General features: G+C 71.8%; 41 protein-coding genes and 4 pseudogenes (1 of these 45 running past the window's edge). 22 read left to right on the top strand and 23 right to left on the bottom strand.

Going from position 1 to position 57671, the window contains the following annotated elements; translation table 11 throughout:
- The coding region (locus tag ACZ60X_RS26300; protein ID WP_469603129.1) for a beta-ketoacyl synthase N-terminal-like domain-containing protein at positions 1–4118 on the bottom strand (4118 nt) is incomplete at its 3' end.
- 345 nt (positions 4119–4463) lie between these two features.
- Here ACZ60X_RS26300 and ACZ60X_RS26305 point away from each other — a divergent pair.
- On the top strand, positions 4464–5501 hold the full coding sequence (locus tag ACZ60X_RS26305) for a 3-dehydroquinate synthase family protein (protein ID WP_469603132.1): 1038 nt from the start codon (positions 4464–4466) through the stop codon (positions 5499–5501).
- A gap of 72 nt (positions 5502–5573) precedes the next feature.
- Here ACZ60X_RS26305 and ACZ60X_RS26310 read toward each other — a convergent pair whose 3' ends face one another.
- The 4 genes from ACZ60X_RS26310 to ACZ60X_RS26325 form a co-directional block, all read right to left on the bottom strand.
- Positions 5574–6479, bottom strand: a complete 906-nt coding sequence (locus tag ACZ60X_RS26310; RefSeq protein ID WP_469603629.1) for an ROK family protein — start codon at positions 6477–6479, stop codon at positions 5574–5576.
- A gap of 18 nt (positions 6480–6497) precedes the next feature.
- Complete coding sequence (locus tag ACZ60X_RS26315) at positions 6498–9032, bottom strand: non-ribosomal peptide synthetase (RefSeq protein ID WP_469603134.1); 2535 nt, start codon at positions 9030–9032, stop codon at positions 6498–6500.
- Between the two features lie 42 nt (positions 9033–9074).
- Positions 9075–10001, bottom strand: a complete 927-nt coding sequence (locus ACZ60X_RS26320; protein WP_469603138.1) for a GNAT family N-acetyltransferase — start codon at positions 9999–10001, stop codon at positions 9075–9077.
- Positions 10002–10099: 98 nt separating this feature from the next.
- Entirely contained in the window at positions 10100–10537 is a 438-nt protein-coding gene (locus ACZ60X_RS26325) for a type II 3-dehydroquinate dehydratase (protein WP_469603141.1), read from the bottom strand.
- Positions 10538–10880: 343 nt separating this feature from the next.
- Here ACZ60X_RS26325 and ACZ60X_RS26330 point away from each other — a divergent pair, with 343 nt between their 5' ends.
- The 8 genes from ACZ60X_RS26330 (at position 10881) to ACZ60X_RS26365 (ending at position 23025) form a co-directional block, all read left to right on the top strand.
- A complete protein-coding gene (locus ACZ60X_RS26330) occupies positions 10881–12044 on the top strand; it encodes a DegT/DnrJ/EryC1/StrS family aminotransferase (RefSeq protein ID WP_469603144.1) in 1164 nt (387 codons plus the stop codon).
- Positions 12041–13159, top strand: coding sequence for a Gfo/Idh/MocA family protein (locus ACZ60X_RS26335; RefSeq protein ID WP_469603148.1), 1119 nt, complete (start codon positions 12041–12043; stop codon positions 13157–13159). The genes ACZ60X_RS26330 and ACZ60X_RS26335 overlap by 4 nt, the downstream gene beginning before the upstream one ends.
- Before the next feature lie 113 nt (positions 13160–13272).
- Positions 13273–13980, top strand: a complete 708-nt coding sequence (locus ACZ60X_RS26340; protein WP_469603150.1) for an HAD-IA family hydrolase — start codon at positions 13273–13275, stop codon at positions 13978–13980.
- A 443-nt stretch (positions 13981–14423) separates the two neighbouring features.
- The gene (locus tag ACZ60X_RS26345; RefSeq protein WP_469603152.1) at positions 14424–15653 is read left to right on the top strand and encodes a 3-deoxy-7-phosphoheptulonate synthase; all 1230 of its coding nucleotides are present in this window, start codon (positions 14424–14426) and stop codon (positions 15651–15653) included.
- Between the two features lie 90 nt (positions 15654–15743).
- Positions 15744–18755, top strand: a complete 3012-nt coding sequence (gene aroA, locus ACZ60X_RS26350; protein ID WP_469603155.1) for a 3-phosphoshikimate 1-carboxyvinyltransferase — start codon at positions 15744–15746, stop codon at positions 18753–18755.
- Between the two features lie 70 nt (positions 18756–18825).
- Positions 18826–19995, top strand: coding sequence for an acyl-CoA dehydrogenase family protein (locus ACZ60X_RS26355; protein ID WP_469603158.1), 1170 nt, complete (start codon positions 18826–18828; stop codon positions 19993–19995).
- A 41-nt stretch (positions 19996–20036) separates the two neighbouring features.
- On the top strand, positions 20037–20855 hold the full coding sequence (gene chcA / locus ACZ60X_RS26360) for a 1-cyclohexenylcarbonyl-CoA reductase (RefSeq protein ID WP_469603632.1): 819 nt from the start codon (positions 20037–20039) through the stop codon (positions 20853–20855).
- 37 nt (positions 20856–20892) lie between these two features.
- On the top strand, positions 20893–23025 hold the full coding sequence (locus ACZ60X_RS26365) for an oxidoreductase (RefSeq protein ID WP_469603160.1): 2133 nt from the start codon (positions 20893–20895) through the stop codon (positions 23023–23025).
- Positions 23026–23090: 65 nt separating this feature from the next.
- Here ACZ60X_RS26365 and ACZ60X_RS26370 read toward each other — a convergent pair whose 3' ends face one another.
- Positions 23091–25973: a helix-turn-helix transcriptional regulator gene (locus ACZ60X_RS26370; protein WP_469603163.1), complete on the bottom strand. Its 2883-nt coding sequence runs from the start codon at positions 25971–25973 to the stop codon at positions 23091–23093.
- 1263 nt (positions 25974–27236) lie between these two features.
- Here ACZ60X_RS26370 and ACZ60X_RS26375 point away from each other — a divergent pair.
- Positions 27237–27467, top strand: a complete 231-nt coding sequence (locus ACZ60X_RS26375) for a hypothetical protein (RefSeq protein ID WP_469603166.1) — start codon at positions 27237–27239, stop codon at positions 27465–27467.
- A 183-nt stretch (positions 27468–27650) separates the two neighbouring features.
- Here the strand turns inward: ACZ60X_RS26375 and ACZ60X_RS26380 are convergent, their stop codons facing one another.
- The 6 genes from ACZ60X_RS26380 to ACZ60X_RS26405 all read right to left on the bottom strand — a co-directional run bounded on the left by ACZ60X_RS26380 (position 27651) and on the right by ACZ60X_RS26405 (position 34432).
- The gene (locus ACZ60X_RS26380) at positions 27651–27890 is read right to left on the bottom strand and encodes a hypothetical protein (protein WP_469603169.1); all 240 of its coding nucleotides are present in this window, start codon (positions 27888–27890) and stop codon (positions 27651–27653) included.
- Positions 27891–28293: 403 nt separating this feature from the next.
- The gene (locus ACZ60X_RS26385) at positions 28294–28527 is read right to left on the bottom strand and encodes a hypothetical protein (protein WP_469603171.1); all 234 of its coding nucleotides are present in this window, start codon (positions 28525–28527) and stop codon (positions 28294–28296) included.
- A 98-nt stretch (positions 28528–28625) separates the two neighbouring features.
- Positions 28626–29918, bottom strand: a complete 1293-nt coding sequence (locus tag ACZ60X_RS26390; RefSeq protein WP_469603174.1) for an MFS transporter — start codon at positions 29916–29918, stop codon at positions 28626–28628.
- Positions 29915–31129 (bottom strand): type III PLP-dependent enzyme, encoded by a 1215-nt coding sequence (locus tag ACZ60X_RS26395; protein ID WP_469603177.1) that lies wholly within the window; start codon positions 31127–31129, stop codon positions 29915–29917. The genes ACZ60X_RS26390 and ACZ60X_RS26395 overlap by 4 nt, the downstream gene beginning before the upstream one ends.
- Positions 31126–32820, bottom strand: coding sequence for an IucA/IucC family protein (locus ACZ60X_RS26400; RefSeq protein WP_469603180.1), 1695 nt, complete (start codon positions 32818–32820; stop codon positions 31126–31128). Before ACZ60X_RS26400 ends, ACZ60X_RS26395 begins: the two co-directional genes overlap by 4 nt.
- A gap of 37 nt (positions 32821–32857) precedes the next feature.
- A complete protein-coding gene (locus tag ACZ60X_RS26405; protein ID WP_469603183.1) occupies positions 32858–34432 on the bottom strand; it encodes an IucA/IucC family protein in 1575 nt (524 codons plus the stop codon).
- A 409-nt stretch (positions 34433–34841) separates the two neighbouring features.
- Here ACZ60X_RS26405 and ACZ60X_RS26410 point away from each other — a divergent pair, with 409 nt between their 5' ends.
- Both ACZ60X_RS26410 and ACZ60X_RS26415 read left to right on the top strand, forming a co-directional pair.
- Positions 34842–35600: a response regulator transcription factor gene (locus tag ACZ60X_RS26410; RefSeq protein ID WP_469603186.1), complete on the top strand. Its 759-nt coding sequence runs from the start codon at positions 34842–34844 to the stop codon at positions 35598–35600.
- Positions 35597–37111, top strand: coding sequence for a sensor histidine kinase (locus ACZ60X_RS26415; RefSeq protein ID WP_469603189.1), 1515 nt, complete (start codon positions 35597–35599; stop codon positions 37109–37111). Before ACZ60X_RS26410 ends, ACZ60X_RS26415 begins: the two co-directional genes overlap by 4 nt.
- A gap of 36 nt (positions 37112–37147) precedes the next feature.
- Here ACZ60X_RS26415 and ACZ60X_RS26420 read toward each other — a convergent pair whose 3' ends face one another.
- Positions 37148–37393 carry a hypothetical protein gene (locus ACZ60X_RS26420; RefSeq protein ID WP_469603192.1) on the bottom strand — a complete coding sequence of 82 codons (246 nt, stop codon included), beginning with the start codon at positions 37391–37393 and terminating at the stop codon, positions 37148–37150.
- A 685-nt stretch (positions 37394–38078) separates the two neighbouring features.
- On the opposite strand from ACZ60X_RS26420, the gene ACZ60X_RS26425 reads away from it, so the two are divergent.
- Positions 38079–38252, top strand: a complete 174-nt coding sequence (locus tag ACZ60X_RS26425) for a hypothetical protein (RefSeq protein ID WP_469603195.1) — start codon at positions 38079–38081, stop codon at positions 38250–38252.
- Positions 38253–38264: 12 nt separating this feature from the next.
- On the opposite strand, the gene ACZ60X_RS26430 is transcribed toward ACZ60X_RS26425, so the two are convergent.
- Both ACZ60X_RS26430 and ACZ60X_RS26435 read right to left on the bottom strand, forming a co-directional pair.
- On the bottom strand, positions 38265–38894 hold the full coding sequence (locus ACZ60X_RS26430; protein WP_469603199.1) for an oligopeptide/dipeptide ABC transporter ATP-binding protein: 630 nt from the start codon (positions 38892–38894) through the stop codon (positions 38265–38267).
- A 276-nt stretch (positions 38895–39170) separates the two neighbouring features.
- Positions 39171–39917 (bottom strand): phosphotransferase family protein, encoded by a 747-nt coding sequence (locus ACZ60X_RS26435; RefSeq protein ID WP_469603201.1) that lies wholly within the window; start codon positions 39915–39917, stop codon positions 39171–39173.
- Positions 39918–39984: 67 nt separating this feature from the next.
- On the opposite strand from ACZ60X_RS26435, the pseudogene ACZ60X_RS26440 reads away from it, so the two are divergent.
- Both ACZ60X_RS26440 and ACZ60X_RS26445 read left to right on the top strand, forming a co-directional pair.
- Positions 39985–40348: pseudogene (locus tag ACZ60X_RS26440) on the top strand (IS110 family transposase); the annotation flags it as partial.
- 160 nt (positions 40349–40508) lie between these two features.
- Positions 40509–41729 carry a metallophosphoesterase gene (locus ACZ60X_RS26445; RefSeq protein ID WP_469603203.1) on the top strand — a complete coding sequence of 407 codons (1221 nt, stop codon included), beginning with the start codon at positions 40509–40511 and terminating at the stop codon, positions 41727–41729.
- Positions 41730–41980: 251 nt separating this feature from the next.
- Here ACZ60X_RS26445 and ACZ60X_RS26450 read toward each other — a convergent pair whose 3' ends face one another.
- From ACZ60X_RS26450 to ACZ60X_RS26460, 3 genes are all read right to left on the bottom strand, one after another.
- Positions 41981–43528 carry a sialidase family protein gene (locus ACZ60X_RS26450; protein ID WP_469603206.1) on the bottom strand — a complete coding sequence of 516 codons (1548 nt, stop codon included), beginning with the start codon at positions 43526–43528 and terminating at the stop codon, positions 41981–41983.
- 403 nt (positions 43529–43931) lie between these two features.
- Complete coding sequence (locus ACZ60X_RS26455) at positions 43932–45035, bottom strand: sugar ABC transporter substrate-binding protein (RefSeq protein ID WP_469603210.1); 1104 nt, start codon at positions 45033–45035, stop codon at positions 43932–43934.
- A complete protein-coding gene (locus tag ACZ60X_RS26460; RefSeq protein WP_469603212.1) occupies positions 45032–47560 on the bottom strand; it encodes a SpoIIE family protein phosphatase in 2529 nt (842 codons plus the stop codon). Before ACZ60X_RS26460 ends, ACZ60X_RS26455 begins: the two co-directional genes overlap by 4 nt.
- 288 nt (positions 47561–47848) lie before the next feature.
- Between ACZ60X_RS26460 and ACZ60X_RS26465 the strand changes: the two genes are divergently transcribed.
- The 4 genes and pseudogenes from ACZ60X_RS26465 to ACZ60X_RS26480 all read left to right on the top strand — a co-directional run.
- Positions 47849–48937: a substrate-binding domain-containing protein gene (locus tag ACZ60X_RS26465; RefSeq protein ID WP_469603215.1), complete on the top strand. Its 1089-nt coding sequence runs from the start codon at positions 47849–47851 to the stop codon at positions 48935–48937.
- 35 nt (positions 48938–48972) lie between these two features.
- A complete protein-coding gene (locus ACZ60X_RS26470) occupies positions 48973–49752 on the top strand; it encodes an ATP-binding cassette domain-containing protein (RefSeq protein ID WP_469603218.1) in 780 nt (259 codons plus the stop codon).
- A gap of 14 nt (positions 49753–49766) precedes the next feature.
- Complete coding sequence (locus ACZ60X_RS26475; protein ID WP_469603221.1) at positions 49767–51026, top strand: sugar ABC transporter permease; 1260 nt, start codon at positions 49767–49769, stop codon at positions 51024–51026.
- A gap of 103 nt (positions 51027–51129) precedes the next feature.
- Positions 51130–51330, top strand: a pseudogene (locus tag ACZ60X_RS26480) (sugar ABC transporter substrate-binding protein); the annotation flags it as partial.
- A 281-nt stretch (positions 51331–51611) separates the two neighbouring features.
- Here ACZ60X_RS26480 and ACZ60X_RS26485 read toward each other — a convergent pair.
- Positions 51612–51877: pseudogene (locus ACZ60X_RS26485) on the bottom strand (SDR family NAD(P)-dependent oxidoreductase); the annotation flags it as partial.
- Entirely contained in the window at positions 51811–51960 is a 150-nt protein-coding gene (locus ACZ60X_RS26490) for a hypothetical protein (protein WP_469603669.1), read from the bottom strand. The gene ACZ60X_RS26490 and the pseudogene ACZ60X_RS26485, both read right to left, overlap by 67 nt.
- Before the next feature lie 354 nt (positions 51961–52314).
- Here ACZ60X_RS26490 and ACZ60X_RS26495 point away from each other — a divergent pair, with 354 nt between their 5' ends.
- Positions 52315–53781, top strand: coding sequence for an extracellular catalytic domain type 1 short-chain-length polyhydroxyalkanoate depolymerase (locus tag ACZ60X_RS26495; protein ID WP_469603224.1), 1467 nt, complete (start codon positions 52315–52317; stop codon positions 53779–53781).
- A 322-nt stretch (positions 53782–54103) separates the two neighbouring features.
- Here ACZ60X_RS26495 and ACZ60X_RS26500 read toward each other — a convergent pair whose 3' ends face one another.
- The 3 genes and pseudogenes from ACZ60X_RS26500 to ACZ60X_RS26510 all read right to left on the bottom strand — a co-directional run bounded on the left by ACZ60X_RS26500 (position 54104) and on the right by ACZ60X_RS26510 (position 56033).
- A complete protein-coding gene (locus ACZ60X_RS26500; RefSeq protein WP_469603227.1) occupies positions 54104–54559 on the bottom strand; it encodes a hypothetical protein in 456 nt (151 codons plus the stop codon).
- Positions 54560–54615: 56 nt separating this feature from the next.
- A pseudogene (locus ACZ60X_RS26505) lies at positions 54616–54705 on the bottom strand (MBL fold metallo-hydrolase); the annotation flags it as partial.
- Positions 54706–54992: 287 nt separating this feature from the next.
- Positions 54993–56033, bottom strand: coding sequence for an NAD(P)-dependent alcohol dehydrogenase (locus tag ACZ60X_RS26510; protein ID WP_469603232.1), 1041 nt, complete (start codon positions 56031–56033; stop codon positions 54993–54995).
- Positions 56034–56446: 413 nt separating this feature from the next.
- Here ACZ60X_RS26510 and ACZ60X_RS26515 point away from each other — a divergent pair, with 413 nt between their 5' ends.
- A complete protein-coding gene (locus tag ACZ60X_RS26515; protein WP_469603235.1) occupies positions 56447–56827 on the top strand; it encodes a hypothetical protein in 381 nt (126 codons plus the stop codon).
- 191 nt (positions 56828–57018) lie between these two features.
- On the top strand, positions 57019–57671 hold the 5' portion of the coding sequence (locus tag ACZ60X_RS26520) for a zinc-binding alcohol dehydrogenase family protein (RefSeq protein WP_469603238.1). 352 nt of this gene lie beyond the right edge of the window; the window shows 653 of its 1005 coding nt (coding positions 1–653); the start codon lies at positions 57019–57021; its stop codon lies off the right edge, out of view.

The raw sequence follows: 57671 nt of genomic DNA on the forward strand, positions 1-57671 counted from the left end.
GCGTTGGCGAGGGCCTGCCGGATGACACGCTGCTGGGAGGGGCCGTTGGGCGCGGTCAGGCCGTTGGACGCGCCGTCCTGGTTCACCGCGCTGCCGCGCACGACGGCCAGCACCTCGTGGCCGTTGCGGCGCGCGTCCGAAAGCCGTTCGAGCAGCAGCAGGCCCACGCCCTCGGACCAGCCGGTGCCGTCCGCGGCGGCGGCGAAGGCCTTGCAGCGGCCGTCGGGGGCGAGGCCCCGCTGCCGCGAGAACTCCACGAAGCTGCCCGGTGTCGCCATCACCGCGACACCGCCGGCCAGCGCCAGGGAGCACTCCCCCGAGCGCAGCGCCTGGGCAGCCAGGTGCAGGGCCACCAGCGACGACGAGCAGGCCGTGTCCACTGTCACCGCGGGGCCCTCGAAGCCGAAGGTGTACGCCACCCGGCCGGAGACGACGCTGCCCGCGCCGCCGACGCCGAGGTAGCCCTCGATCTCCTTCGCGGGCCGCACCGCCCGCGCGGTGTAGTCGTGGTACATGACGCCGGCGAAGACACCGACGTCCGCGCCGCGCAGGGCGGTCACGTCCAGGCCGGCGCGTTCGAAGACCTCCCACGAGGTCTCCAGAAGCAGCCGCTGCTGCGGGTCCATGGCGAGCGCCTCGCGCGGGGAGATGCCGAAGAAGCCCGCGTCGAAGCCCGCGACGTCGTCGAGGAAGCCGCCGACCTCGACGTAGGAGGTGCCGGCGGTGCCGGGGTCGGGGTCGTACAGCTCCTGGAGGTTCCAGCCGCGGTCGGCCGGGAAGGGGGACAGGCCCTCGGCGCCCCGGGCGACCAGGCGCCACAGTTCCTCGGGGGAGGTGACGCCGCCCGGCAGCCGGCAGCCCATCGAGACGATGGCGATCGGCTCGTCGTGGGCCGGGCCGGTCGTAGCGGGCTGGGGCCGGGTGCGGCCGTCGGCGGCTTCGCCGAAGACCTCGGCCAGCAGCCGGTGCGCGAGGGCCGCGGGGGTGGGGTGGTCGAAGGCGCTGGTGGCGGGGAGCCGCAGGCCGGTCGCCGCGCCGAGCCGGTCGCGCAGGGCGACGGCCATGACGGAGGTGAAGCCCAGTTCCTTGAAGGCCCGGTCGGCAGGGATGCCGTCGGGATCGGTCCGGCCCAGGACCGCGGCCGCCTCGGCGCGCACGAGCCGCAGCAGTTTCTCCGCGCGCTCGGTTGCGGTCAGGGGCTCCAGGCGTTCGCGCACGTCCGCGGCGTCGGCGGGGGCCTGCCGGGCCGTGGTGTCGACGAGGCCGCGCAGCGGGGCAGGGACGGGGCCGCCGAGCAGGGCGGCGTTGTCGAGGCGCATGGCGACGAACGCCGCCTCGTCCGCGGCGTGCGCGGCGTCGAACATCACCAGGGCCTGCTGTTCGGTCAGTTCGCCCGCCGCGTAGGGGACCGCGTCCTCGGCGCCCTCGGCCATGGCGTCCCGCCAGGGGCCCCAGGCCAGGCACAGCGCGGGCAGGCCGTGGGCACGCCGGTGCTGTGCCAGCGCCTCGAGCGCGGCGCTCTCGGCCGCGGCCTCGCCGGCGCCGGGAGCGCCGAGGACGCCGAGCGGCGAGGAGCACAGGACGAACGCGGCCAGGTCGCGGCCGGCGGTCAGCTCGTGCAGGACGTGTGCCGCCTCGGCTGCGGTGCCGGTGCCGGTGGCCTCCTCCGCGTGGACCACGGCCGTCAGTGGCGGCCGTTCGCCCTGCGCCAGCAGTGCGGCGAGCGCGGTGCGGTCACCGGGGTCGCAGGCGGCGGCGGTGACCTGGGCGCCGGCCGCGGCGAGTTCGGCGCGCAGCGTCTGCACGGTCTCGTCGCCGTGCCCGGGCGCGAAGGTCAGCAGCAGGTGGCGGGCGCCGTGCGCGGTCACGAGGTGCCGGGCGAGCGCGGTGCCCTGGGCGGTGGCAGCGCCGGTGACCAGGACGGTGCCGTGCGGCCGGAGCGGCGCCAGCGGCGGCTCGTCCCGGTCCATGGAGACACGGGCGAAGCGCGGCAGCAGTACGACGCCGGAGCGGATGGCGAGCTGGGGCTCGCCCGCGGCCACGGCGGCGGTCAGCGGCCGCGCCCCGTGCTCGCCGAGCCCGTCCGCGTCGAGGTCGGCGAGCACCAGCCGGCCGGGGTGTTCGGTCTGGAGCGCCCGGACGAGGCCCCACAGCGGGGCGTGGGCGAGGTCCTGCACGTCCTCGCCGTCCCCGGCGGCCACGGCGCGGCGGGTGAGGAGCACGAGGGTGACGCCCTCGGTCCGCTCGTCGGCGAGCCAGTCCTCCAGGGCGGTGGCGAACTCCCGGACGCCGGCCGGGGACAGGTGCGCCGGGCCGGGTGCGCCGGCGGTCCGGTCCAGGAGGAGGACGCCGGGGCCGCCCTGGGCCGCAGGGCGGGAAGCTGCGTGGGCGGTGGCCAGATCGACGTGGACCTCGCACGGTGCGCCGGCGTCGTCCAGGGCGGCAGCCAGGCCGAGGCGGTCGGGGCCGGCCAGCGCCCAGCGGCCCGGCTCGCGCGGGGGGCCGCCGAGGGACAGCGGGGAGCGCGGGATCCAGTCGACGCGGAACAGCGAGTCGTACAGGCCGCTGCTGGTGGCGCGCAGCCGGGCGCGGGTCTCCAGCAGCCGATGGCGGATGATCTTGCCGGAGGCGGTGCGCGGGATCGACTCGGTCTCGTACAGCTCCTCGGGGACCTTGAAGTAGGAGAGCCGGTCGCGGCACTCGGCGAACAGCCGTTCCGTGTCCGGCCCCTGCGGGCCGGGGACGATGAACGCGACCGGCACCTCGCCGAGGACGTCGTGCGGCTTGCCGACGACCGCGACGTCGGCGACGCCGGGGACGGTGCGCAGGACCTCCTCCACCTCGCCGGGGTGGATGTTCTCGCCGGCGCGGATGATGAGTTCCTTCTTGCGGCCGGTGATGGTGAAGTAGCCGGCCTGGTCGCGGCGTGCCAGGTCGCCGGTGCGGTACCAGCCGTCCTTGAAGGCGGCGGCGGTGGCCTCGGGCTGGTTGTGGTAGCCGGCCATGACGCTGGGGCCGCGCACCCACACCTCGCCCTCGTGTCCGTCGGCGACGTCCTCGCCGGTCTCGGTGTCCACCAGCCGTACGCCCAGGCCCACCACCGGCAGGCCGCAGGAGCCCTCGGCTCGGTCGCCGGAGGGCCAGTTGACGGTGATGGAGCCGCAGGTCTCGGTGGAGCCGTAGGCGTCGATGAGCGGGACGCCGAAGACGCGCTCGAACGACTGGCGCAGCGAGGCGGTGGTGACGGCGCCGCCGACCAGGGCCACGCGCAACCGGGGTGCGGCGAAGCCGCGTTCGCGGGCGGCGTCGAGCAGGTAGTGCAGCAGGGTGGGGACGCCGGCGAGCACGGTGGCACGTTCCTCGTGCAGCGCGGTCAGCACGTCCTCGGCCGACAGGCCGTCGACGATGCGGGCGCCGGCGCCCACGGCGACGACGGACAGCACGCAGGCGATGTGCGACAGGCTGTGGAAGAGGGGCAGGGGCCAGACGACGCGGTCGTCGGGGCCGAGTCCGGGCACCGGCACGTAGCAGGCGGCCACCGACCACAGGCAGTTGCGCTGGGTGGACAGCACGCCCTTGGGCCTGCCGGTGGTGCCGGAGGTGTAGAGCATCCACGCCAGGTCGTCCAGGCCGAGGTCGTCGCGGGCCGGGGTGGCCGGGTCCCGGGTCGCGAACGTCTCGTACGGCAGGAAGTCCGACGGTGTCTCCTCGTCACCGACCAGGACGACCGTCAGGTGCGGGCGCTGCGGCAGCAGTCGGCGCAGCTGCGCCACGTGGTTGTGGTCGGTGATGACGATCCGGGCGCCGCTGTCGTCGAGGATGTGCGTGAGTTCCGCGTCGCTGCTCTGCGGGTTGACGGGGACGCCGATGGCGCTGGCCCGGGTGATGGCGTAGTAGCTCTCGACCGTCTCCACGCGGTTGCCCAGACAGATGGCCGCGCGGTCGCCGGGTTGCAGTCGCAACTCCGCCAGATGCCCGGCCAGCCGTCGGGTGCGCAGCTCCAGCTCGGCGTAGCTGACGCTCCTGAAGGCATCGCTGTAGGCGACCTTGGACCCGAAGCGCCGGGCCTGGTGAACCAGCAGTTCGGGAACGGGTCGGATCAGCTCCGTGCGCAACATGTGTCGTCATCCCTCCGGGGTGACAGCAGACGGGCAGCCAGCAATGGCAGATGTTCGCCCTACCCGGAACAGTCTTGTCATCCGACGCCCTTCGGCACCCCCCTCACTACCCCCCTATGTCTCCCCAACCATCAGGGTGACCAGAATCAATCCAGGAGAAGTTTGAGGCGGCGGACCGCCGGAAATAGGCTCCAGCGCCGCAGGATCATTGCGTTTCGGCCGTCCACCCGAATAAGCCCGTGAAAAAACGGCCCGCGATTGCCGCGGACATTCGAGGAGAAGAAAGTTACTCCTCGGAAGCCGTCCGGCGACGGCGGGGCGACAGGGAAAGGGACATAAACGGACATGACGAATTCGACGCGTCGGCACACCCGGATCCGGGTGGAACTCGGCGACCGCTCCTACCCCGTCGACATCGGTCCCGGGGTCCGGCACTCGCTGCCCGTGATCGTCCGGCAGCTGGGCGCGCGGCGCGCTGCGGTGGTCTCCGCCCGGCCGGACGAGTGGACCCCCGATCCCGGGGTGCCCTCGCTGGTCGTGCGGGCGCGCGACGGTGAGGCGGACAAGACCCTCGGCACGGTGGAGGAGCTGTGCCGGGCGTTCGTGCGCTTCGGCCTGACCCGCACCGACGTGGTCGTGTCGGTCGGCGGCGGCACCACGACGGACGTGGTCGGCCTCGCCGCCGGCCTCTACCACCGCGGGGTGCCCGTGGTGCACCTGCCGACCTCCCTGCTCGCCCAGGTGGACGCCAGCGTCGGCGGCAAGACCGCGGTGAACGTACCCGAGGGCAAGAACCTCATCGGCACCTACTGGCAGCCCAGCGCGGTGCTCTGCGACACCGACTACCTGCGGACCCTGCCCGAGCGGGAGATGCGCAACGGCTACGGCGAGATCGCCCGCTGTCACTTCATCGGCGCCGGCGACCTGCGGGAGCTGCCGCTGCGCGAGCAGATCGCGGCGAGCGTGGCGCGCAAGGCGCAGATCGTGTCCGCCGACGAGCGCGACACGGGCCTGCGTCATCTGCTCAACTACGGCCACACCCTGGGCCACGCCCTGGAGCTGGCCACGGACTTCCGGCTGCGGCACGGCGAGGGCGTGGCGATCGGCACCGTGTTCGCCGGACGGCTCGCCCGCGCCCTGGACCGGATCGACGCGCCACGGGCGGTGGAGCACCTGGAGGTCGTACGGCATTACGGGCTGCCCCACGAACTGCCCGCCGGCGTCGCTCCGGAGCGGCTGATCGAACTGATGCGGCGGGACAAGAAGGCGACGAAGGGGCTGACCTTCGTACTGGACGGCAGGCACGGGCCGGAGCTGGTGTCCGGTCTGCCCGAGGACGTCGTCGCGCGGGTGCTGGCGCAGATGCCGCGCGCGGCCGGCTGAACGGCCCGCCTGAGCCGCAGGTGGCGGCCCGCACGGACGGGGACCGCCACCGCCGGCTCAGGTCACCACAGTTCAGACGCCCTGCGGCCCCTTGGCCAGCAGGACCGCCCCCCGCAACGAGGACAGCCCGTGGAGGCGGGCGGCCTCCACGGGCGGCAGCGGGTGCCCGGGGCGGGCCAGTCGCGCCATTTCGGCCGCCACCGTGGCGGTGAGGCCCGGCAGGCCGGCCGCGAACCCGCCGCCGATCACGACCAGTTCGGGCCGGAGCAGTTCGCTCACCCCGACGGCGGCCGCGGCCAGCGCCGCGCAGCCCTCCCGCACGGCGTGGGTGGCCCAGGGCACGCCGTCGGCGAGCGCCTGCGCCAGCTCGGCGAAGGACACCTCGGCACCCCGGGCCCGCGCCGCCCGGCGCAGCACGGCCGGTCCCGACGCCACGGACTGGACACAGCCGTGCCGTCCGCAGTCGCACCGCTGTCCGGCCCGGTCCACGACCAGGTGACCGACCTCGCAGGAGCCGCGGGACGGGCCGGGCAGCAGTCTGCCGCCGAGGACGATGCCGCCGCCGACGCCGGTGCCGACCCCGAGGTACAGCAGGTCGGTGCGGCCGGCCGCGCGCGCCTCGGCGAGCGCGGCGAGGTCGCCGTCGTCCGCGCAGCGCACCGGCGTGGGGCCGAAGAACGTGCGCAGCACCCCGGCCAGGTCGGTGCCGACCCAGCCGGGGCGGTTGGGCCAGGCGGTGACGACGCCCGCCCCGTCGAGGGTGGCGGGCATCGCCACGCCGACGCCCGCGGGCTCGCCGGCGGCGCACAGCTCGCGGACGTGGCGGACGAGCAGGTCCAGGTCCGCCGCCGCGTCCGCGGGCCGCGCGCCGGCGGCCACCGGCCACCGGAAGCCGCTCTCGCGCACGGTGCCGTCCTCGTGCTCCGCGCGCAGCGCCACCTTGGTGCCGCCGACGTCGATGCCCAGGTGGTAACGGATGGCTGCCTCCCGGCCCGGTCAGTCTCTCAGGTGGTCGGTGACGATCGCGGCGGCCTGGCGCAGCACGCGCGGGCTGCTGAGCATCTCCTCGTGGCCGCAGTGCAGTTCGTGGCGTACGATCTCGCCCGCGACGTAGGGCGCCCAGGCCTCGCTGGAGGCCGCCTCGGCCACCGGACTGGGGTCGGCCGCGAACAGGTGCATGGTGCCGCTGTACTTCTCGGGCCGGTGGTTCTTCCATGCGCCGAGGTCGGTCAGCATGGTCTCGACGAAGGTCTCCGCCGCGCTCTTCCTGCCGCGCCAGGCGTAGTTCGTCGCCATGTCGGCGAACTCGGCGATGTCCTCGTACCGGAGCGGGCGCGCGTAGTCGGCGAGGTCCTTGCCGTTGATCAGGAGGATCAGCTCGATCAGCCCCTGCTCGTCCCGGTCCTCCTTGTCCGTGATGTGTGGGTTGGTATTGAACACGCCGAGGAACTCGATCTCCTCGCCGCGCCTTTGGAACTCGGCGGCGACGGCGTGGGCCAGGACTCCGCCGAAGGACCAGCCCAGGATGCGGTAGGGGCCCTGGGGCTGCACGCCGCGGATGCGGTCCGCGTAGTCCGCCGCCATGGCGGCGACGCTGTCGACGGGCGTGTCGAACTCCTGGAAGGTGTGCGACTGGAGGCCGTAGATCGGGTAGTCCAGGCTGAAGTGCTGGGCGAGCACGCCGTAGCACCAAGCCGTGCCGCCGAGGTGTCGCAGGCAGAACAGCGGCCGCGCGGAGCCCTTCGTCATCAGCGGCAGGAGTACGGCGAAGGAGTCCTGCGGCGCCTCACCGGTCAGCCGCCGGGACAGCTCGGCCGGCGTCGGGGACTCCACGAGCATCCGGATGGACAGTTCCAGGTCCATCTCGGCGCGCACCCGCGCCAGCAGCCGTGCCGCGAGCACCGAGGAGCCGCCGAGGTCGAAGAAGCTGTCGCGTGGGCCCACCTGCGGCACGCCGAGGACCTCGGCGAACAGCCGGCTGAGCATGAGTTCCGACTGGGTCAGATGCTGCTCGACCATGGCGGTGTGGGCGATGACGGGTGCGGGCAGGGCCTTGCGGTCGAGCTTGCCGTTGGGGGTGAGGGGGAACTCCTCCAGGGCCACCACGGCCGACGGCACCATGTACAGCGGCAGCGTCTTCGCCACCTCGTCGCGCAGTTGCCCGACGTCGGGCACGCGGCCCGTCGCGGCCGTCACGTAGGCCACGAGCCGCCGGTCGCCCGGCCGGTCCTCGCGGACCGTCGCCGCGGCCTGGTCGACGTCCTCGGAGCGCTCCAGGGCGGCCTCGATCTCGCCCAGCTCCACCCGGAAGCCGTGCAGCTTGACCTGGTGGTCGGCGCGGCCGACGTACTCCAGGTCGCCGTCCGGGCGCATCCGCACCACGTCGCCCGTGCGGTACATCAGCCCGGCGCCGTCACCGAACCGGTCCGGCAGGAAACGCTCGGCGGTCAGCTCGGGCCGGTTCAGATAGCCGCGGGCCACACCCGCGCCGGCGATGAACAACTCTCCCTCGGTGCCTGGCTCGACGGGCACGAGGTCCTCGTCGAGGACGTACAGCCGGGTGTTGCGCAGGGGCTTGCCGATGACGGCCGCCGACCCGGGACCGGTGACCGGGTGGACCGTGGACCACACGGTGGTCTCGGTGGGCCCGTACCACTGGACGACCTCGGCGCCGAGTTCGAGCAGGGTGGCCGCCAGCTTCTCCGGCAGCGCCTCGCCGCCGATGAGGATGCGCAGGCCGCGCAGGGCCTCGGGGCTGACGGTGGCCAGCATGTGCCAGTGGGTGGGGGTGGCCTGGGCGGTGCCGATCTGCCTGCGGATGATCAGGTCGCCCAGTTCCCGCGGTTCCTGCCCGGTGGCACGGGGCGCGATGACCGCGCGGGCGCCGGTGTAGTACGGCAGGAACAGCTCGGGCACCGACATGTCGAAGGTGGCGGTGGTGACCGACAGCATGCGGTCGCCGGGCCCAAGGGCCAGCCGCTCCCGCATCGCCTCCAGCAGGTTGTGCAGGGCGCGCACGGGGATCTCGACGCCCTTGGGGGTGCCGGTGGAGCCCGAGGTGTAGATGATGTACGCGAGGTCCTCGGGCCCCGCCGGGGCGGCCCGCTCGGCGTCCGTCAGATGGCCGGCGGGCAGCGCCGCCAGCGTCTCGGCGGTCGCGGGATCGTCCAGTACGACCCGGGCGATGCCCAGGTCGGTGCGGTCGGCGTCGATGCGCGCCGACGTCACGAGGACGACCGGGGCGGCATCGCGGACCTGGAAGGCCACGCGCTCGGCGGGGTGCTCCGGGTCGAGCGCGAGGTAGGCCCCGCCGGCCTTGAGCACCGCCAGCAGCGTCACCAGCAGGTCGGTGGAGCGGGGCAGCATCACCGCGACGACGCTCTCGGGCCCCACCCCCAGGCCGACCAGGTGGCGGGCCAGGCGGTTGGCCCGCTCGTGCGCCGCCCGGAACGTCAGCTCCACGCCCTCGCATTCGAGGGCCGTGTGGTCGGCAGCGGCGTCGGCCCGCTCCTCCAGCGCCTTCACCAGCATGTTCACTCCCCAGGGCTCGTACGGATTCTCGTCACGGCGCGGTCAGACGGCCGGGGTGCGCACCCAGCGGTTCCAGTACGGCCGCCAGCCGACGCGGTGCCAGAACGGCATGGAGATCGGGTTGAACATCGCGTGGTAGCCCACTGCCGCGCCGATGCCCATGGCGTCCAGCTCGCTGTGGACGTGGTTGGCGAGGGAGGTGCCCACCCCCAGGCCGCGATAGCCCTCCTTGACGGCCTGGCAGACCAGGTGCGCGACCGGCGTGGCGGTGATCTTCGTCGCGAGCCACGCCTGCTGCGGCTCGGACGGGTCCTCGCCGCGGTGCATACCGACGATCCGGCCCTCGTACTCGGCGACCCAGATCATCGGTTCGTCCAGCTTGAGCGACTCGGCGACCTGCGCGCGCAGCAGTTCCTCGGTGGTGGCGCGCTCGACGGCACCGCTGACGGCGGCGTCGAAGCGCGTCTCCACCATCTGCAGTGCGTAGACCTCCTCGCTGTCGTCGGGGGTGGCGCGCCGCACGTGGACGTTGCCCGGCTCGGCGACCAGGTCGTTGCCCTTGAGCCGGCCGATCATCACGAAGTCGGGGACGAACCCGAAGGCGCGGAAGACCGCGGTCATCTCGACGTCGCGGCTGGGCCACTCGACGGCGGCCATGGAGTCCTCGCCGGGGCGCTGCGGGTGGCTGTCCAGGTACTGCGTCAGGCGGGTGAGCAGCGCCGCCATCGCGTCGGGGCCCGAGACCCTGGGGGTGAACTCCCAGCGGTCGAGCGGGCCGAGCACGGCTTCCAGCTCGTGCGCGGCGACCCGGGTGTGGGTCAGCAGGCCCTGCGCGCCGTCGGCTTCGAGTATCTCCTGGCCGTCGGCGGGCTCCGGGAGCGGATCGGCCTCCGGGATGAGCCGGTCGACGGGGCGCAGTCGGTCGCGGTGGGCAGCCAGTACCGATGCCGCCGTCTTTGCCTGGTGCATGCTGTCGTGTCCTCGGCTTTCAGTGGTGTCCGTGGCGACGTCGCGGAGGGCCTGCTCCGCGGGGTGCGGGGGTGTCCTGGTCGGGGGCGGGCGCCGGGTCAGCTGTCGGTGACCTTGTCCAGCAGCGCGCGGGCCGCGAGCCGGTAGCCCGTGGCGCCCAGTCCGAAGATCACGCCGGTGGCGAGCGGGCCGGTCACCGACTCGTGGCGGAACTGCTCGCGCGCCCAGACGTTGGAAAGGTGGACCTCGATCCACGGGCGCGGATAGTTGGCGAGCGCGTCCCTCAGCCCCCAGCCGGCCATCATGAGGGCGGCCGGGTTGATGATTGCGCCCACGGTGTCGTAGTTGGCCTGGATGGAGCGGATCATCTCCGCCTCGCCGTCGTGCTGGAGCGCCTCGACTTTCCAGCCGCGGGGTGCGACTTCCTCGGCGACCCATCGTTCGATGTCGGCGAGCGTGTCCGTTCCGTAGATCTCGGGCTGACGGGTACCGAGTATGCCGAGATTCGGTCCGTTCAACAACAGGAGCCTGCTCATTGCGCACCTCGCGCTCTACGGGACTGTTGCGGAAGTGCTTTTTATAGCACGGCGGCAGAAGGTGAACACCGGGGTCGACCGCGCCTGCGGGGAAGGGGGCACATAGGGGGGTCCCCAGGGGAATACGACGTGTCGGCCGCTGGGTTAGCGTGCCGATCGCGACGACCCCGCCGGGGGTGCGTGCCGAACGGCACGGCCCGGTGTGCGGACCGCACCGACGGCGCGTTCCGGCGCCGGCGTCCGCGTGGACACCCGGTCCGCGAGAGGCAGATGGTGTCGTGCCTCCATGACGATCGATGCGGAAGCAATTCGCATACGCATAGACCGAGGAGTAGGGAACAGCATGAGCAGTGGTGTGCGACTGAACTCAGACCTTCCGGCGTGGCCGCAGTACGACGACGCGGAACGCACCGGCCTGATCCGTGCGCTGGAACAGGGGCAGTGGTGGCGCATGGGCGGCGGTGAAGTCGACGCCTTCGAGAGGGAGTTCGCCCGGTACCACGGCAGCGAGCACGCGCTGGCGGTCACCAACGGCACCCACGCCCTCGAACTGGCCCTGGAGGTCATGGGTGTCGGCCCCGGCACCGAGGTGATCGTCCCGGCCTTCACGTTCATCTCCTCGTCCCAGGCCGCGCAGCGCCTCGGCGCCGTCGTGGTGCCGGTGGACGTGGACCCGGACACCTACTGCATCGATCCGGCCGCGGCCGAGCAGGCCATCACGTCGAGGACCCGCGCCATCATGCCCGTCCACATGGCCGGGCAACTCGCTGACATGGACGCCCTGGAGAAGATCGCCGCGGACTCCGGGGTGCCGCTCATCCAGGACGCCGCGCACGCGCAGGGTGCCACCTGGAACGGCCGGCGCGTCGGCGAGCTGGGCTCGGTCGCGGCGTTCTCCTTCCAGAACGGCAAGCTCATGACCGCGGGCGAGGGCGGTGCCGTGCTGTTCCCGAACGCCGAGATGGCCGAGCAGGGCTTCGTCCGGCACAGCTGCGGCCGGCCCCGCGACGACCGCGGTTACTTCCACCGCACCTCGGGCTCCAACTTCCGGATGAACGAGTTCTCCGCCGCGGTGCTGCGCGCCCAGCTCGGCCGCCTCGACGGGCAGATCGCCACGCGCGAGGAGCGCTGGCCGCTGCTGTCCTCGCTGCTCGCCGACATCCCCGGTGTGGTGCCGCAGCGGCTGGACCGCCGCTGCGACCGCAACCCCCACTACATGGCCATGTTCCGCGTCCCCGGCATCACCGAAAAGCGGCGTGCCCAGGTCGTCGACACCCTCGTCGAGCGCGACGTCCCCGCGTTCGTCGCGTTCCGCTCGATCTACCGCACGGACGCCTTCTGGGAGATCGGGGCGCCGGAGGCGTCCGTCGACGAACTCGCCCGCCGCTGCCCCCACTCCGAGGCGCTCACCTCGGACTGCCTGTGGCTACACCACCGTACGCTGCTGGGCTCCGAGGAGCAGATGCACGAGGTCGCCGCCGTCATCGCCGACGTGCTCGGCTCATGAGCGCGGCGCGTCTCGTCGGCCGGCCGATCCGCACCGCCGTGGTGGGCCTCGGCTGGGCCGCGCGGTCCATCTGGCTGCCCCGGCTGCGCCGGCACCCCGCCTTCACCGTGTACGCGGCGGTGGATCCCGACCCGGCCTCGCGCGCGGCCGTCGCCGCCGACGACCCCGGCACCGCGGTCCTGTCTGCCGTGCACGACGTGGACCCCGCGCAGGTGGACCTGGCCGTCGTGGCCGTGCCCAACCACCTGCACTGCGAGATCGCAAGCGGCCTGCTCCGCAAGGGCATCGCGGTCTTCCTGGAGAAGCCCGTGTGCCTGACGTCGCTGGAGGCGGAGCTTCTGACCGAGGCCGAACGCGTCGGCGGGGCCCGGCTCCTGGCGGGCAGCGCCGCCCGCCACCGCGCCGATGTGGGGGCGCTCCTCGCGGGCCTCGGCGAACTGGGCCGGGTGCGCCACATCGAGCTGTCCTGGGTGCGTGCCCGCGGTGTGCCCGACGCGGGCGGCTGGTTCACGCAGCGCCGGCTGTCCGGCGGCGGGGCCCTGGTGGACCTGGGCTGGCACCTGTTCGACATCGCCGCGCCGCTGCTGGGCTCCGCGGAGTTCGCACAGGTCACCGGCGTGGTCTCCGGCGACTTCATCGCCCAGGACAGCGCGCGCGTCTCCTGGCGCACCGAGGAGGCCGGGCAGGAGCGTCCGACCGCCGGTCCCGTCGACGTCGAGGACACCGCCCGCGCCTTCCTCGTCACCGAGGACGGCATCTCCCTTTCGGTGCACGCCAGTTGGGCGTCGCACGAGGAACTGGACGTCACCCGGGTCCGGGTCGACGGCAGCGCGGGCAGCGCGACCCTGCGCTGCACGTTCGGCTTCAGCCCCAACCGGCTGGCCCGCCCGGAGCTGACCCTCACCCGCGACGGCACGACCCGCCCGCTCCCGGTGCCCGCGGAACCCGTCGGCACGGAGTACGACCGGCAACTCGACGTGCTGCCCGCCCTGTTGCGGGACCCGGCCGGGCCGGGCCGGGCGGTCGCGGAGGTGCGACGCACGATCGGCGCCATCGAGCGGGTCTACGCCTCGGCCCGTGCCGCGCAGCAGACACCGCAGCCGACCCGGGCATGACCGGCATGACCGGCACGACCGGCCGCCTGCCGGCCGGCGCCGCTGCCCGTACCGCCGCGGCAGCGGCTCGTCGCCCGACCCTGCCGCCTCACGAAAGAGAGCGCCACAGCACCATGGACAGTCTGGGAACCAGCCGAGACCCCGCCGCCCCGGGCACCCGTATCCATCGGGCGAAGCCCGTCGGCGCGGTCGTCTTCGACCTCGACGGGGTGCTCGTCAACAGCTTCGCGGTGATGCGCGAGGCGTTCCGGACCGCCTACGCGGAAGTGGTGGGAGGCGGCGAGCCGCCGTTCGCGGAGTACGAGCGGCACCTGGGCCGCTACTTCCCCGACATCATGCGGATCATGGGCCTGCCACTGGAGATGGAGGAGCCGTTCGTCCGGGAGAGTTACCGGCTCGCGCATCTCGTCTCGGTCTTCGACGGCGTACCGGAGATGCTCCGTGAGCTGCGGGCGCGCGGGATCCGGCTCGCCGTCGCCACCGGCAAGAGCGGACCGCGGGCCCGCTCGCTGCTCGAACAGCTCGGGCTGCTGGACCTGTTCACCGTCGTGATCGGCTCCGACGAGGTCGCCCGTCCCAAGCCCGCACCGGACATCGTGCTCAAGGCGGTGGGTGTTCTCGGCTGCGACCCGTCCCGGACGGCCATGATCGGCGACGCGGTCACCGACCTCGCCAGTGCGCGGGGCGCCGGCGTCACCGCAATCGCCGCCCTGTGGGGCGAGAGCGACGCCGAGACCCTCCTCGCGCAGCATCCCGACGTCGTCCTGCGGGACCCGGCGGAGCTGCTGGAGGTGTGCATCGGCACGTCCCGGATGTCCTGACCGACCGACCCGCCGCGAAGACCCCGCCCATCCGGGCGGGGTCTTCGCGTTGCCCGCCGGCTCCGCCCAGGGGGCGGCCCGGCGGCGCCCGCCTCGGGACATGCCATCTGACCAGGCGTCGGCAGCCGCAGGGCGGTACCGGTTAGGGGGGATGTAGGGGATCCCCAGGGGATTGGGGCGGCGGCGCATCGGTGGGAGGCTCGGGCAGGACCGTTCGCGGGGCGCCGGCTTGTGGACCGGACTGTCGCGACGAGGTGGTTCCACCCCTGAGAACCGCCGCTCCGGAAATCCGAGAGAGGAAATTCGGTGGAGTACACACGGCAGGGGTCACCATCCGCTCCCGGGCTCTTGCGGCGGCCGGCAAAGGCTGCCGACGGCCCTTCGAGGACCCGCCTGCCATGAGCGCATTCACATCCCGACCGACATTTCACCGGAGACCCGACGTGGGAAAAGCCGTCACGGAAATGCGCAAGCCGGCCCTGCAACAGCCGGAGTGGGACGACCCGTCGCAGGTGCGGCACATCCGCGAGGTCCTGGCGGACCGTCCGCCGCTGGTCACGGTGGAGGACGTGCGTGCGCTGCGGACCCTGCTGGCCCAGGTGGCCCGTGGAGAGGCGCAGGTGATGCAGGCCGGGGACTGCGCCGAGAACCCGAGTGAGTGCGGCGCCGAGTACGTGGGGCGCAAATCCGCCCTGCTCGGCCTGCTCGCCGAGGAACTGCGGACGGTGACCGGCAGGCCCGTCGTACGCGTCGGACGCATCGCGGGCCAGTTCGCCAAGCCCCGCTCGAACCCGGTCGAGCGCGTCGGCGGCCTGGAACTGCCCGTGTACCGGGGGCACATGGTCAACGGTCCGGAGCCGGATCCGGAAAGCCGCCGGCACGATCCCGTACGCCTCCTGACCGCCTACATGACGGCGAGCGATGTCATGGAGCACCTGGGGTGGCGCGGCGCGGCGGCCCACGGTGCCCAGCCGCCGGCCGGGTCCCGGGTGTGGACGAGCCACGAAGCGCTGGTCCTCGACTACGAACTGCCCATGATCCGTGATCTGGGTGACGGCCACCGCTGGCTCGGCTCCACCCACTGGCCGTGGATCGGCGAGCGGACCCGGCGCCTGGACGGCGCGCACGTCGACCTGGTCGCGGACGTCGTCAACCCCGTCGCCGTGAAGATCGGCCCCACGACCACCGCGCAGGATGTCGTCACCCTGTGCGGACGGCTCGATCCGCTGCGGGAGCCGGGCCGTCTGACCCTCATCGTGCGGATGGGCGCGGAGGCGGTCCTCGACCGGCTGCCCGCGCTGGTCGAGGCGGTCCGGCTGGCCGGCCATCCGGTGATCTGGCTCAGCGACCCCATGCACGGCAACACCGTCGCCGCCCCGGACGGCCTCAAGACCCGGCTGCTGGGCAGCCTGGCGCGGGAGATCCGGGGATTTCGCGAAGCCGTGGCCGCGGCCGGCGGTGTGGCGGGCGGTCTGCACCTGGAGACCACCCCCGACGACGTGCTCGAGTGCGTCGCGGAGCTGTCCGTGCTCGACGGGGCGGCTGCCCGGCGTACGAGCCTGTGCGACCCGCGCCTCAACCCCGAGCAGGCCGTGGCGCTGATCTCCGCCTGGTCGGGCCCGGAGGTGTGCGAGACCCCCGGTCCTTCCGAAGTGCGGATCCACCAGGCCTAGAAGACGAGTTACTGATTCTGCGGTTCTGTCATCGGCCAGGTTTCTTTCCTGCCTCGGCCACCTTTCCATGGTCAGGGAGTAGCAGGCCTCATGCATCTTCTTGTCAACGGAATCCGGCGCCGGGTCACCGGTGAGATTCTTGTTCCGAACTCGAAGTACCACGCGCATCGTGCGCTGATCCTCGCCTCCCTCGCCGACGGCGTCAGCCTCGTTCACGGGCTGTCCGACGCCCGGCACGTCGAGTACACCGTGCGGCTGCTGCGGGACCTCGGCGTGCGGATCACCAAGGACGGGGGCACGTTCGTGGTGCACGGTCTGGGCGGGCGCTACCGGCCGCGCCGGCAGGCCGTCTCCGCCGGCAGTTCCGGCACCACGTTGTACTTCATGATCGGGCTGGCCTCGCTGTCGGACCGTGCCGTGTCGGTGACCGGGCAGAAGTACTTCAGGCGACGCCCGGTGGGCCCGCTGCTGCGCGCGCTGACGCAGATGGGCGTCCGGCTGGAGTCGGCGGACGACTGCCCGCCCGTCCATGTGCAGGGCCGCCGGCCCTCCGGCGGGCATGTCAGGATCGCGGGCACCCTGTCGCAGTGGATATCGGGCCTGCTCCTGCTGGCGCCGTTCGCGACCGGGCACACCACGATCGAGGTGGAGGGCGAGCTGAACGAGCGCTCCTACCTGGAGCTGACCGTGGCGATGATGCGGCAGTTCGGCCTCGAGGTCACCGTGTCCGACGGCTGGCGGCGCTTCGACGTCTCGCCCGGCCAGCAGGCACGTACCGTCGAGCTGACGCTGCCGCCCGACATCGGCTCGGCCGCGTTCGGCATCGCGACCGCCGCACTGCACCCCTGTGACGTCCTGCTGCGCGGCATCACGACGCTGCGCGGCGGCCCGGCCGACCATCCGGAGTTCCACTTCCTCGACATCGCGCGCTCCATGGGCGTGCCGATGGAACTGGACGCGCAGGCGGGCGGATTGCGCATCCGGCAGGACGCACCGAGGCTGACCGCGGTCGACGTCGACTGCCGAGACGTGCCGGACATGCTGCCGATCCTGTCCACGCTCGGCACGTTCGCGCACGGCGAGTCGGTGTTCCGCAACGTCGCGCACACCCGGCTCAAGGAGTCCGACCGCGCCGCGGCCATGCTCCAGCTCAACTCCATGGGCGGCCGGCTGGAGCTGTCGGCCGACGAGTTGCGGGTGCGGGGCGTGGACGGGCTGGTCGGCGCGAAGCTGTCGTCGTTCAACGACCACCGGGTCCTGATGTCGCTCGCGGTCGCGTCGTCGCGGGCGCGCGGCCGTTCGTCGCTGACGTATCCGAACGCGTACCGCATCTCGTACCCGTCGTTCCTCGACGCGATGAACACCCTCGGTGTGCCGATGTCGGTGCAGAAGGGTTCGGCGGGCTCCGCCGGGGAGGACACCCCCGCCGGACCCCCCCGGCAGGGGGCGGTCGTGCCGGAGGCGGCAGCGCGGACCACTCTGACGCAGTGGCTGCACCGGCGGGCCGCCGCCCGGCCCGACGACGTCGCCGTGGTCGACGTACGCTCCGACCACGACGAGGTCGTCACCTGGCGCGAGCTGGCGGACCAGGTGGACCGCGCGGCGGCCCTGTTGTTGCGGCTCGGTGTCCGGCCGGGTGAGAGCGTGGCGTACCAGCTGCCCAACCGGGTCGAGTTCGTCGTGGTGTCGCTGGCGGCGCTGCGCATCGGAGCCGTGTGCTGTCCCGTCATCCCGTTCTTCCGCGAGCGCGAGGTCGGTTTCGTGCTCAGGCGCTCCAAGGCCCGTGTGGTGGTGGTCGCGGACCGCCACCGCGCACGCCGGCCCGCGCAGGAGGTACTGGACCTGGCCGCGCGGGCCGGGTCGGACGTGTGCGTGGAGCACGTGGTGGTGCTGGCCGCGGCAGGGGGCGCCGCACAGCTGCCGGAGACCTCCGTGCGCGGGACGCGCGTGCACGACTGGTTGCGGGCGCTGGAGACGACGGTGGTCGACCGCGCCGCCCTCGACGCGATCGTGCCGACGCCGGACATGACGGCGCAGCTGCTGTTCACCTCGGGCACCACCAGCGAGCCCAAGGGCGTCACCCAGCCCACCCGCAACCTGCTCAGGGCCGCCGCGATGGAGGTGCGCCACCTCGGGCTCGGGGAGCGGGACGCGATCTGGGTGCCCTCGCCGCTCGCGCACCAGACGGGCTTCCTGTACGGCATGGTGCTGGCACTGGTGCTGGGCGTGCCGCAGATCCTGCAGCCCGACTGGGACGCCAAGCGAGCCCTGCGGTCGCTCAACGAGCACCGGGCGACGTTCGTGCAGGCGGCGACGCCCTTCCTGTCCGACCTGGTCAAGGCGGTGGAGGAGAGCGGCGAGACACCGCGGCATCTGCGGATCTTCGTGGCGACGGGCGCGATGGTGCCGCGTGCCCTCGCCGAGCGCGCCGGGCGCGTGCTCGGCGCGGATGTCTGCGGGGCGTTCGGCACCACCGAGACCTGTCTGGGGGCGCTGTCGGCGCCCGGGGACGAGGCGCGGCAGCGTTGGGGCTCCGACGGCCGGGCGCTGGAGGGCATCGAGCTGAGGATCACGGACGACGAGGGGCGCGTCCTGCCCGCGGGCGGGGAGGGCAACTTCGAGCTGCGCTCCCCCACGGTCTTCGGCGGTTATCTCGGGCGTCCCGACCTGACGGCCCAGGCGTTCACCGAGGACGGCTGGTACCGCACGGGTGACCTGGCGACGATCGACAGCGCCGGCTTCCTGCGGATCACCGGTCGTGTGAAGGACGTGATCAACCGCGGGGGCGAGAAGATCCCCGTCGCGGAGATCGAGCAACTGCTGTTCGGGCACCCTCTGGTGGCGGACGTCGCCGTGGTGGCCATGCCGGACGAGCGGCTGGGCGAGCGCGCCTGCGCGTTCGTGGTCCCGGGCGGCGGGGCGGAGCTGACGTTCGCGGAGATGCGGCGCTACCTGGACGGCCACCAGGTGGCCAAGCAGTACTGGCCGGAGCGTCTCGAACGGATCGACGCGCTGCCGCGCAACCCGATCGGCAAGGTGAAGAAGTTCGAGCTGCGGGCCTTGGCCCACGGTCTTCGGCCGCACGACGAGGACGCCGTCTGACAGTCCGCCCGCAGGGGCCGGCGCACCGCACCGGTGAAAGACGAGAGACGAAAGAGGACAGAGGCAGCAGATGACGGATGAGCAGCGGTTCCACGAGTTGCGTACCCGGGTCGAGGAATGGGTGGAGGGACCGGGCGAGCGCTGGGCCGAACGCATCGAGGAGACCGGTCAGGTACCCGAGGAGCTGTGGTCGGAGCTGAACGGCCTGGGGTTCCTGCGGCTTGCGGCTCCGGAGGAGTACGGCGGCCACGGCCTCGGCTTCGCGCGCTGGATGGAGCTGATGGAGATCTTCTCCCGCTCGCACGGCTCCGTTCGCATGATCGTGCATGTCGTCAACGGCATCTGGCGGTCCATGGACGGCCACGCCGACGACGAGCAGCGCAAGCGCTTCGTCATCCCCTCGGTCACCGGCGACATCAAGATCGCCTTCACGCTCACCGAGCCGGGCAACGGCACGGGCGCGGACATCACCACGTCGGTGGTGCGCGAGGGCGACACGTACTACCTGTCGGGGCGCAAGCATCTGATCACCTTCGGGGTGCGCTGCGACTACTTTCTGCTGGCCGCGCGCGTCGAGGGCAGCACCGGGCACGAGGGCACGGTGGCCCTGCTGGTGCCGCGTCACGCCCCGGGCGTCACGGTCGAGGACACCTCCCGGACGATGGGAGTGACGGGTACCGACCACGCGTCGCTGACCTTCGAGCGAACCCCGGTGCCGGTGGACCACCGGCTGGGAGCGGAGGGCGCGGGCCTGGAGGTGTTTCTCGGCGGCTTCCTCACCCCGTCCCGGATCTCCGTCGCGATGAGCTGTGTCGGGCTCGCCCAGCGCGCCCAGCAACTGGCCGTGGAGTACGCCCGCCACCGGGTGACCTTCGGCAAGTCGCTCACCCAGCGCCAGGCCATCCAGTTCATGCTGGCCGAGAACGAGGCGGACATCGAGGCGGCCAGGCAACTGGTCCTGCACGCGGCCCGCCGCTTCGAGGAGGGCGCGGCCGACGCGTCGATGCAGTCGTCGATGGCGAAGATGCACGCCGTGACGATGCTGACGAACGTCACCGACAAGGCACTCCAGGTGCACGGCGGCCTCGGCTACTGGAAGTCGCAGAAGATCGAGCGGGTCTACCGCGACGCCCGTGCCCAGCGCTTCGAGGAAGGCACCAACGAGGTGCAGAAGGCAGTGGTCTTCCGCGAGCTGCTCCAGCGCGCCGCGGCCCGCGACGGGGAAGGGACGCTCCGATGAACTCTCCGATGAACAACCGGCACGACGAGCAGGACGGGCGGATGTCCGAGCGTGAACGGGTCACCCTGATCACCGGGGCCTCGCGCGGTATCGGCCGGGCCCTGGCACTCACCCTCGCCCGGCGGGGCGGCACCGTGGTGGTCAACTACAAGAAGAACGCGGACCTGGCGCACAAGACCGTCACGGATGTCGAGGAGGCCGGCGGCCGCGGCTTCGCGGTCCAGGCCGACGTCGAGACCACCGCGGGGGTCACCGCGCTGTTCGACGAGGTGGCGCAGCGCTGCGGGCGGCTCGACCACTTCGTGTCCAACGCGGCGGCGAGCGCGTTCAAGAACATCGTCGATCTCGGCCCGCACCACCTGGACCGCTCGTACGCGATGAACCTGCGGCCGTTCGTGCTGGGGGCGCAGCAGGCCGTCGAGCTGATGGACGACGGCGGGCGGATCGTCGCGCTGTCCTCCTACGGCTCGGTCCGCGCCTACCCGACGTACGCGATGCTCGGCGGTATGAAGGCCGCCATCGAGTCGTGGGTGCGCTACATGGCGGTGGAGTTCGCGCCGTACGGCATCCAGGTCAACGCGGTCAACGGCGGGCTCATCGACTCCGACTCGCTGGAGTTCTTCTACGACGTCGAGGGCATGCCGCCCATGCAGGGCGTGCTCGACCGCATCCCCGCGCGCCGTCCGGGCACCGTGCAGGAGATGGCCGACACCATCGCGTTCCTGCTGGGCGACGGGGCCGGTTACATCACCGGGCAGACCCTCGTGGTCGACGGCGGACTCAGCGTCGTCGCCCCGCCGTTCTTCGCGGACGCGGGCGAGGCGCTCGCGCTGCCGCCCCGGCCGACGCGCGGCGCCTGAGCGGCGGCCCGACGGAGAGGGATCGGAGGGACCGCGAGTGTTCGATCATGTCTTCAGGCCCTGCGACATCGGCACGCTGACCGTGCCGCACCGCATCGTCATGGGCGCCATGCACCTGAATCTGGAGACCCTGGACGACGGTGGCGCGGCCCTGGCGGCCTTCTACGCGGAGCGGGTGCGCGGCGGCGCCGGACTGATCGTCACCGGTGGCGCCGCGGTGAACCGGTCGGGTGCCGGCGGCCCCGGCTACGGGGTGCTCGGCGACGACGGCCACAGGGCGGTCCTGCACCGGGCGGCCCGTGCGGTGCACGACGCCGGCGGGCTCATCGCGCTCCAGCTCTTCCACGCCGGGCGGTACGCGCTGCCCGGCGGCCGGGGCGAGGACGGCAGGGTGCCGCTCGCGCCGTCCGCCGTGTACAGCCGGTTCTCCCGCACTGTTCCACGGGCGATGACCGAGGAGGAGATCACCGGGACCGTCGCCGACTTCGCGCGGGCCGCGCGGACGGCGCGCGAACTCGGCTTCGACGCCGTGGAGGTGATGGGCTCCGAGGGCTACCTGCTCAATCAGTTCACCGCGCCGCTGACCAACCGGCGCGGCGACCGCTGGGGCGGTGACGCCGAGGGGCGCAGCCGGATGCCGGTCGAGGTGCTGCGGGCCGTACGGGCGGCGGTGGGCCCGGCTTTCCCGGTGCTGTTCCGGATGTCGGGCGCCGACCTCGTCACCGACGGCACGCCGTGGCAGCAGACGGCGGCGCTGGCCGTCGCGCTCGCCGAGGCCGGCGCCGACGCGCTCGCGGTGGGTGTGGGCTGGCACGAGTCGCCCGTGCCGACCGTGCAGGCCCAGGTGCCGCCGGGGACCTGGGCCGGGTACGCCGAGCAGGTCAAGCGGGCGCTGCGGGCTGCGGGCCACGGCGAGCTGCCCGTCATCGCCTCCAACCGCTTCCAGCAGCTCGCGCAGGCCGACGAGGCGCTGGCCGGGGGTGACATCGACCTGGTGGCCATGGCCCGTCCGTTCCTCGCGGACGCGGCCGTCGTCGGCAAGTCCCGCGCCGGTCGCAGCGCGTCGGTGGACCTCTGCATCGCCTGCAACGAGGCGTGTATCGACAGGTCCTTCGGCACCGAGAGGGTGTCCTGCCTGGTGAATCCGCGAGCGGGACACGAGCACGAGTTCCCCGGCTCCCCCGTCGGCGGCTCCGCCCCGCGCCGGGGCCGGTACGCCGTCGTCGGCGCCGGGCTCGCAGGGCTCGAGGCCGCCCGCACCCTGGCGAGACTCGGGCATGCGGTCGAGGTGTACGAGGCGGCCGGCGAGCCCGGCGGCCAGTTGCGGATGGCCGCCCGCGTGCCGGGCAAGACGGACTTCGGCGAGACGGTACGGCGGCGGGTCCGGGAACTCGACGCGCTGGGCGTCCCCGTCCGCCTGGGCCACCGTATCGGCGCCCGGGACGTGCCGCTGCTGCGCGGCATGGACGGCGTGATCGTCGCCACCGGGGTCCGCCCCCGTCGGCCGGAACTGCCTGGCCACACCATGCCGCACGTCCTCGACTACGCCCAGGCGTTCGCCGACCCCGACGCGCTCGGGGCGCGCATCGTCATCATCGGTGGAGGCGGCATCGCTGTCGACCTGGCCCATCTCCTCACCAGCCGATCCTCCACCGCCGTCACTCCGGCGGAATTCCTCGCCGCCCACGCCGTCACCAGGCCTTCGCCGCCGGTCCCGGTTTCCGGGACGAGCGGTGGAGCGGCCGGCAGGGCCCGCCAGGTGACCGTCATGCGGCGAGGCAGCAGAATCGGCGCCGGGATCGGCGCGTCCACCCGGTGGGTGGTGATGGCGGAACTGCGCGCCGCTGGAGTGCGTCTGCTCACCGGCATCGCGTACGAGGAGATCACACACGACGGCGTGCTCGTCGTGGACGCCGACGGCAACCGCCGGCTCGTGGACGCCGACCACGTCGTCCTGGCCGCCGGCCAGGAGAGCGAGCAGGACGTCGCCGCCATGCTCCACCGGACCGGCGTCCGCTTCGAGACCGCGGGAGGCGCCGCCGGCACCCAGGGTCTCAACGCCGTACGGGCCACCGCGCAGGGATTGCGCGCCGCACACCGCATCCTGGGGAACGCGGCGCCCGCGGCGACACGGGACCGGCTGCCCTTGCCGGGGCGGCCCCAGCGGTGACCGCCGGCCCGCACCTGCCGCACGGGCTCGCCGGCGGCCGGCGCGGATCCGGCGGTCCCGGTGTGTCAGCCGACGTCGCTGCGCAGGTATCCCGGCAGGCTCTGGCGGTTCTTGACCGCCAGCTTCCGGTAGACACGTGTCAGATGCTGCTCCACCGTACTGGGCGTGATGAACAGCTTTTCCGCGATCTCCCGGTTGGTGTAGCCCTTCACCGCCATCGAGGCGATCCTGCGTTCGGAGTTGGTGAGCGACGCGAGCCCCGTCGTCCCCTCGGTGTCCTGCGCCGGCCTCGTGTCACCGCTCATGTCCGGCAGCAGTTCCTGGCACAACGGTTGCGCCTTGCACATGTGCGCCACGTGCCACGCGCGCCGGACGATCACCCTGGCCCGGCGGTGCTTGCCCAGCGCGTGGTGCGCCCGGCCCAGGTCGGACAGTGTCCTGGCCAGTTCGTAGGAGCAGTCGGCCGCCTCCAGGATGTCGGCCGCCTCGCCGAGCAGCCGCGGGCGCTGCCCCAGCGAGCTGAACACGGCCATCTGCCGCAGCGCGAGGGCCCGGCTGACGGCGTCCTCCGGGCCGGGGATGGCCAGTTGGTCCTTCACCAGGCGCTTGGCCCGGTCCCGGTTGCCCTGGAGCAGCCACGCCTCGGCCGCGCTGGTCCGCCACGGCACGATGCCGGGCAGGTCCAGGCCCCATTTGCGCATGAGTTCCCCGCAGGACAGGAAGTCCCCGAGCGCGGCCCGCGTCCGGTTCGTGGCGAGATAGTAGTGTCCGCGCGCGTACAGGTAGTGCAGGCCGTACCGGCTCTGGAACATGTCGTCGGGGATGCTCCGGGTGACGAGCGCGGTGGCCTCGTCGAACTCGCCCATGCGGGCGTGGGCCAGGATCAGGGTGCCCAGGGGCAGGCCGACGGCGGTGCCCCAGCCCTGGACCGGGACGTGCTCCAGGGCCGACCTGCCACGCCGGACGGCTTCGGGGAAGGCGCCCCGGCGCAGCAGGATCTCCGCCTCGGCCGCGTCGAAGACGCTCTGCCACATCGGGGAGGGGCGCCCGTTGCGGCGGTCGTCCAGGCTGCGGCACCGGTCGGCGGCCTCGCCCAGACGACCGCTGTAGACCAGGGACATCAGCGCGAGAAGGGTGGCTTCCTCGGCCCAGGGGGCGTTGTGGTTGAGGTCGAGCTGGCCGAGGGCGTGCGAGGCCCATTCCTGGGTCTCGCCGCCGCGCCTGCGGATCAGCCCACCGGAGAGCGCACCGATCGACTGTAACCAGAAGGTCCTGCCCCTGGTGGTGGGCGCCCCCTCCGGTCCGGTCGGCGTGGCCCCGAGCGGCACCCGCCCCGCGAGCGGCGGGTAGGTGCAGGCGAGCCAGAGTTCCATGTCGTGCAGCTCGGCCGGATCCTCCGGGGCGCCGGGCGGGGCCAAGGCTGCGGCGGACGGCTGCGACGCCGGCCTCGTGCGCAGCAGGGCGAGCACGTCCGTGGCCTCGTGCGTGCGGTTCAGCCACAGCAGTTGCCGTACCAGCAGGATCGCTTCGTAGCGGCCCAGCCGGCCGGCGCGCGCCGCTTCCGTGAGGGCCATCAGGTGGCGCAGTGACGCCAGGGGGTTGAGCTGCCATTCGGCCTGGGCGAGCTTGGCCTGGATCGTCCAGCGGTCCTTCTCGCTCGTACAGGACCGCTGAGCCGCGTCCAGGTACCGCACGGCGCGGTGCACCTCGTCGCGCAGCAGCGCCTCGGAGGCCGCCTCCAGCAGCACGCGCAGCGCCCAGGGCTCCGGCACCTGCCCGGCCTCGGCCAGGTGCGGGGCGATGTCGATGGCACAGGCGCCCTGGCCGCGCAGCAGCCGCGCGGCCCGGTGGTGCAGTTCCTCCCGGTCCGGGGCCGGCAGGTCGTCCAGCACGGTACGGGGGGCCACCGGGTGCCGGAAGCGGTCGAGCAGCAGTAATCCGGCCTCCGTCATGGAACGCAGGGCGCGCTCCACGGTCGTGACGTCCGCATCGATCAGCGCCCCGAGTTCCCTCGGTGAGGCGTCGTCGCCGTACACCGCCATCGCGCGGGCCACCCGCAGCGTGTCGGGGCCGCTGCGGTACACGCAGGCCAACAGCGCGCGGCCGTAGCCCTGTTGACGCACCTCCCCGTACAGCCGCTCGTCGTCGATGAGCGCGTCGAGCAGCAGCGGGTTGCCGCCGCTGTACTCGAGGAAGCCGTCGCACAGCCTGCGGGCCGCCGCCGCGCCGAGGCGCAGGCCGATCAGGGAGCGCGCGCCTTCCGGTGAGAGCGGCGCGAGCCGTGTGACGACGAAGGAGGGCTGGCGCAGGAGTTCGGCATGGAACGGTGAGTGGGTCCGGCGCGGCTCGGCGAGTTCGGTGAGCACCATGAGCAGGGGGGCCGAACTCATCCGGCGGACCAGGTGCAGCAGGCACTGCTGCGACGCCACGTCCATGTGGTTGATGTCGTCGACACAGACCACGACCGGTGTGGCAGCGGCCAGTTCGGTGATCGGCGGGAAGAGGTCGTACAGAATCGTGGCCCTGTTGCGCTCCACGGTGTCGTGCACGCCCTCGGTGCGGGCCGACTCCATAAGGCCGCGCAGCACCGGCGAGACGCGCCCGCGCACCTCCGCCGGCAGCGCCGGACTGTCGAAGAGCTGACGGAGGATACCGAAGGGCAGACCCCCCTCCTCGGGAGAGCAGACGGCGTGCAGTAGGATCGCACGGGCGGACAGGACCTGTTCCGTCACTGCGCGCAGGAACTCCGTCTTGCCCACGCCCACTGTTCCCTCGAGCAGGAACACCTGACCCGCCGTGGGCTGAGGATCAGCCAGCCACGCCTGTACGGGCGCGATGTGCTTCTCGCGTTCCACCAGAACGGTCGACGGCTGCCCCGGTGGCCGGGACTGCGCTGCGCTCGACTCCAGGACGCCGCCGGCAGCCTGGCGGCCTTCTCCTTGCGTCACATCTCCCCCCATGTCATATCCGGGCTGCCGACACCCCGCCCACACATCACAGATATGAGGATCATGAAGCCAACGATAGCCAGAGCAACCGTCCACACCGCTGTCGCAATTCCCCCGCGCGTCCGTCACACAGAGAGAATGCGTTCACACTGAACGTGGAACCGCGCCCCTGCGAGCGGCGAGCGGACCGCCCCTCCCGTCCGGGCTGTCCTGGCCGGCAACGGGCACGTTTCGGGCGGCGGTTCGTCAGGCCGACGGCCTTGCCCGAGGCAAGTGCGGGAAAATCTCCGAGCGGCCGTGCCCGTTCGGGCGGCCGACTCCGGGGCACGCCTTCGTCGTCAGCCGGTCCGTCCGCCGTTCCGGCCTTCGGCCCTCATGGAGGCTCGTATGGCGCGCACCCTGCCATGCCTAGGCAATAACAAGCCACTCAAAAAGCCTTCTGCTCCTAGACAATAACGAGCCAATCCACAGTGGGGCGGCGGTTCGGGATGTCCTGCCGACGCCACCAAGGTCCGCCCGCGGGCACTCAGTTCGCACGTGACGTCGGCTTTCTCAGACCTCGCGGCCCGCTGCCGCCCTCCCGCCCCGACTCCACGGGCCGGCAGCGCCCGCCACCCGAGGCGGTGGCTGTCGGAGCACGGCGCGCGTCTCGATCCGCACGGTCTTCTTACCGAAGCAGACGTGTGCTCCGCACCGGGACGTCCGGCGCCCGGAGGAGACGAGCGGCGGTCGGTCGACCGGAACCGGTGGGCCATCGTGATCCCCCCTGAAGTCTCTTACGAGCCCTTGACCTTCCGCTTGACACGGCCCCGCGGCCCGCGGCCCAGAATGGCCGGTTCAGACGCTCCGCTCGTCACCGGCAGGCCGTGTCGCACCGCCGCTGACGGACCGTCGTCGACGCCCTCCCCCAACTCGCCCACGACAGTCGGGTCCCCGCGGCATGACAGGACGGCGTCGCCGCGGATGCCCTGGTGGCAAGGTGGCCCCGGAGGTGCCGGTGGGGTGTCCCGGCGCAGAGGGGATCTTGGCGTGGCAGTCACACAAAGGGCCCACAGGAAAAAATGGTCGCGGTGTTTGCCTTCTGGCTCACATGGACCCGAACTTCCCCCTGCTCTGCGCCATTTCAAGCGAATTCACCGAGTTGGTGAAGGTGAGGCTCGGTGGTGTCGTGGCGCGGGCGTCCATCGCCCCGCAACCACGATGGTCACACGGTAGGGGGAGAGGCATGCGACGGTCACTTCGGGGCAGGGTGGGGTCGCAGCCGTGAGCACACTGGTCCCAGCGTGGACGGCGCGGAAGTGCGCCTCGGCGGTGGTGGCGTTCCACACGCTCCGTGTCGTCGCAGCGCGCCGGCGCGGCCGCTGGTCTGGGGCGCATGAAACCGCCTGGAGCCAGGTGGAGTTCGACCTCGGTGCCGATGGCCACTTCGAGGGCGGGGTGGGCGGCGTCCAGCCGGTGGCAGGCGCCTGGGGCACGGGCGCCAAGCGGGCATGAGGGTGCCGGTGCTGATCGGACCCTGGCCGGATCGGCCGGGTGTGGTGGCCGACTGGGTGCCGCAGTCGGCCAGAACGGTGAGCAGGCCCGGCGCTGCGAAGGCGCACCATCGGGGTGGCGCGCGTCGGGTCACAGCCTGGCCTCCTTGGGGCGGAACACCAGTACCGGGCTGCTACGTGCGCGTCAGCAGGTGTACTCCCCGATCTCGGTGGCCCAGGTGGCCGAGGTCGTGGCGGAGACGGCGTCGCCGTACTCACCGGCCGCCCAGAGCGAGTAGGTGTCAAAGCCGTCCGGCGACATGCCGCTGTAGTCGCTGCCGGAGAGGTCGGTGCCGCCGGGCTGAGCGGAGAACATGCCCAGGGCGGGGTGCGCGCCGGGATCCGACGACACCCCGCGTCGCGTCGAGCACTGGATCAACGCCATCGAGATGGCCCCACGCCGCCGAGGCGCTCCTCCAAGGACCCCAGGACACCGCCCCGTTCACACCGGTACCCCGCGTCTGGTCCCACCAGCACGGCGTACGCATCCGGTCCGCCGGCATGCCCGGACTCGGCACGGGCATGACGGTCCTCGACGGCGACCCCGCCAAACGGCGCATGGTGGCGGGAGACACCCAGCCCGGCCCCGGCGGCGCGCCCGTCCTCGTCGGTGCGGTCGCCCCGGACTCCCCCCGGCAGCCAGATCGACTGCCACGACCGGATCGGGCACCCCCTGGCCTCCTGCCGAGGGGCGCCGAGCCGCCTGAGGCGCGGGGCCGTCACGGCCGGAACTGGCGGTGCGGGAAACACCGCACTACGACAGCACCGTACGAGGAGGCCAAGAGCGGTTACGGTCGCGCTGCGGCGAGTGAAGTGGATACGCGGTGGCCGCTGGTGTCGGTGACGACGGCCGGGGCGGCGCCGTTCCTCGGATGCAGGTGCTCCCCGGCGAGTTCGCGACGCTCGGCCTCGCCGCCGGCCCCGACGTGCACGACGCGGATCCGCCCACCCTCCCTACGCACACGTTCCCGCAACTCGTCCAGAGCCGCGGCCACGGCAGGCCGGTCGGGCAGCAGACACACGGACTGCTGCAGATACAGCGCTCCGAGCCCCTTCAGCTTCCGCCGCTGGAGGGCGAGGTCACGCGGGGCTTCGACGGGTAGCTGTCGCCGCGTATGCCTCAGCAGTCGGTCGGCCGGTTCCCTGTCGGCTGGGCTGAGCTGGTGACGAAGGCCGCTGCTGTGATTCGGGTACGTCGTGGGATTCGGCCTGTGATCAAGGCGGAGAGGGCGAGCGCGGAGGACGCCGAGACGAGGCCGCCCAGGACCAGGGTCGAGCAGGCGCCGAGGGTGTCCGACACCAGGCCGACCAGGGGGGCACCTACGGGAGTGCCGCCGAGGAGGACCAGGAAGTAGACGGACATGACGCGGCCCCGCAGTGCCGCTTCGGCATGGAACTGGGTCAGCGCGTTGGCGGTGGTGGTCACGAGCACCGCGGCGAATCCGGTGGGGATCAGCAGCGCCGTGAACGTGCCGTAGCCCGGCATCAGGCCCTGCGCTGCTTCCAGCGCACCGAACACGACCGTGGTGGAGATCAGACGGCGCGCGGTGGGTTGCTTACCGCAGCTCGCCCCGTAGATCGCGCCGATGAGGCTGCCCAGGGCGTACGCGGCGGAGAGGCAACCGAAGGCGGCGGCGCCCGTGTGGAAGACCGTGATCGCCACGAGGGAGATGGTGACCTGGAAGTTGAGGCCGAAGGTGCCGACGAAGGCGATGAGACTGATCGGCAGGAGCAGTTCGGGCGTCGACGCGATGTGACGAAGGGCGTCCCGCAGTCGGGTACGACCGACTCGGGGCCGGCCGTGGTCCGGCGGGTCGTCTGTACGCATGGTGAGCAGGCCGTAGAGGACGGGCAGGTACGAGGCGGCGTTTACGAGGAACACCGGGCCCGTGCCGAAGGCGGCGACCGTCAGGCCGGCGAGAGCCGGGCCGAGGGTGCGTGCCACGTTGAACTGGGCGGAGTTCAGGCTGACCGCCGTGGCCACGCGATCACGGGCGACCAGTTCGGAGATGTAGGCGTTGCGGGCGGGGCTGTCCACGGCGGTGGCGGTGCCGAGGGCGAAGGCCAGCGCATGGACGGACCACAGATTCACCGCGCCGGTGACGGTCAGCAGCCCGAGCAGGAGTGACTGCGCGCCCATGGCGGTCTGGGTGAGCAGCAGAAGCCGCCGTTTGGGGTACCGGTCGGCCAGGACCCCGCCGGTCAGGCCGAACAGGGTCTGCGGCAGGAACTGCAGCGCGGTCACGATGCCGACCGCGCCGCCGCTGTTACCGGTGAGGTGGAGCACGAGCAGGTCCTGCGCGGCACGCTGCATCCAGGTACCGATGTTGGAGGTCAGCTGCCCGAGCAGGTAGCGACGGAAGTTCCGGACGGTGAGCACGGCCGTCACCGGCAGGCGAGAGCCCTCGCTCATGGAACCCGAGGGGCGTACGCGCCGCCGGTGACGGACAGCTCGACATCTTCGACGTGGTGGACGGTCGGGTGCGGGTGCATGAGAAAGGCGTGGTGGGAGATGTTCCAGGCGTAGGCGCCGGCCAAGGCGAAGGCGACCCGGTCACCGACGCGCAGCCGTTTCACCGTGACCCGGCGTGCCAGGACGTCCTTGGGCGTGCACAGCTGGCCGACCAGCGTCACCGGCTCGTCCCGGGCCTCCGGGCGTTCCCAGTGCCGCGGCCAGATGTCGTCGGGGATCACCTCGAAAGGCTGGTCGTGCTGTTTCGCGGCCGGGGTGCGCAGATGGTGGGTGCCTCCGCGCAGCACGGCGAACGCCTGCCCGCGGCTGAACTTGATGTCCAGCACCTGGGTGACGTACCAGCCGCAGTAGGCGGTGACCGAGCGGCCGGGTTCGATCCGCAGCCTGAGGCGGGGGTGGCGGGCCAGGAGCGGGCGTAGTCCGGCTCCGAAGGCGGACCAGTCGAACACCTTGCGCGGGTGGGCGTAATCGACGCCCATTCCCCCGCCGGCGTTCACCTCGGACAGGTCGACTCCGCGTTCGTGCGCCCAGTCCTCGGCCCAGGTCAGGACCTCGTCGATCAGCTCCAGTTGGGCCGGGGCCCGCAGGCCGCTGGCCAGGTGGAGGTGCAGGCCACGCAGTCGGATACCCGGGGTCGAGGCGATCAGCTCCAGGCAGCGGTCCAGCAGCGCGGGGTCCATCCCGAAGGGGCTGGGGTGGCCGCCCATGACGAGGGCGACCTGGCCGGGATCGACGGGCAGGTTGACGCGCAGCAGGACATCGGCGCTCCGGTCGCCCAGCAGGGTGGTGAGGAGACGTAGCTCGTGCTCGCTCTCGACGTGCAGTCGCTCCACTCCGGCTTCCAGTGCCTGAGCCAGCTCTGTCTGCGTCTTGCCGGGGCCGCCGAAGGCGATCGGCGTATCGGGAGTGAGCGCGCGGACGTGGCTCAGCTCGCCGCCGGAGGCCACCTCGAAGCCGTCGACGTGCGCGGCCAGGGTCCGCAGGATCCGGGGGTCGGAGTTGGCCTTGACCGCGTACAGCAGCTCGACGCGTTCCGGCAGTGCGGCCCGGATCGCGTGCACGTGCTCGCGCAGGGCCGGGAGGTCGTAGATGTACGCGGGCAGGTCGTCGTCGGTCAGCCGTCGGACGTGCTCGAGCAGTGCGGGCCTCACCGGACCACCTCGCGGGGGAAGTCGGCGCCGAGGGGGCTGGGCAGGGGGACGTAGGTGGCGTGCCGGTCGGCCTCGCGGGACCAGCGCAGGAGGAGGTTCGCCTTGGCGGGCAGAGGTACGCCGGAGAGCAGGGCGCGCAGGCGAGGTGGGTCAGCGGCGGTGCGGGCGTAGGCTTCGAGGTGGTCGCGGACCAGGCCCCAGAGGGCGGGTTCCAGCGTCGGGTCGAGGTCGGCCAGGGCGCTGAGCACTTCGGCGGTGTGGTTGACCAGGAGGCAGTACGCGACCCGGTTCCAGCCGCGTTCGGGGTCATAGGTGAGGGGACCTCGGACGTCCTCGGGCAGGGTGTCGAGGGCGCGCTGGTGGTGCGCGGGCAGGAGCTTGGTGCCTTCCAGGTCGCGGAAGAGCATCTGCGCCGGGGCGCCGTCGGGCTGCACGCCCACGACGACGTTCTGCAGATGGGGTTCCAGGACGACGCCGTGTTCGAAGTAGGCGGCCAGCACAGGTGGCAGCAGCAGCCCCAGATATGCGTCCCACCAGGCCAGGACGTCCCCGTCGCCGCGGGCGAGCAGGTGGGAGACGTGGGCTGTCCCGGTCGGGTACTCGTCCGCCACCGCGGCGGCCAGCAAAGGGGTCACCCCGGGACGCAGGTGGGGGCGCAGGCCGGAGCGGACGATGACGCCGAGGCCCTCCAGGAGTTCGCCCGTGGAGTCGAGCGTGCGGTACCCGGGCTCGGCAAGGAGCGCGCATCCCGGGAAGCGGCCGGCCAGTTCGGTGAAGACGGGCTGGAGCAGCCGGTTGAGGGTGACAGCGCCGGTCAGTTCGTAACTCGCGTGTCTGCGGACGCAGTTGGTGAGGCGGACGTTCAGGCTGAACTTCAGGAAGGTGTCGGTGCCGGGGTCGTACAGCGTGCGCACGGATGCGGTCGGCACCAGCTCCGGTCCGCTCACCCCGGTGTCGACGACATCACCGGCGGCCACTGCCTTCCGTAGCCGGTCGTGGTCCTGGAGCAGCCGGTACTGCCAGGGGTGCACCGGCAGGATCACGAATCCCGGGTCGGCCGTCGGGCACAGCGCGTCCATCTCCCGCAACTCGCCCTCCTCACAGATGAGATGGCGGCGCACTGCCAGGTAGCGCAGGCGGAAGCGGGCGCCGGTCTCCGGGCCGTACGCCAGCCAGTCCGCCGGGTCGCCGGTGCGGGACTTGGGGGTGGGGTGGAAGCGATGACCGAACACCAGGGACTGCTCCGACGCCACGTACGGATCCGGGTGCGGCGCGGCGCCCGCCCGCTCCTCCAGGGCGGTGCGGATCGTCTCCCGGCTGTCGCCGACCTGGTTCAGGAACTCCTCGTTGGCGACACCCGTGCGCAGTTCCAGTTCGTCCTGGACGTAACCGGCCAGCTCCCGCCAGCCCACCGTCGTCCAGGCGTCGTCGTCGAGCCGCTGCACCGGGCCCTGGAAGCGGTGGGCTCCCACCAGCGAGACCCGGCGCAGCGGGCACCGCAGCAGGATGCCCCGGCGGGGCAGGCGTAGCAGGAGGTGGTCGTGGTCGACGGTCACCTGGTGCTCGGGCCCGGACACCTCGCGGATCAGGCAGTTGAGCAGCGTGTGGGCGGTGACGGCGTCGGCTGTCCGCACCGGTTCACCGACCGATGCGGCGACGAGGCGGTGCTTGGGGGCGGTGCCGGTGGTCATACGGTCACTCCAGTGGGACGACGATGCGTGTGGGATGTCAACGGCACAGGGCCAGCGGGTTGGGCACGGGCGTCCACTGCGCCCTGCCCGGGTTCTCGGCCAGACGCATGGCGATCGTCGCCTTCAACGGCATCGTGTCGCCGAAGAACGCCGCCGCGTCCTCCTCGTTCAGCAAGCCGGCGTACACCTGTCGGCCGATCTCGGCCACCGCGCCCCAAAGCGCCCGGGGATCGGCCGCCCGTGTCCGGCTGAGGACGGCGACCAGTTCGCTGAAGACTCCGCTGATCAGGCCGCCGAACAGCTTGGTGCGCAGTGCGCTGGTGTCGTCGCCCGCGCGGGTGCCGAGCAGCGGCGGCAGCGTGAAACCGCACCGGGCCAAGCGGCGCGGGCTGACGCGTACGCCGTCCAGGTCCCGGTACAGAACGCGTACCGGCCGCCCGTTGCGCAGCACGACCAGGGTGTTCTGGCCGTGGGCCTCCAGTGCCACGCCCATGGACAGCAGCGTCAGCGCCGACGGCAGGATCAGCCCGGCGAAGTCCGCCAACCAGCGCACCGGGTCGCCTGACACCACGGCGGCTCCGGTCGCGTGCACGGCGGTGAGCGGAACCGCGATCTCACCGGCGTCGAGGTAGCACTCGGTCGACTCCCGGATCATCGCCGCCAGGCTCGCGGAGGGCTGTCCGTCCACGCGCACCGCGCCGCCGCCCAGCTCCCGCAGGATGCGCAGGCTGCCGCCGTAGCCGGCCTTGTCGATGACGGCCGCGACCAGGTCGGACAGCGGGGGCCCGTCGGCGACCTCGGCCGGGGAGATGGTGCGCCGGTAATTGGTGACCTGCACGTCGAGCGCGGTCTTGATGTGGCAGCCGGGCAGGACGCCCAGCGGGGCGAGGGTGCGCAGCGACAGCAGCGGTCGGGCGGGGATCGTCTCTTCCACGACGGCCAGATCGGGGTGGTGCGCGAGCACGTGGTCGCGCTGCCAGGGGTGCAGCGGGAGGAGGATCGTGTCGCCGTCGCGCAGATGCCTCGGCCATTCGCCGGCGCCCTGCCAGCGGTCGGCCGGGACACGGAGCAGTGCCAGCTGGACAACGGGGTGATGCTCGGGGGCGAAGGCGAGTACGTCGGCGACCGACATGCCGGTACGTGTCCGGCAGCAGGGGTGCTGCGGGTGGCCGTCGACCACCGCCTGCTCGGCATCCGCCGAGTCCTTCGGCGGGACTGTTCCGCCGGAGTTCGCGGCCCTGGCCAGGGCCAGGTTGACCACGCTGTTGTCCAGCTCGGCCGCCAGTCGCTGCGCCGCCGGGGTACGCAGACCCAGTTGCGCCAGCAGCTCCGCCGGCCCGCGGATCGGACCCTCGGGCCCGGCTACGGCGAAGTCCTCGGACACCTCGGCGAACGGCTGCGCGCTGGACTCTGCCGCCGAGAGTGAACCACCCCGCCGCAACTCGACCACCCGTGCGCCGGGCTCGCGGCGGTGCCCGCTCAGGCCGGGCAGGGGTTCTCGTACGAAGGCCCCCCACAGCCGGGCCAGAACGGTGGCGCGTGCCGTGGGGAGTGCGGTCGTGAAGGGCTCCACCAGGTCCGGGCGCGTGCGGCGTAGTTCATCAAGGGGCATGGGGCATCCCAGGTGCTTGTGGGGGCGCTTGTCGCGCGGTGCTCCAATGGCACCGGCCGTGCGATCGACGCTACGGGAAGACGATCAAGCGGATTGCAAGAGCACATACAGCGGGAATCGCCGAATTCCTCCGATGAAGCGTTTTTCCGTCCTCGCCTCCCGCTGATTCCACCGGGAAGGCTTTCCTTCCACGCGACCTGACCTTAAATCAGTTCTCGGCTGTCACCTGGAGGAATCGGACACTGACGTTCGCGACCTTAACTCCGCGCTTGCTCCACGCTGTCGATTTCCTGGATGTCGTCATCGCGCCGCGCTTCCGTGGTTGGGCCGTCCGTGGAGGATCACCGGCTCGGGGGAGGTTCCGGCGTTTGCGCCGCACCCCCCGGCCGAGGTCTGTGAGCCTTTCGGCATGCGTGTCTTGCTGATCGAGGACGACGACCGGGTGGCCGGACCCTTGACGGAGGGGCTGAGCCGATTCGGATTCACCGTCGAACATGCCAGAAACGGTGCCGCCGGCCTCGCCGCGCCGGAGGCAGCGATGGTGCTGCTGGACCTGGGACTGCCCGACATGGATGGCCTCGACGTGTGCCGTGCGCTCCGAGCCCGCTCGTCCGTGCCGATCATCATGATCACGGCCAGGGACGACGAGGTCGATCGCGTGCTCGGCCTCGAACTGGGCGCGGACGACTACGTCTCCAAGCCGTTCGGGGTGCGCGAGCTCGTCGCCCGGATCCGAGCCGTCACCCGCCGCGCGCGGCCTCTGCCGGACACCTGCCGCGAGGAGCGGCAGCCCTCGGGTGACCTGGCACGACCGGGGACGTCCCGCCTCCAATGGGTCGGCCCGCTGAGCATTGACCGTCGCACCCGGCAGGTGCACCTGTACCAGACGCCCATCGCCTTGGCGCCCAAGGAGTTCGACCTGCTCGTCTGCCTGGCCGAAGACCCCGGAGCCGTCTGCTCCCGTCAGCAGATCCTCGACACGGCATGGGAACCGAACTTCTTCGGCCCCACCAAGACCCTGGACGTCCACATCGCCGCCCTGCGCCGCAAACTCGGCGACTCCTCCTGGATCGAGAACATCCGCGGAATCGGCTTCCGCCTGGTACCCCCGGCACACGCCGAAACCACGCCCGCCACGCAGTCAGCGGGCGGCGGAGGGGCCCGGTGACACGTCGCCTGCTGCTCAGCCACCTGAGCCTCATGCTGTTCGTCCTGCTCGCGCTCGAAGTGCCGTTCGGCATCTTCTACGCCCGCAGCGAGCTGTCCCGCTTCGCCCATGCGGCGCAGCAAGGGGCGATGACGCTCGCCGAGGTCTGCGAGGACAAGATGGAGCACGGGCTGACGGCCGACTTGCCCGAACTGGCCCGCGCGTACGGGCAGCGCACCGGCAGCCGCGTGCTCGTCGCCGGCCACAGGGGCATCGTCCTCACCGACACCGCCGCCCGCGCCCTGGTCGGCAAAGACCTGTCCGCCGAGCCGGACATCTCCACCGCCCTACGGGGTCAGCCCGCCGTCGGCACCGGCAGTGATCCTTCCACGGGTGGCGAGGTCCTCTTCGTCACCGTGCCGGGTGGCTCGAACGCAACCGTCGTCTGTGTGGTGCGAACGGTCTATGCGCTGGGCCCGCTCAAGGGGAAGATCCACACCACCTGGCTGGCCCTCGGCGCTGTCGGCCTCGGGGTCCTGGCCGCCGTCTCCCTGATCGGCTTCGCACTCGCCCGCTCGGTCACCCGTCCCCTGCAGGCCCTGGAACGCGCCACCGCACAACTTGCCGAAGGCCGGATCACCGATCCACCGGCCACCGATCACGGACCGCCGGAACTACGCCGGCTGGCCGCCTCGTTCACCAGAACCGCGACCCGGCTCCAGCACCTGCTCCAGGCCCAGCAGGCATTCGCCTCCGAAGCGTCCCACCAGCTGAAAACTCCGCTGACCTCCCTCCGCCTGCGCCTGGAGAACTTCGAGCCGCACCTCGCTCCCTGCGCCCAGGACAGCCTCGACCAGGCACTCGGCGAGCTCGAGCGGCTCAGCCGTATGGTGCAGGGGCTGCTGGCGCTCGCCCGGCTGGAGAACTCGGCGATCCGGCCCGAGGCTGTCGACCTGGACGCCGTCGTCGCCGACCGCGCCGCCATCTGGACGGCCTTCGCCGACGAACAGCAGGTCGGCATCGTCGTCTCCGGAGCCACCGCCGCTCGGGTCTGGGCGGTGCCGGGCGCGCTGGAGCAGATCATCGACAACCTGCTCTCGAACGCACTCCGCGTCTCCCCACCGGGAACCGCCATCGCCCTGACGACCGCCTCCGTCCCCAGGGAAGGCAGCCGCACCCCGCCCATGGCCGAACTGCACGTGATGGACCAGGGGCCCGGCATGTCCGAGGCCGAACGGCACCGAGCCTTCGACCGGTTCTGGCGGGCTCCCGATGCCGACCACGACGGCACGGGTCTCGGCCTGCCGATGGTCCGGCAGCTCACCCAAGCCAGCGGCGGCGAGGTCAGCCTTGAGGCAGCCCCGGGTGGTGGGCTCGACGCCGTCGTCCGACTCCGGTGTGCCGCGAGCCGTACTCACCGCGCGCATCCGGATGCCGCTGTGACGGGCATCCTCGCGAGTCAGAGCCAGCGGTCTCACGGCTCACTACAGGCTCGTGGGAGCTTTGGCAGGAGAGGGCCGGGAGCGAGGTAGTGATCAGCCGGACGCCGGTCACAGGGCTACCCGCAGCTACTCCCGCGGCGCGGTGCCCGGCGGTCCGGCGAGGCGGCGCACCACGTTGAGCCCGTCCTCGGTGCCTGGCCAGTGCCGAGTGAGGGTGCCCGCGCCGGCCTGCCGGATGACCGTGCGCAGTCCGAGGGCGACGACGATCGCGTCGTCGGCGTCGATGCCGGCGCGGAGTGCGCCGCCGGCGGCGTCTACCGGTTCTTCTTCGCCCCCGCGTAGCCCGTCACCGACGGCCGACGCCTCCTTCACACCGTCGGCATCACCACCGCCATCGGCTTCCACCCGCTGGGCGGGCTGCGATCAACGGTGACTTCGTGCTGACCACCGACGATAGGCAGGAGGTCATCCGGGCACTGTGCTGGGGCGGCATCGACCCCGTCCACACAGCGGCACGGACGAAATGCGGTTCGCCAGGTGACGAAACGGAGTCCCAGGCCCGCGACGGGTCCTGCGAACAGGCCCTGCGAAGGACACTTCGGCTAACGACCCGCCACCGCTCCGCCCGCGCGATCCGCCACGGCGACACGCCCCGGCGCGCTGGAGGCCCACGGCGCCGACGCCGAAGCCGTCTTCGGCGCCGCATCCGCCGCCCCCGCCGCCCTCGACGCCGTACGCGCCTACGCGGCCACCCTCTCCAACGGCATTGCCGGTGGTGATCGAAACGCGTCGGAAGACTCCCGCGAGCGCGACGGATCCTGAGCCTGCCGGCCGGTCGAAGTGACGAAGGCCGCCCGGCAGCCCATGCCCCCGCCCGGGTCGGTCCTCCCGTTCGTGGCCACGGAGGACAACCCTGCGACCAGTCCACGCCCCTTGCGCCGCGGGGTTCCTCGGCGACCGCTCCAGGCCCGGGAACGCCTTCCATGGCCTGTGCCGGACAAGCACGGGCTCGGCTCCTCCTTGGTCCCGCCGCGCCGCGGCGTTCGAGGGCGATGCCGTGGACGGGTTCGGCATCAGGGCGCCCGTCCTGTCGTCGGGCCTCGCGGACGTCGCCGAGCACGTGCTGCCGATCCCGCGCGACAAGGGGCTGTTCCACGCGGAGTACGGAGGCACGGGACCCTGCGCGAGCACTGCCGGCTCTCGGTCCCCCGCGAACCTCTTCCCCGAGTGATCCGCCTGGGGCTTACCGAGGGGGCGGGGTGCCCGTCGCCGTTGCCGCGGTGTCGGAGAGTGCCGGGCGGAGGGGGAAGTGGCAGGCCGCGATCTGGCCGGTGGCGAAGGGGCGCAAGGAGGGCTCTTCGTGCGCGCACCGCTCACGGGCCAGTGGGCAGCGGGTACGGAAGCGGCATCCCGAGGGCGGGTCTACGGGGCTGGGCAGTTCGCCGCTGATCCCGGTGCCGCGCTTGACCCGTTCCACTTCCGGGTCCGGCACCGGAACGGCCTTCAACAGGCCGGCGGTGTAGGGGTGGGCGGCGCGCAGATGGATGTCGTCGGCGCTTCCGACCTCGACCATACGGCCCAGGTACATCACGCCGATCCGGTCGGCGAGGTGACGGACGACAGCGAGGTCGTGGGAGATGAGGAGGTACGACGGACCGTGTGACGCCTGGAGCCGCTTCATGAGGTTGAGCACCTGGGCCCGTACGGACACGTCCAGCGCTGACACCGGTTCGTCGGCGACGATCAGCTTCGGGGTGAGCGCGAGCGCGCGGGCCAGGCCGATGCGCTGACGCTGACCGCCGGAGAACTCGTGCGGGTACAGCTCCTGGCCCCGCTCGGGCAGACCGACCTCGGCGAGCAGCTCGAGAACCACCCGGCAGCAAGCACCACCGGCGGCAACCGCAACGACGTCACCCAACCGATTCCGCTGATCCATCTGTACGCCGACCGCGGCTATGACCACGAGCTGTACGGGACAAGGCGCGCCGGTCCCGGATCACCCCGCACCCTGTCCGGCGAAGGCACTGGGCACGGCTGTCGGCCTGGGCGTGTACCGCTGGGTCGTGGAAGGAGCGATCGCGCTGCCGCACTGGTTCAGCGGCCTGTGGCTCTCGATACGTCAGAACGCAGCAGTGGGGCCCGCGCAGCCTCACATCCGGGATCTCAGCACGTCGATCTCACAGCCCGGCGCGCAGGGGTCGAAGTCGTGCTCGATCAGCCAGCGAACCGCCAGCAGGCTGCGCAACGACCACCACGCGTGGATCACATCGAGGTCGATTTCGGTGCCATAGCCGGCGACGACGTCGTCGAGGTGCTCCTCGTGTCCCAGCGTGAAGGTGGCGAGGTCGTACAGGGCATCACCCTGGCCCGCCTCGGACCAGTCGATGATGCCGGTGACCTCGTCGCCGTCGACGAAGACGTGCGCGATCTGCAGGTCGCCGTGCGTGAACGCCGGCGTCCAGGGCCGGAGCGCGGCCTCGGCGACCTGGCGGTTGCGGGCGACCAGGCCGGCGGGCAGGAGGCCGTTCGTCACGAGCAACTCGCACTCGTCGTCGAGTTCCGCCGCCAGCGCGACGATGCTCCGGCCGGCCCGGCCGGGCCGGGGCGGCAGCGGCGCGTCGTGCAGCTTTCGGATGGCGGCGCCCGCCGCGGCCCACGCCGCCGGCGACCCGGTGGACGGCCCGCCGAGGCGTCCAAGCGTCGTCCCCGGGAGTGCAGCCAGCGCGAGCACGGGCGGCTTGCACCACAGGACCTCCGGCGTCGGGACCGGCGCCAGGGCCATCGCCTCGACCTCGGCTTCGATGCGCGCCTGATCGGCGTCCACCTTCAAAAACACGTCGCCGACGCGCAGGGTCGCGCGCTCGGAATGGGCGACGACGACCTTGACCTCATCCATGGGCGACCAGTATCCCGGGGATGACCGCCGACGTCGCCGGTTTTGTCGCGTGCGAAGGGCGGGCAGGTCGGGGTCGGCGCCGTCCAAGGCTCCGGCGAGGGTCGCGGCTCACGGCCGGCGAGCCGTCGACGTGCCCGGCCGCGCGGTCAACCGGATGTCGGGCACCTACCGGGGCGAGGGCAAAACGGACGCCCCGGCGCCTGCATCATCGCTGAGACCGCCCGCCACCGCAACGACTTCACTGGCGTCTTCCCCGCGCTGGAGCGGGCTTTCGACCACTCAACGCCCAAAGGTGCGCTGGTGCTGCGGGCCGGGTACCAGTCCCCCCTGCCGCCATCCGGCGCCGCGGCCGGACTCGGGTGACGGTTTGCCCGGCCAACTGCGGCGCCCAGGGCGCCGATACGGTCGCCGCCACCGCCGGTGGCAGCGCCCTGATCGCGGCTCACGCCGGGCGAGGTGCTGCGGCAAAGTCTTGGCTTCCCGCAGAGAACCCTTCGCCCCAAGGGGCCGCGCCCGTGAACGCCGGTCCAACCGGCCCGAGGGTCACCGGATACAGTGCGCGAGACGGCAGCCCGGTCAGGGAGGGGAAGCGTGACCGACACCAGCGACATCCGACCCGCCGAGGGTGAAGCGCAAGCGCCGCGGCAGAGCCGACTGCATCGCCTGATGCGCTACATCCCCCTGATCGCCCCCGTCCTGCTGTGGGCCGTGCCCTGCTGGGTGCTCCTGTACACCGGCCAGCACTGGCCGCTGCCCGTCACGCTGGTCGGCACCGCCCTGTTCGCCCTCGGCCTCATGTGTATGCCGCTCGCGATGGTGCGCGGCCACGGCCGGCGCCAACAGGACCGGGCGGCGATCGTCGGTGACACCCTGCTGGGCACCAGCTGGGTCCTGTTCACCTGGTCCGTTCTGCTCGGCGTCCTCTTGCGGCTGGCCCTGACCGTGGCCGGCGTCGGCGAGAGTCAGGACCGCGCCCGCATCGTCACGTGGGCCGTCCTCGGCATTTCCGCCGCACTGCTCGCCTGGGGGTACGCCGAGGCCCGCCGCGTACCACGCGTGCGCCGACTCGACGTGCAACTCCCGCGACTGGGTGCCGGGTTGGACGGCACCCGCGTCGTCCTCATCACCGACACCCACTACGGCCCACTCGATCGCGCCCGCTGGTCGGCGCGGGTATGCGAGGCGGTGAACGCCCTGGAAGCCGACCTGGTCTGCCACACCGGCGACATCGCGGACGGCACGGCCGATCGCCGCCGCGCCCAGGCGGCTCCACTCGGAACCGTGCGGGCCACCCGGGCCCGGGTCTACGTCACCGGCAACCACGAGTACTACAGCGAGGCCCAGGGCTGGGTCGACCTGATGGACGAGCTGGGCTGGGAGCCGCTGCGCAACCGCCATCTGCTGCTCGAACGCGGAGGGGACACCCTCGTGGTCGCCGGCGTGGACGACGTCACCGCCGAGTCCTCCGGTCTGGAGGGCCATCGCGCCCACCTCGCCGGAGCCTTGGACGGTGCCGACCCCGACCTGCCCGTCCTGCTCCTGGCTCACCAGCCCAAGTTCGTCGACCGCGCAGCAGCAGCCGGCATCGACCTCCAACTCTCCGGCCACACCCACGGCGGCCAGATCTGGCCCTTCCACCACCTGGTCCGCATCGACCAGCCCGCCCTCGCCGGCCTCAGCCACCACGGCACCCGCACCCTCCTCTACACCAGCCGCGGCACCGGCTTCTGGGGTCCGCCGTTCCGCGTCTTCGCCCCCAGCGAGATCACCCTGCTCGTGCTCCGCTCCCCGCACCTGCCCACCTCGACGTAGCAGGAGCTGGCCCCGGGTGACCGCGCCCGTCGCGGCAGCCAGCGCGGCGTTGCCTTTGGCGAGGTCGGCGCCGGTGCTACGCACGGGCTCGGACGCCGCGAGCTTCGTCTCGAGCGGCTCGGCGTTGAGTGGCCCGCAGGAGGCAGGTGCCGCCGTGGTGGCGTACCTCGACGAGCCTCCGCACGTGCGGCGGGACGATCGCCTGCGGGACCGAGTTACGGCTCGCCGCCTTCTTCAGCGGGATCCTTCGATCACCGGGCGATCCGGCGTGGCCGGGCTCCCAGGGTTCCAGTGGCGCGAGATGCGGCCGGGGTCGCAGTCCCGGCGCAGGATCCGTGGTGCCCTCCGGTGGGGAGCACACCGCTGTAGGCGTCCGTTGAGTTCTGCGGCGCGTCGGCATGGGTCTCGACGAACAGCGGCCGTACATCGATGCGGCCGTCAGTGGCGAGGCCCTCGTAGTCCCCGAGGAAGTGGCCCCCGGCGTAAGGGGCCTGCAGCCAGTCGAAGACCTGAGAGACTCGACGCTCGGTGGCACGGCCTTCCGCACCTCGGGGCAGGGTGACCAGCCACGCGGCGGTGGGCAGGGTGGCGGTGTTCCCCGCGGCGAGGTAGCGCACGTCGTAGTAGGTGATCGCCACCGTGCCCCGTGCGTCCACGCTGATGGAGGGTGTGAAGGCGGGCGCGGAGGCGACAGTGTTGACCCGCTTCGGGGCCGACCAGGTCCGGCCGCCGTCCACCGAGTGGACCAGTTCCACGGAGTCGTAGGCACCGGCGCTGAAGTCGGAGCCCTCGTAGGCGACGTACAGCTCGCCGGTGCGTGGGTCGATGGCGACGTTCGGCAGGCCCCCGCCCGCTCGCAGCGACTTGGTCGCATCGGTGGGGGCGTTGGGATCGACCTCCGGCACCGACGTGTCCTTGGCGATGGTGACCGGCTTGCTCCACGTGCGGCCCTCGTCGCTCGACTTCACGACGGCGAAGTGCAGGTCGGTGGGCGTGAAGGTGCCGGTGCTGTAGTCGATGTCGTACGTCTGCCAGTCGAAGACGTCGTAGAGGGTGTCGGTGCGCGGGTCGACGACGATGACGTTGCCGATGGTCTGGGAGTGCGGGACGACGGAGGTGTCCACGAACGGGCGGGCCGTGGACCAGTGCCGGCCGCCGTCACGGGTGATGGAGATGTAGGCGGGCCCGTCGTAGACCTTGGCGGAGTCGTCCTCGTCGATGCGGTCCCAGACCTGGTAGGCGACGCGGGGGTGGACCGGGTCGGCGGTGACGGCGTTCTTGTCGTCGGTGTACTGCGCCTGGGTGTCGTCGATCAGCGGGGTTGTGTGCTGCCAGGTGCGTCCGCCGTCGTACGACGTCGAGGCGGCCACGCCGTTGCGCGCGTCGGTGGCGTCGAACACGAGGCCGCTGGCGTAGACGGTGCCGTCGGGGCCGGTGCTCACCCAGCCGTCGGACGCCCGCTGGTAGTTCAGCCCACCCGGCGCGCAGTGCGAGAACGGCAGCGGGGTCTCGGTGAAGTGCCGCCCGTCGTGGGTGTACGAGGCGGTCAGCCCCCGGGCGCCGCCATTGGACCAGCGATCCTGCTGGAAGATCCCGACCGCCTCGCGCCGATCGCGCGGGGATACGGTGACGTACGGCTCGTCCTCGGCAGACAGGTAGTTGGTGCCCGTCCCGTCGCCGCTGATGTCACAGGCGGCGTAAGGATCACTGGGTGAAACCAGGTGAACGGGCTGACTGTCGCCCGAAGCTGCGGAACTGCCCACCGTGGTGACAAGCAGGAACGCAGCGGCGGCGGCCACGAGAGACGCTCTTGTACATGTGCGCATGGCGATTCCCCCAATTCCGCGATGACGGTTCGTCTTGGGCTGTGCTGGCGCAGGCACGGTCCCGGTGTCGCCGGGACATGAGTCGCCCGGCGAGCCTAGTCCTGCGCTGTGTGGGCGGAGTTGAAGGAAGTAGTCAAGGACACGTCAATAATCATGCCGGTACGGGTCAGTAGTTGGTTTGTCGGTTGTGGCCGAGGACGGGCAGGGCGAGGGCAACGGCGCCGGAGATCAGCTGCGGCACCTGCCCGCCGCAACTCCGGGCGAGCTCGGCCACAGGCGCTCACGGCGTACGGGGCTCCCCGCTCTCGATGGACCCCTCACGTCGTTCGATGACTATGGTCAACACCAAGGCCCCCGCATACCGGTCCGAGTCCGTCTACGGCGTCAGCCCTGCCTTCGCACAGGCGGCCCGCAACTGCGGTGTGCAGATCTGGGCGATGGTGTACACACCGTCCTTGATGAGCGTCTGCTTGATGTTGGCGGTTGTCACGGCGACCGGGGTGAGGAGCACGGACGGGATGTGGCGGGTGGTGGGGCTGTCGATCGTCGTCGTGGCGATGGTCTGCAGCTTCTCGCCGCGGCCCAGGGCGACGGCCATGGCAGCGGCTGCTTCGGCTTCCGCGCGGAAGGGCTTGTACACCGTCATGGTCTGCTCGCCGTTGATGATGCGCTGCACCGCGTCGAGGTCGGCGTCCTGTCCGGTGACCGGTGGAAGACGCCTGACGTGGGCGCTCCTGAGTGCGGAGATGACGCCGGCGGCCATGGCGTCGTTCGCGGCCAGGACGCCGTCGATCCGGTCCGGGCCCAGGGCCGAGATGGCGGCGGACATGTTGGCGTTCGCGTTGTTCGTGCTCCAGCCCGGGGTGTCGTAGGAACGGCCGATCCTGACCTTGCCCCGCAGGACGGACAGTGCACCCCTCTTGTACGACGCCGCGTTGGGGCTGGTCGGGTCGCCGTTCATCATGACGATGGTCCGGTCCTTGGTGGGGGTGTGCATGGCCTTGAGGAGAGCCTGGCCCTGCAGCGTGCCGACCTGAACGCCGTCGAAACTGACATAGCCCGAGATCGGGCCGTCGGCGAGCCTGTCGTAGGCGACGACGGGGACGCCCGCGTCGTGCGCCTCCTGGACGGAGGAGCGCTGCGCCCTGTTGTCGGTGGCCCCGAGGATGAGGACCCTGACCCCCTTGGTGATCATGGCGATCATCTGTTGTCGCTGGTCCGTCGAGTCGTCCTCGGCGTTGGCATAGGTGACGTCGCAGTGCGGGCAGAGCTGTTTCACCCGTTGCTCGATCAGCGGCTTGTCGGAGTTCTCCCAGCGTGGCACCACCCGGCTCGGCAGCAGCAGCCCGACGGTGAAGCTGTCCGTGGGAGCTGCTCCGCCTCCTGTGCAGGCGGCCGAGAACATGGTCAGCAGCCCCATGACCAGCGCGCCGAGGACGTACCACGCACGGGGCGTCACACCTTTCCCACGACACGTCATGATCGGTCCCCGTCCTCGGCGCCCGGTTCCGCGCCCACCGAAGCCGGTTCACGACGCGGTACCGCGATCTCGCTGCACACCTGCTTGCCGCCGGCCACCGGCACCGTGCCGAAGGACTCCGACAGCGCCTCGACCAGGAGCAGACCCCGGCCGCCGGTCGACTCCCAGTCGACGATCACGGGCTTGGCGGGCGCCCGCGGAGAGGAGTCGCTCACGCAGACGCGCACCCGGTCCGCGCGGAGCATCAGGTCGAGACGGACCGGCCCCTGGGTGTGCACCAGGGCGTTGGTCACCAGTTCGGACACCACCAACAGCACCGGGTCGGTGGCTTCTTCGACCTTCCAGCGGCGCAGCGTGCGCGCGGTGAACCGGCGGGCGTGCATGACCGCGTCGGGCAACCGCCACACCACCCAGCCCGACCGGATCGGCCGCGTCCGCATGCCGTCGTAGCGCAACAGGAGCAGCGCCACGTCGTCCTCGCGACGGCCGAAGTCGCCCAGCAGGTCGTCGGCCACCCGCCCGGGATCCGACGGGTCGGCCGCGGCGAGGGTGGCGCGCGTGCGGCGCATGCCCTCGTCCAGGGACAGGTCGGCGGCCTCGATCAGCCCGTCGGTGACCAGGGCGAGCATCGTTCCGGGCGCCAGTGCCACCGCGGTCATCGGGAAGTCCGCCTCCATGGAGATGCCCAGCGGAAGGCCGCCCTCGGCCTCGACCTCCTCGGTGCTGCCGTCGGGATGGCGCAGCAACGGTGCGACGTGCCCGGCCCGGACGAACAGGACGTCGCCCTCGTCCATGTTCAGTTCGGCGTAGCAGCAGGTGGCGAAGAGATCCGTCTCCATCCCGACGAGGAGGCGGTTGGCGTGCGAGACGACCACGTCGGGCGGATGGCCCTCCACCGCGTACGCCCTGACCGCGGTACGCATCTGACCCATGACGGTCGCGGCGGCGGCGCTGTGGCCCTGGACGTCGCCGATGACCAGCGCCACCCGCTCCTCGGAGAGAGCGATCACGTCGTACCAGTCGCCGCCCACCTGCAGTCCCCGCCGGGCGGGCAGATAGCGGGCGACGGCGATCCCGCCGGGAAGCTCGGGCAGACGTCGCGGCAGCAGGCTGCGCTGCAGCATCGTCGCGAGTTCCTGTTCGGCGTCGTAGGCGTGGGCGCGCTTGAAGGCCTGGCCGGCCAGTGAGGCGGTGGCGATCAGCAGCGAACGTTCCTCGGGGACGAACTCGTGCGGCCGGTCCCAGCCGATCAGACACAGGCCGGCGACCCGGCCCCTGGCAGGCAGTGGCAGGACCGCCAGGCCTCCGGGGCCCACGCCGTCGAGTCCCGGTTCGAAGGCGGTGCCGGCCGGCCACAGGTCCATACGCCCGTCTCGCAGGGCCATCTGCAGGGTGGGAAGGGCACTGAGGGGCGCGTCGGGCCACTCCGAACGCCACTGGAGGCGCCATGACCGCGGCCAGGCAGCGGGCTGCGGCGGGTCGAGGAGGGTGACCTGGAGCCGTTCGTGCTGCAGTTCGGCGAGGGCCACCCGGTCGGCGCTCAGGGGCTCCCGCAGGGCGGTGACCACGACGTGGCTGACGTCGCGCACGGTGGTGGCCTTGTCGAGTGCGGCGGTCAACCGCTGGATCCGGGAGACGTCGTCGGCGCCCCGGTGCAGGACGGAGGCCGCCGTCACCAGGCCCAGCACCTGCTCCGGCCGGTCGTCGGCGGCCGCGGCCACGCGGCACCTCAGGCTCAGCCAGCGCATCTCACCAGTGGGGCAGCGGACGCGGAAGTCCAGTTCCCGTCGGCCGAATGTCTGGGTGGACGGTTCCAGCACCGACATCAGCGCGTGCAGGTCTTCCGGCAGTGCGTGCGCGAGCAGGGACTCCGCCTTGCCGTCGAAGTCGTCCGGCCTGATGCCGACCAGTTCGCGCAGCGTCTCGTCCGCGTCGATCACGCCGGTTTCCGGCACCAGGACGAAGGAGCCGACGCGCATGCGGCGCAGTGCGGAGACCAAGGGTGCCGGCGGCGGCCCTCCACCGGCCCCGGCCTCCAGCACGTCGGCGACCGCGTCGGCATAGCGCTCCAGGAAGCGCTGCTGCTCGGCATCAAAGCCGTTCTCACCTGCGCCCACGACGACGAGGCAGCCGAGCCGTCTCCCGTCGGCGCCGAGGGGCAACGCACCGAGCGACGTGCGGGCTCGCAGCGGCACCGGACGCCCTTCGGGACAGGAGGCGAGCACCGCGGGGGTCAGCCACACGGGGTGGGCGGCACGGAAGGCGTGGGCCGCGGGCGAGCCACCGGACAGGGCCAGACGCTCCGGCAGCCCGTACTCGGCAGGAACGCATCCGGCCGTGTCCACCAACCGAAGGTCGTCGGAAGCGGCCTCGGGCACGTAGAGCACTGTCAGCGCCGCTCCGGCGAACGTCAGGGCGCGGACGTTCGTGGGCGCGGGCCCCGGTGGTGAGCCGGTGTCCGAGACGCCGGCCTCGGCTGTCCCCGGCAGCGGTAGTCCGGTCCGGGCACTGCCGTCGTGAGGCATGTCCGCATCTACCTCCCGTCCGCGCCGGGATGCCGACCATCTGCCACTGGGCGCCCCCCTTGACCAGGATCACATAGGGGAAGGAACCAGACACATTGACGCCGCATCGGCTACGTGACACCGAGTTCGCAGTTCGCCATGGCCGGTGTCACACTGGCGACGTGGTCGTTTCGCCACTTTCACCTGGTCCGGGCGGGTGCGGGTCGAGACCGTGCCTCGCCCCGGTGGGCCACACCGCTGCGCCGCGGTCGCGGCCGCGTGGCTCCGGGGAGGAGGGAGGCCTCGCGCATGAGAGCCTGCGTTCGGGACACCGCCCTTGCCCTGGCCGCGGTCTCGACGGCCGTGTCCCTCACCGCCTGCGGATCGGGTACCGGGAACACCTCCGCCTCAGGGAGCGCTCGGAAGATCGGCGTGCTGCTGCCGGACTCCACCACCGCCCGCTGGGAGACGCAGGACAGGCCCCTGCTGGAGCAGAAGATCCGGCAGCTGTGCGGCGACTGCACCATCGAGCACGCCAACGCCAAAGGTGACGTCGCCATCCAGCAGGAACAGATGGACTCGTCCATCGCCAACGGGGTCAGTGCCATCGTGCTCGTGGCCGTCGATGCCCGGGCCATGAGTTCCTCGGTCGGAAAAGCAGCTGCCGCGCACATCCCGGTCATCGCCTACGACCGCCTCGCCGAGGGTCCGATCTCGGGCTACGTCTCCTTCGACGGCCAGGAGGTCGGCAGACTCCAGGGCAAGGCGCTCCTGACAGCCATGGGCGCCAAGGCCCACGGCAGGCAGATCGTGATGATGAACGGCGACCCCGGTGACCCCAACGCGCTGTCGTTCAAGCAGGGCGCGTTGTCCGAACTCCAGGGGAAGGTGACGATCGCCAAGGAGTACGACACACCCCAGTGGAGCGCGGAGACGGCGAACCTCAACATGTCCGGAGCTATCTCCGCTCTGGGCCCCCGGAGCATCGACGGCGTCTACGCCGCCAACGACAGCCTCGCCGCCGGCAGTATCGCCGCCCTCAAGGCCAACAAGGTCAGCCCGCTGCCCCCCGTCACCGGGCAGGACGCCGAGCTGGCAGCCGTCCGGCGCATTGTCAGCGGCGATCAGTACATGACGGTGTACAAGCCGTTCGGACCCGAGGCTGCCGCCGGCGGCGCCATGGCCGTGGCAGCCGCGCATGGTCAGCGCCTCGACGGAGTGGCCACCACGCGGGTGAAAACCCGCAGCGGGGCGGAGGTTCCGGCCGTGCTGCTCACTCCGGTGCCCGTGACCCTTGCGACCATCAAGAACACCTTGGTGAAGGACGGCGCGTACACGCTCAAACAGATCTGCACCCCGCCACTCGCGGGTGACTGCCACAAGGCCGGGCTGACCTGACAGGCGGGGCCCGCCGGCTCAGGCCCGGGAAGGAGATGATTCTCTTGTCACCCCCCTTGCTCGCCCTGCACGGCGTGTGCAAGCGCTTCGGCGTCGTCGAGGTCCTCCGCGACATCGAGCTGGAGATCCACGCCGGCCAGGTCCTCGCCCTGCTCGGCGACAACGGAGCCGGCAAGTCCACCCTGGTCAAGGTGATCGCCGGAGTCGCGCCCGCGGACAAGGGGAGCATCGCGTGGGAGGGCCGGCCCGTTCACATACGGCGCCCCCATGAAGCCCGGGACCTCGGCATCGCCACCGTCTACCAGGATCTGGCGCTGTGCGGAAACCTCGATGTCGTCGGCAACCTCTTCCTCGGACGAGAGATCCGCCGCTTCGGCTTCCTCGACGAGGTGGAGATGGAGCGCCGCACCAGGCAGCTGCTGGAGCGTCTGACCCGGAGCGTCCCGAATCTGCGCGGTCCCCTGGTGTCACTGTCCAGCGGTCAGCGGCAGACCGTCGCGATCGCCCGCTCGCTTCTCGGCGAACCGCGCGTCCTGCTTCTCGACGAACCGACCGCGGCGCTGGGGTTCGAGCAGACCACCGAGGTCCTCGACCTCGTCGACCGTCTCCGCGACCAAGGCCTGGGGATCCTGCTCATCAGCCACAACATGGGCGATGTGAAGGCCCTCGCGGACCGGGCCGCCGTGCTGCGGCTCGGCCGCAACAACGGCTTCTTCGACGTGAGCACTGCATCCCAGGAGCAGATCATCTCCTCCATCACGGGCGCCACGGACAGCGCGCCTCGCCGGCCTGCCCACCGCGAGGCCGAGTGGTGAAAGGGATGCGTGACATGCCTGACGAGACGCGGGCCGATTCCGCGGCCACCGCAGAAGCCCGTCAGCGCCGCGCAGGGTGGGCCGTCACCCGTGCGGTGGCCGGCTGGCTCGCCGTCCGGCGGCGCAGGCTGAGCGCCGGTGAGCTGGGCTACCTTCCCGTGACACTCGTCCTCGCCGCGGTCTGGATCATCTTCCAGTGCATCAACTCCACCTTCCTCTCGCCCCGTAACCTGTCCAACCTCAGCGTGGACATCGTGGGCACGGGCCTCATCGCGGTCGGCATCGTCTTCGTGCTGCTGCTCGGTGAACTCGACCTGTCGGTCGGCTCGGTCAGCGGGCTCGCCGCCGCCGTCTTCGCCGTGCTCAGCGTCAACAACGGCGTGCCGGAGTGGCTTGCCCTGATCGCGGCCGTGCTGACGGGCACCGCGGCAGGAACCGCCCAGGGGTATTCCGTCGCCAGGACCCGGGTGCCGGCCTTCGTGGTCACCCTCGCCGGGCTGCTGACGTGGAACGGCCTCATGCTCGCCATCCTCGGCACGAGTGGCACCGTCAACCTCGACGAGAACGGGCTCATCGCCCACCTGACCAGCTACTACTTCACCAACGCCGGCGTCGCCTACGCCGTGGCGGCACTCGCCACGGCTCTGGTCTTCCTCACCGCCTACCTCGACAGGCGCCGTCGCAGGGCCGTCGGCATGCCGCACCGCCCGCTGCGTACCATCGGGGCGCGCACAGGAACGGTGGCGGTGATCGCGTTCGCCTCCGCCTATCTGCTGAACCAGTTCCAGGGCCTGCCGCTGGCTCTGCTGATCTTCCTCGCCGTGGTGGCGGGCCTCGACATCATCCTCCGGCGCACGGCCTGCGGACGGCGGGTCTACGCGCTGGGGAGCAGCGTCGAGGCGGCCCGTCGGGCCAGCCTCAGCGTGACCGGCGTACAGACGGCCGTGCTCGCGGTCTCCGGCTCCCTGGCGGCGACCGGCGGCCTCTTCCTGGCCTCGCGCATCACGTCCGTGAGCCAGAACTCCGGCTCCGGCGTCCTGCTGCTCAACGCCATCGCTGCCGCCGTCATCGGCGGCACGAGCCTGTTCGGAGGACGCGGTACGACCTGGTCAGCGGTCCTCGGCATACTGGTCATCCAGTCGATCGCCTCGGGCATGGCCCTCACCGACACGCCCACCGCGGTCCAGCTCGTGATCACGGGCGGGGTGCTCTTCGCCGCGGTGGTCATCGACTCGCTGTCCCGACACACGCAGCAGACGCACGGACGCGCCTGACACCTCCATGGACGGCGCCGGTGATGCCCGCGGAGGACGCCTCCACAGGGTCGTGTCACACTCCTGGCCGCTGCTCGCGGAACCATCGGCGCCGCACATGACTGGATACCTGAAGGCCGCCGTCGACGGGAGGACGTTCCATCCCGGCAAGACCGACCACGAGAGCACCGTCGTGCGGGTGCGCGACGGACTTCTCGAAGACCAACTTCCCGCCCCGCTCGTCACCGCCGACGGCGGCACGTACGGTGGCGTCCCCAGCCTCAAGAGCACCGACAGGTCTCTGTGGGGCAACAACCTCGGCTGACACCGCGTCCGACCGCTCTTGGCGTTGCTGTGCCGGTGTCGATGGACGCTTCGGCCTCCGGCCACCACTCGTCGACGGTAGCGGCAGCTTCCTGCCCTCCAATACATCGGAGTCCGCGCACCAGGTGGGGAGCTTCCCACGGGTCCGGCCGATCGGGTGGCGGTCGGCACGCCGCGGGCGCACGAGAGGCGGGCGCGGAGGTTCTCCTCGGCGATCCACGGGGTCGGGAGTATCCGTCCGGTCTTCCGTCGGCCGGCAGCGCGTTCGGGGGGACGGGCCGGTCAGTGGGACGTCCAGCCGCCGTCCAGGGGGATGGAGCGGCCGGTGAGGTGCGGTCGAGGAACACCTGGTCCAGGACGTCCGCCTCCGAGATGCCGTGGGCGAGCGCCTGTTCCTCGACCAGCGGTGTGCGGACGTAGCCGGGGTTGACGCAGTTGCTGGCCACGCCGTACGCGGCCCCTTCCCGGGCGACCACCTTGCTCAGGCCCTCCAAGGCGTGCTTGGCCGCGACGTACTGGGTTCGTACAGGTCGGCGACGACGGCGATGCCGCCGATCGCCTCCGCCACCTCTTTCGCGGCCTGTGCGGCCCGGTCCACCACGTGGACCTCCGCGGCCCGCGAGGAATCCATGGCGGAACACGGTAGGGAGGTAGCCAGAGGCGAGACACATGGGTCGTCGCCATATTTTCGCCCCATGATGTGGGTGCCGAACCCATGTGTCGGCCTACGACGACCGGCGCGGCAGGCAGTGGGGACCAGGGAACCGCGCGGTGACTGCCGGACGTTTGCGATCCGTACGATCGACCAGGGCGGCACGCCCACCGCGCATGTCACGACGGTATCTGCCGGAACCATGTGTGTGCGAGCCACGTCAACTTCCTTTTTCCTGGCTGCCCTTCACATATCGCGCTCCTGCCGCCGGCCGTACGGTCCGCATCCAGCAAGCAGGTACGTCCTGTCTCCCCCACCCCATGGAGCCGCCCCATGCATTCCTCCACCATGCGCAGATTCCTCAGGCGCACCGCGGTGACCGCCGTGCTCGGTGCCTTCGCCGCGGGCCTGGGCCTGGTCGCGCCCCTCACCCCGGCCGCCGCGGCCTCCGGAACCTTCCAGCAGGTCGCGAACTTCGGTTCCAACCCCGGCAATCTGGCGATGTACGAGTACGCCCCGGCGAACCTGCCCGCGAACGCCCCACTGGTCGTCGCGCTGCACGGCTGCACGCAGTCGGCGAGCGACTACCACACGCACTCCGGCTGGCAGAAGTTCGCCGACGAGTGGGGCTTCGCCGTGGTCTATCCGCAGACCGGCACGGCCAACAACAGTCTGTCCTGCTTCAGCTGGTTCGACTCCGGCAAGGACAGCCGCGGCAACGGTGAGGCGGCCTCGGTCAAGCAGATGGTGGACACCGCCGTGGCACAGTACGGCTCGGACCGCAGCCGTGTCTTCGTCACCGGGCTGTCGGGCGGCGGAGGCATGACGGCCGATCTGCTCGCGGACTACCCGGACGTGTTCGCCGGCGGTGCCGTCGACTCCGGGCTGCCCGCCCAGTGCGCCGGCACACTGAGTGCCGCCTCCGGATGCCAGTACAGCAGCCAGAACCTCACTCCGCGGCAGTGGGGCGACAAGGTCCGCAACTCCTACCAGGGATACACCGGCCCGTGGCCGCGGGTGGCGATCTGGCAGGGCACCTCCGACACCACCGTCGCCCCGGTCAACGGCACCGAGTTGCGCGATCAGTGGACCGACGTCTGGGGCATCGGACAGACGGCCTCCGGCACCCGGAGCCTGACCGGCGGCACCACCGAGAGCATCTACAACGACTCCGCAGGGAAACCCGCCGTCGCGCTCTTCTCGATCTCCGGGATGGCCCACGGCCTCGCCGTGAACCCCGGTCCGGGCGCCGACCAGTGCGGCAGCACCGGCACGTACTACCTGAACTACATCTGCTCCAGCTACTACACCGCGAAGTTCTGGGGTCTGGACGGCTCCGGCGGCGGCTCGGGCAGCGGTTCCCTGCCGGCTCCCGCCGGCGTGACGGTCACCGGCACGACCGACACCGCTGCCTCGCTGTCCTGGACCGCCGTCAACGGCGCCGCCTCATACAACGTCTACCGCGACGGCACCAGGGTCGGCTCCGTGACGGGCACGTCGTACTCCGACACCGCTCTGGCCCCCGGCACCTCGTACCAGTACACCGTCGCCGCGGTCGACTCCACCGGCGCCGTCGGCACCTCCTCGGCGCCGGTCACCGCGACCACGACCGGCGCCGCGCCCCAGTGCTACACCGACAACAACTACAACCAGGTGGCGGCCGGCCGCGCCCACCAAAGCGGCGGTTACACCTACGCCAACGGCTCCGACCAGAACATGGGTCTGTACAACGTGGCCGTCACCCACACCCTGAAGGAGACCTCTCCGGGATACTTCGTCATCGCTGACGGCGGCTGCTGAACCGCGGAAGCCGGCCGGCCGGGCGCGGCCGGAGCGCGCCCTCCGGATACGACGCTCGACCGGGCAACTCCCCGAGGAAGACGAGGACATGCTGCCGACCGGGCACGACCGCCGCCAGCTCCGCGTGTCCGAACTCGCCGCACCCGAGGACGACACCGCATCCTGGCAGCGCGGCCCGCCCTGGCGTACGGCACGTGGGTGCTGTATCCGTGGTCGCTGCGGCTGGTACACCTGCTGCCCGAGACGGCGTACCGCCAACCGCGCCATGGGATGAACGGCAGGGGCGGCGCGGCAATCAGGCGGGGCCTTTCGAAAGCCCCGGTCAGCGGCGCGTGGCCCGGTTCGCCGGGGCGGGCGGGTCCGCGTGTCCTGTTCCGGCGTCCGCCAGCCGGGCTCGTGCGTAGTGGGACTGCCGCTCGCGGTACAGGCGTGCGAGGTGGTGCTGCAGCCGGATGTGCCGGAACTGGTAGACGGCGCCGGTCTGGCGCAGCACGCCCCGGCGGTAGGCATCGTCAAGGAAGGCGACCGTGTCCCACGGCAGCTTCCCTGTCAGCGGGAGCCAGATCCGCACGAGCACCACCCAGTGCCCCCAGGCGGTGAAGGAGAGCGCGTAGGACACGGCACCCCCGAGCCCTCCGACGACGCCGACGACGAGCCCGTCCGCCAGGCGCCAGCTCAGCGGTCCGAGCACGCCCTGGAGCAGGTCGACCACCAGGCGCCCGCCGCCGGCGATCGCCAGGGCCAGCGCCGGCGCCAGGACGGCGATCTGCCGCTTCACCGTCGTACGGTTCGCCAGGAGCAGGGCCGTGGGAGTGGCCGCGGAACGCGGCGACCCGCTCGGCTGTCGTCGTCGACGGGGACCACCCGGCGGGCTCCGAGGATCCCGGCGGCCTCGGCGGCCTGGGCGCTGTCGAGAACGATCACCTGGGAAGTCGCCGTACTCCGTGCGGACGAGGGCGTACCGGCCCTCCGAGTGACACCGTGGCCTGGATCGCGCTGCTCCCGAAGGTGCCGGTGGGCGTCTCCAGCACCGCGCCACTCCACCCGGCGGGCGGCCGTCCGGGCGGCGTCGACCACGATGGCTCCGCGCCCGAGGCACGACCGATCAGATGACGCGCCGTGAACGCAACGCGGTGTCGCCCCGCGCGGCGCCAGGCCGGCTCGAAGGGAGCGACGGAGGCACGCCCCGGGTGGTGAGGCGGCGGCCCGGGTCAGATCGTCGCCGTGTCGATCACGAACCGGTACCGCACGTCGCTGTTGAGCACGCGCTCGTACGCCTCGTTGATCTGGCCGGCGCCGATCAGCTCGATCTCGGCGCCGATGCCGTGCTCGGCGCAGAAGTCCAGCATCTCCTGCGTCTCGGCGATGCCTCCGATCATGGAACCGGCGAGGGTCTTGCGGCCGGCGATCACCGAGAAGAGGTTGAGGGAGACCGGCTCCTCGGGTGCGCCGACGTTCACCAGCGCGCCGTCCCGCTTCAGCAGCCCCAGGAAGGCGCCCAGGTCCAGCGGGGCCGACACCGTGGAGATGATCAGGTCGAACGTGCCGGCCAGTTCCTCGAAGGTCTTGGGGTCGCTGGTGGCGTAGTAGTGGTCGGCACCCAGCTTCAGGCCGTCGTCCTTCTTGCGCAGGGACTGCGACAGGACCGTCACCTCCGCGCCGAGGGCGTGGGCGAGCTTGACGGCCATGTGGCCGAGGCCGCCCAGGCCGACGACGGCGACCTTCTTGCCGGGGCCGGCGTCCCAGTGACGCAGCGGGGAGTACGTGGTGATGCCGGCGCACAGCAGGGGCGCGGCGATGTCCAGCGACAGTGCGTCGGGGATGCGGACGACGAAGTTCTCGTCGACGACGATCTTCTCGGAGTAGCCGCCGTAGGTGGGCTCGCCGTCCTTGCCGACGGAGTTGTACGTGCCGACGTTGCCGCCGGTGCAGAACTGCTCCTGACCGGCCTTGCAGCTGTCGCACTCGCGGCAGGAGTCGACCAGGCAGCCGACGCCCACGCGGTCGCCGACCCTGAACCTGGTGACACCGGAGCCGACCTCGGAGACGACGCCGGCGATCTCGTGGCCCGGGACCATCGGGAAGATGGCGGTGCCCCAGCCCTCGCGGGCCTGGTGGATGTCGGAGTGGCAGATGCCGGAGAACTTGATGTCGATCAGCACGTCGTGCTCGCGGACCGCACGGCGCTCGATCGTGGTGCGCTCCAGGGGAGCCTTGGCGGCGGGTGCGGCGTATGCGGCAACGGTCGTCATGGGGGAGGTTCTCCTCAGATGGGTTCACGCCCGGCTGTCTTCCGTCTGTCGATCCGCCGGGCACGCTCCCCAGCCTGCCGGACGGGTCAACGGTCCGCCCAGATCACGGCTTTGCATACGTTCGCTGTGCCTACGACCAGCAGGGTCAGGCTGCGGGGCGCACGGGATCGTCCGGCTCGGTTCCGGATGCCCTCGCCGCCCGCGGTGACGGTCGTCGGGAACGTGAGGTAGGGAATTCCCCTCTTGTGGGGTACAGGACCACGGTCGACTTACAGCTACCGCCCCTGGACCATGGGCGGTGACCGGGCCGTGGGTTTTCGGACCACAACGAGGGGCAGGACAGCGAAATGGGTCGTGGTATCGGCTCTGCCGGGGAAGCCGGCTTCCGCCGTCAGGGGGTCAGGGCTGCCACGGTGGCCGCACTGGGGGCTGCCGCCGTCGCGCTGGCGGTGACACCGGCGTTCGCCAAGGGCAGCGTCGTGCTGAGCACGTCACCGGGCACCGTCCGCGTCGGCCAGACCATCCACGTGGCCGGGCACGGCGGCAGCGACGCGGTGCGGTACGGGAAGCTCTGCGCGCAGGAACGCACGGGTACGCGCGGCGCGTGGCACACGCTCGCCTGCGGCCGCGTCGTGGAGATCGCGGGCCACGATGCCAAGGTGGACGTGAAGACCAAGGCCGGTCACCGCGGAGTCGTGCAGTTCCGCGGTGTGCTCTACGGCGTGGACGGCCCGCGCGGCGGTCACCCCCGGCAGGACATCAGTACGTCGGCCAGGACCGTCCACGTGCGCTGACGCGGTCACTGCGGAGCCGGCCGGGCGTCCGGTGCACCCGCTCACCGGATTCCCCGCGTGACGTCGCCCCACCCCTGCCGCGTCGCGCCACCGGATCGGCAGGAGCCCCGCCCACCGCGCGGTGCCGCGCGGTGGGCGCCGCGGTGGCCCACACTGGAGGGGCAGTGGTGGGCAGGACAGGGGACGCGGGGATGCGCGCATGGGTGGTGCCCCGGCCGGGGCCCGTCGAGCAGGGACCGTTGCAGCTCCTGGAGCGGCCCGTAGCGGAGCCGGGGTCCGGTGAGCTGCTGGTGCGGGTGCGGGCGTGCGGTGTGTGCCGTACCGATCTGCACGTCACCGAGGGTGATCTGCCGGTGCGCCGGGCGGGTGTGACGCCCGGACACGAGGTGGTCGGCGTGGTCGCCGGTCTCGGCGCGGGGGTGAGCGGCTGGGCGGCCGGCGACCGGGTGGGGGTGGCGTGGCTGCGCCGTACGGACGGCACCTGCCGGTACTGCCTGCGCGGGGACGAGAACCTGTGCCCCGGCTGCGAGTACACCGGCTGGGACGCCGACGGAGGCTACGCCGAGTACACCACCGTTCTGGCCGCCTTCGCCTACCGGCTGCCGGCCGGCGTGGACGACATCACGCTGGCACCGTTGCTGTGCGCGGGCATCATCGGATACCGGGCGCTGCTGCGGACCTCGCTGCCACCGGGCGGGCGGCTCGGGCTGTACGGATTCGGCGGCAGCGCCCACCTGTGCGCGCAGGTCGCCCTGGCGCGGGGAGCCACCGTGCATGTCCTGACCCGCGACGAGGCGTCGAGGCGGCTCGCGCTCGACCTCGGCTGCGCGTCGGCCCGTGACGC

This window comes from Streptomyces sp. NPDC104106 (genome assembly GCF_055584345.1).

What these genes read in the sequence shown, in the direction of transcription:
- ACZ60X_RS26305 (WP_469603132.1), top strand. Translation starts at nt 4,464, where the DNA reads ATGACGAATTCGACGCGTCGGCACACCCGGATCCGGGTGGAACTCGGC.
- ACZ60X_RS26315 (WP_469603134.1), bottom strand. Translation starts at nt 9,032, where the DNA reads ATGCTGGTGAAGGCGCTGGAGGAGCGGGCCGACGCCGCTGCCGACCAC.
- ACZ60X_RS26320 (WP_469603138.1), bottom strand. Translation starts at nt 10,001, where the DNA reads ATGCACCAGGCAAAGACGGCGGCATCGGTACTGGCTGCCCACCGCGAC.
- ACZ60X_RS26325 (WP_469603141.1), bottom strand. Translation starts at nt 10,537, where the DNA reads ATGAGCAGGCTCCTGTTGTTGAACGGACCGAATCTCGGCATACTCGGT.
- ACZ60X_RS26330 (WP_469603144.1), top strand. Translation starts at nt 10,881, where the DNA reads ATGAGCAGTGGTGTGCGACTGAACTCAGACCTTCCGGCGTGGCCGCAG.
- ACZ60X_RS26335 (WP_469603148.1), top strand. Translation starts at nt 12,041, where the DNA reads ATGAGCGCGGCGCGTCTCGTCGGCCGGCCGATCCGCACCGCCGTGGTG.
- ACZ60X_RS26340 (WP_469603150.1), top strand. Translation starts at nt 13,273, where the DNA reads ATGGACAGTCTGGGAACCAGCCGAGACCCCGCCGCCCCGGGCACCCGT.
- aroA (WP_469603155.1), top strand. Translation starts at nt 15,744, where the DNA reads ATGCATCTTCTTGTCAACGGAATCCGGCGCCGGGTCACCGGTGAGATT.
- ACZ60X_RS26355 (WP_469603158.1), top strand. Translation starts at nt 18,826, where the DNA reads ATGACGGATGAGCAGCGGTTCCACGAGTTGCGTACCCGGGTCGAGGAA.
- chcA (WP_469603632.1), top strand. Translation starts at nt 20,037, where the DNA reads ATGTCCGAGCGTGAACGGGTCACCCTGATCACCGGGGCCTCGCGCGGT.
- ACZ60X_RS26380 (WP_469603169.1), bottom strand. Translation starts at nt 27,890, where the DNA reads ATGGCGTTGATCCAGTGCTCGACGCGACGCGGGGTGTCGTCGGATCCC.
- ACZ60X_RS26390 (WP_469603174.1), bottom strand. Translation starts at nt 29,918, where the DNA reads ATGAGCGAGGGCTCTCGCCTGCCGGTGACGGCCGTGCTCACCGTCCGG.
- ACZ60X_RS26400 (WP_469603180.1), bottom strand. Translation starts at nt 32,820, where the DNA reads ATGACCACCGGCACCGCCCCCAAGCACCGCCTCGTCGCCGCATCGGTC.
- ACZ60X_RS26405 (WP_469603183.1), bottom strand. Translation starts at nt 34,432, where the DNA reads ATGCCCCTTGATGAACTACGCCGCACGCGCCCGGACCTGGTGGAGCCC.
- ACZ60X_RS26410 (WP_469603186.1), top strand. Translation starts at nt 34,842, where the DNA reads ATGCGTGTCTTGCTGATCGAGGACGACGACCGGGTGGCCGGACCCTTG.
- ACZ60X_RS26435 (WP_469603201.1), bottom strand. Translation starts at nt 39,917, where the DNA reads ATGGATGAGGTCAAGGTCGTCGTCGCCCATTCCGAGCGCGCGACCCTG.
- ACZ60X_RS26455 (WP_469603210.1), bottom strand. Translation starts at nt 45,035, where the DNA reads ATGACGTGTCGTGGGAAAGGTGTGACGCCCCGTGCGTGGTACGTCCTC.
- ACZ60X_RS26460 (WP_469603212.1), bottom strand. Translation starts at nt 47,560, where the DNA reads ATGCCTCACGACGGCAGTGCCCGGACCGGACTACCGCTGCCGGGGACA.
- ACZ60X_RS26465 (WP_469603215.1), top strand. Translation starts at nt 47,849, where the DNA reads ATGAGAGCCTGCGTTCGGGACACCGCCCTTGCCCTGGCCGCGGTCTCG.
- ACZ60X_RS26470 (WP_469603218.1), top strand. Translation starts at nt 48,973, where the DNA reads ATGATTCTCTTGTCACCCCCCTTGCTCGCCCTGCACGGCGTGTGCAAG.
- ACZ60X_RS26475 (WP_469603221.1), top strand. Translation starts at nt 49,767, where the DNA reads ATGCCTGACGAGACGCGGGCCGATTCCGCGGCCACCGCAGAAGCCCGT.
- ACZ60X_RS26490 (WP_469603669.1), bottom strand. Translation starts at nt 51,960, where the DNA reads ATGGATTCCTCGCGGGCCGCGGAGGTCCACGTGGTGGACCGGGCCGCA.
- ACZ60X_RS26495 (WP_469603224.1), top strand. Translation starts at nt 52,315, where the DNA reads ATGCATTCCTCCACCATGCGCAGATTCCTCAGGCGCACCGCGGTGACC.
- ACZ60X_RS26510 (WP_469603232.1), bottom strand. Translation starts at nt 56,033, where the DNA reads ATGACGACCGTTGCCGCATACGCCGCACCCGCCGCCAAGGCTCCCCTG.